General features: G+C 65.3%; 47 protein-coding genes and 2 tRNA genes (1 of these 49 only partly in view). 30 read left to right on the top strand and 19 right to left on the bottom strand.

The window, feature by feature from the left end; translation table 11 throughout:
* Positions 1-89 precede the first annotated feature (89 nt).
* The 4 genes from GH681_RS18050 to guaA form a co-directional block, all read right to left on the bottom strand.
* A complete protein-coding gene (locus tag GH681_RS18050; RefSeq protein ID WP_153162936.1) occupies positions 90-548 on the bottom strand; it encodes a transposase in 459 nt (152 codons plus the stop codon).
* The gene (locus tag GH681_RS18055; RefSeq protein WP_153162937.1) at positions 545-859 is read right to left on the bottom strand and encodes a transposase; all 315 of its coding nucleotides are present in this window, start codon (positions 857-859) and stop codon (positions 545-547) included. The genes GH681_RS18050 and GH681_RS18055 overlap by 4 nt, the downstream gene beginning before the upstream one ends.
* A 45-nt stretch (positions 860-904) precedes the next feature.
* Positions 905-1,057, bottom strand: coding sequence for a hypothetical protein (locus tag GH681_RS18060; protein WP_228111970.1), 153 nt, complete (start codon positions 1,055-1,057; stop codon positions 905-907).
* A gap of 118 nt (positions 1,058-1,175) precedes the next feature.
* Positions 1,176-2,738: a glutamine-hydrolyzing GMP synthase gene (gene guaA, locus GH681_RS18065; protein WP_228111971.1), complete on the bottom strand. Its 1,563-nt coding sequence runs from the start codon at positions 2,736-2,738 to the stop codon at positions 1,176-1,178.
* Positions 2,739-2,891: 153 nt separating this feature from the next.
* Between guaA and GH681_RS18070 the strand changes: the two genes are divergently transcribed.
* Together GH681_RS18070 and GH681_RS18075 are read left to right on the top strand one after the other, a co-directional pair.
* Entirely contained in the window at positions 2,892-3,482 is a 591-nt protein-coding gene (locus GH681_RS18070) for a UbiX family flavin prenyltransferase (protein WP_153162939.1), read from the top strand.
* 93 nt (positions 3,483-3,575) lie between these two features.
* Complete coding sequence (locus GH681_RS18075) at positions 3,576-4,376, top strand: DUF2628 domain-containing protein (RefSeq protein ID WP_153162940.1); 801 nt, start codon at positions 3,576-3,578, stop codon at positions 4,374-4,376.
* Positions 4,377-4,575: 199 nt separating this feature from the next.
* Here GH681_RS18075 and GH681_RS18080 read toward each other — a convergent pair whose 3' ends face one another.
* From GH681_RS18080 to GH681_RS18100, 5 genes are read right to left on the bottom strand one after another with little or no spacing between them, the layout of a single operon-like run.
* A complete protein-coding gene (locus GH681_RS18080; protein ID WP_153162941.1) occupies positions 4,576-6,720 on the bottom strand; it encodes an HlyD family efflux transporter periplasmic adaptor subunit in 2,145 nt (714 codons plus the stop codon).
* Between the two features lie 12 nt (positions 6,721-6,732).
* Complete coding sequence (locus tag GH681_RS18085) at positions 6,733-8,193, bottom strand: efflux RND transporter periplasmic adaptor subunit (protein WP_228111972.1); 1,461 nt, start codon at positions 8,191-8,193, stop codon at positions 6,733-6,735.
* Positions 8,194-8,216: 23 nt separating this feature from the next.
* A complete protein-coding gene (locus GH681_RS18090; RefSeq protein ID WP_153162942.1) occupies positions 8,217-19,961 on the bottom strand; it encodes a DUF4347 domain-containing protein in 11,745 nt (3,914 codons plus the stop codon).
* A gap of 30 nt (positions 19,962-19,991) precedes the next feature.
* Positions 19,992-20,795 carry an efflux RND transporter periplasmic adaptor subunit gene (locus GH681_RS18095; RefSeq protein ID WP_228111973.1) on the bottom strand — a complete coding sequence of 268 codons (804 nt, stop codon included), beginning with the start codon at positions 20,793-20,795 and terminating at the stop codon, positions 19,992-19,994.
* Between the two features lie 11 nt (positions 20,796-20,806).
* On the bottom strand, positions 20,807-22,591 hold the full coding sequence (locus tag GH681_RS18100; RefSeq protein WP_153162943.1) for a TolC family protein: 1,785 nt from the start codon (positions 22,589-22,591) through the stop codon (positions 20,807-20,809).
* A 291-nt stretch (positions 22,592-22,882) separates the two neighbouring features.
* Here GH681_RS18100 and GH681_RS18105 point away from each other — a divergent pair, with 291 nt between their 5' ends.
* Entirely contained in the window at positions 22,883-23,680 is a 798-nt protein-coding gene (locus GH681_RS18105) for a response regulator (protein ID WP_153162944.1), read from the top strand.
* A gap of 97 nt (positions 23,681-23,777) precedes the next feature.
* Here the strand turns inward: GH681_RS18105 and mfd are convergent, their stop codons facing one another.
* The 4 genes from mfd to GH681_RS18125 are packed head-to-tail and all read right to left on the bottom strand — an operon-like array spanning position 23,778 to position 29,374.
* A complete protein-coding gene (gene mfd, locus GH681_RS18110) occupies positions 23,778-27,221 on the bottom strand; it encodes a transcription-repair coupling factor (RefSeq protein WP_153162945.1) in 3,444 nt (1,147 codons plus the stop codon).
* 54 nt (positions 27,222-27,275) lie between these two features.
* Positions 27,276-28,049, bottom strand: coding sequence for an NRDE family protein (locus GH681_RS18115; protein WP_153162946.1), 774 nt, complete (start codon positions 28,047-28,049; stop codon positions 27,276-27,278).
* Complete coding sequence (locus GH681_RS18120; RefSeq protein ID WP_153162947.1) at positions 28,040-28,333, bottom strand: DUF4936 family protein; 294 nt, start codon at positions 28,331-28,333, stop codon at positions 28,040-28,042. Before GH681_RS18120 ends, GH681_RS18115 begins: the two co-directional genes overlap by 10 nt.
* A gap of 9 nt (positions 28,334-28,342) precedes the next feature.
* Complete coding sequence (locus GH681_RS18125) at positions 28,343-29,374, bottom strand: folate-binding protein YgfZ (RefSeq protein WP_153162948.1); 1,032 nt, start codon at positions 29,372-29,374, stop codon at positions 28,343-28,345.
* Positions 29,375-29,579: 205 nt separating this feature from the next.
* On the opposite strand from GH681_RS18125, the gene mltG reads away from it, so the two are divergent.
* The 6 genes from mltG to GH681_RS18155 all read left to right on the top strand — a co-directional run bounded on the left by mltG (position 29,580) and on the right by GH681_RS18155 (position 34,161).
* A complete protein-coding gene (gene mltG, locus GH681_RS18130) occupies positions 29,580-30,581 on the top strand; it encodes an endolytic transglycosylase MltG (RefSeq protein WP_153162949.1) in 1,002 nt (333 codons plus the stop codon).
* Positions 30,578-31,195 carry a dTMP kinase gene (gene tmk / locus GH681_RS18135; RefSeq protein WP_153162950.1) on the top strand — a complete coding sequence of 206 codons (618 nt, stop codon included), beginning with the start codon at positions 30,578-30,580 and terminating at the stop codon, positions 31,193-31,195. Before mltG ends, tmk begins: the two co-directional genes overlap by 4 nt.
* Positions 31,192-32,253: a DNA polymerase III subunit delta' gene (holB, locus tag GH681_RS18140; protein ID WP_153162951.1), complete on the top strand. Its 1,062-nt coding sequence runs from the start codon at positions 31,192-31,194 to the stop codon at positions 32,251-32,253. Before tmk ends, holB begins: the two co-directional genes overlap by 4 nt.
* Positions 32,250-32,618, top strand: a complete 369-nt coding sequence (locus GH681_RS18145) for a PilZ domain-containing protein (RefSeq protein ID WP_153162952.1) — start codon at positions 32,250-32,252, stop codon at positions 32,616-32,618. The genes holB and GH681_RS18145 overlap by 4 nt, the downstream gene beginning before the upstream one ends.
* 74 nt (positions 32,619-32,692) lie before the next feature.
* Entirely contained in the window at positions 32,693-33,466 is a 774-nt protein-coding gene (locus GH681_RS18150) for a TatD family hydrolase (protein WP_153162953.1), read from the top strand.
* The gene (locus GH681_RS18155) at positions 33,463-34,161 is read left to right on the top strand and encodes an ankyrin repeat domain-containing protein (protein WP_153162954.1); all 699 of its coding nucleotides are present in this window, start codon (positions 33,463-33,465) and stop codon (positions 34,159-34,161) included. The genes GH681_RS18150 and GH681_RS18155 overlap by 4 nt, the downstream gene beginning before the upstream one ends.
* 40 nt (positions 34,162-34,201) lie before the next feature.
* Here the strand turns inward: GH681_RS18155 and GH681_RS18160 are convergent, their stop codons facing one another.
* Positions 34,202-34,378, bottom strand: coding sequence for a hypothetical protein (locus GH681_RS18160; RefSeq protein WP_153162955.1), 177 nt, complete (start codon positions 34,376-34,378; stop codon positions 34,202-34,204).
* Between the two features lie 199 nt (positions 34,379-34,577).
* Between GH681_RS18160 and GH681_RS18165 the strand changes: the two genes are divergently transcribed.
* Complete coding sequence (locus tag GH681_RS18165; RefSeq protein ID WP_153162956.1) at positions 34,578-35,834, top strand: site-specific integrase; 1,257 nt, start codon at positions 34,578-34,580, stop codon at positions 35,832-35,834.
* Positions 35,835-35,981: 147 nt separating this feature from the next.
* Positions 35,982-37,025, top strand: coding sequence for a DNA-binding protein (locus tag GH681_RS18170; protein ID WP_153162957.1), 1,044 nt, complete (start codon positions 35,982-35,984; stop codon positions 37,023-37,025).
* Positions 37,026-37,118: 93 nt separating this feature from the next.
* Here the strand turns inward: GH681_RS18170 and GH681_RS18175 are convergent, their stop codons facing one another.
* Complete coding sequence (locus GH681_RS18175) at positions 37,119-38,906, bottom strand: asparagine synthase (RefSeq protein WP_228111974.1); 1,788 nt, start codon at positions 38,904-38,906, stop codon at positions 37,119-37,121.
* Positions 38,907-39,475: 569 nt separating this feature from the next.
* Here GH681_RS18175 and argF point away from each other — a divergent pair.
* The 11 genes from argF (at position 39,476) to rpsT (ending at position 47,063) form a co-directional block, all read left to right on the top strand.
* Positions 39,476-40,402, top strand: a complete 927-nt coding sequence (argF, locus tag GH681_RS18180) for an ornithine carbamoyltransferase (protein ID WP_153162958.1) — start codon at positions 39,476-39,478, stop codon at positions 40,400-40,402.
* A 59-nt stretch (positions 40,403-40,461) separates the two neighbouring features.
* Complete coding sequence (locus tag GH681_RS18185) at positions 40,462-41,691, top strand: argininosuccinate synthase (RefSeq protein WP_153162959.1); 1,230 nt, start codon at positions 40,462-40,464, stop codon at positions 41,689-41,691.
* A 9-nt stretch (positions 41,692-41,700) separates the two neighbouring features.
* A complete protein-coding gene (locus GH681_RS18190) occupies positions 41,701-41,934 on the top strand; it encodes a DUF2788 domain-containing protein (protein WP_153162960.1) in 234 nt (77 codons plus the stop codon).
* A 22-nt stretch (positions 41,935-41,956) separates the two neighbouring features.
* The gene (locus GH681_RS18195) at positions 41,957-42,280 is read left to right on the top strand and encodes a pyrimidine/purine nucleoside phosphorylase (RefSeq protein WP_153162961.1); all 324 of its coding nucleotides are present in this window, start codon (positions 41,957-41,959) and stop codon (positions 42,278-42,280) included.
* Between the two features lie 13 nt (positions 42,281-42,293).
* Positions 42,294-42,779: a YajQ family cyclic di-GMP-binding protein gene (locus tag GH681_RS18200; RefSeq protein WP_153162962.1), complete on the top strand. Its 486-nt coding sequence runs from the start codon at positions 42,294-42,296 to the stop codon at positions 42,777-42,779.
* 9 nt (positions 42,780-42,788) lie between these two features.
* A complete protein-coding gene (locus GH681_RS18205) occupies positions 42,789-42,977 on the top strand; it encodes a putative motility protein (protein ID WP_153162963.1) in 189 nt (62 codons plus the stop codon).
* A gap of 123 nt (positions 42,978-43,100) precedes the next feature.
* A complete protein-coding gene (locus tag GH681_RS18210; RefSeq protein WP_153162964.1) occupies positions 43,101-43,778 on the top strand; it encodes a TIGR02281 family clan AA aspartic protease in 678 nt (225 codons plus the stop codon).
* 12 nt (positions 43,779-43,790) lie between these two features.
* Positions 43,791-44,393, top strand: a complete 603-nt coding sequence (locus GH681_RS18215; RefSeq protein ID WP_153162965.1) for a CoA pyrophosphatase — start codon at positions 43,791-43,793, stop codon at positions 44,391-44,393.
* A gap of 93 nt (positions 44,394-44,486) precedes the next feature.
* A complete protein-coding gene (locus GH681_RS18220; protein WP_153162966.1) occupies positions 44,487-45,413 on the top strand; it encodes a CobD/CbiB family protein in 927 nt (308 codons plus the stop codon).
* Between the two features lie 31 nt (positions 45,414-45,444).
* Positions 45,445-46,629, top strand: coding sequence for an acetyl-CoA C-acyltransferase family protein (locus GH681_RS18225; RefSeq protein WP_153162967.1), 1,185 nt, complete (start codon positions 45,445-45,447; stop codon positions 46,627-46,629).
* Between the two features lie 155 nt (positions 46,630-46,784).
* On the top strand, positions 46,785-47,063 hold the full coding sequence (gene rpsT, locus GH681_RS18230; RefSeq protein WP_153162968.1) for a 30S ribosomal protein S20: 279 nt from the start codon (positions 46,785-46,787) through the stop codon (positions 47,061-47,063).
* A 176-nt stretch (positions 47,064-47,239) separates the two neighbouring features.
* Here rpsT and GH681_RS24140 read toward each other — a convergent pair whose 3' ends face one another.
* Positions 47,240-47,422 carry a hypothetical protein gene (locus GH681_RS24140; protein ID WP_367179982.1) on the bottom strand — a complete coding sequence of 61 codons (183 nt, stop codon included), beginning with the start codon at positions 47,420-47,422 and terminating at the stop codon, positions 47,240-47,242.
* Between GH681_RS24140 and GH681_RS18235 the strand changes: the two genes are divergently transcribed.
* The 5 genes from GH681_RS18235 to GH681_RS18255 all read left to right on the top strand — a co-directional run bounded on the left by GH681_RS18235 (position 47,345) and on the right by GH681_RS18255 (position 50,076).
* Entirely contained in the window at positions 47,345-47,617 is a 273-nt protein-coding gene (locus tag GH681_RS18235) for an HU family DNA-binding protein (RefSeq protein WP_153162969.1), read from the top strand. The genes GH681_RS24140 and GH681_RS18235 overlap by 78 nt on opposite strands.
* A gap of 37 nt (positions 47,618-47,654) precedes the next feature.
* A tRNA-Val gene (locus tag GH681_RS18240) sits at positions 47,655-47,730 on the top strand.
* A 27-nt stretch (positions 47,731-47,757) separates the two neighbouring features.
* Positions 47,758-47,834, top strand: a tRNA-Asp gene (locus tag GH681_RS18245).
* Between the two features lie 122 nt (positions 47,835-47,956).
* Entirely contained in the window at positions 47,957-49,864 is a 1,908-nt protein-coding gene (locus tag GH681_RS18250) for a SurA N-terminal domain-containing protein (protein ID WP_153162970.1), read from the top strand.
* A 62-nt stretch (positions 49,865-49,926) separates the two neighbouring features.
* Positions 49,927-50,076 (top strand): hypothetical protein, encoded by a 150-nt coding sequence (locus GH681_RS18255; RefSeq protein ID WP_153162971.1) that lies wholly within the window; start codon positions 49,927-49,929, stop codon positions 50,074-50,076.
* A gap of 46 nt (positions 50,077-50,122) precedes the next feature.
* Here the strand turns inward: GH681_RS18255 and GH681_RS18260 are convergent, their stop codons facing one another.
* The 3 genes from GH681_RS18260 to GH681_RS18270 form a co-directional block, all read right to left on the bottom strand.
* Positions 50,123-52,297, bottom strand: a complete 2,175-nt coding sequence (locus GH681_RS18260) for a PhoX family phosphatase (protein WP_153162972.1) — start codon at positions 52,295-52,297, stop codon at positions 50,123-50,125.
* A gap of 285 nt (positions 52,298-52,582) precedes the next feature.
* Positions 52,583-53,089, bottom strand: coding sequence for a phasin family protein (locus GH681_RS18265; protein WP_153162973.1), 507 nt, complete (start codon positions 53,087-53,089; stop codon positions 52,583-52,585).
* Positions 53,090-53,454: 365 nt separating this feature from the next.
* Positions 53,455-55,128, bottom strand: coding sequence for a sigma-54-dependent Fis family transcriptional regulator (locus GH681_RS18270; RefSeq protein WP_153162974.1), 1,674 nt, complete (start codon positions 55,126-55,128; stop codon positions 53,455-53,457).
* A gap of 253 nt (positions 55,129-55,381) precedes the next feature.
* Between GH681_RS18270 and GH681_RS18275 the strand changes: the two genes are divergently transcribed.
* The 3 genes from GH681_RS18275 to GH681_RS18285 form a co-directional block, all read left to right on the top strand.
* On the top strand, positions 55,382-55,729 hold the full coding sequence (locus GH681_RS18275) for a 2Fe-2S iron-sulfur cluster-binding protein (RefSeq protein ID WP_153162975.1): 348 nt from the start codon (positions 55,382-55,384) through the stop codon (positions 55,727-55,729).
* A gap of 348 nt (positions 55,730-56,077) precedes the next feature.
* Positions 56,078-56,341 carry a phenol hydroxylase subunit gene (locus tag GH681_RS18280; RefSeq protein ID WP_153162976.1) on the top strand — a complete coding sequence of 88 codons (264 nt, stop codon included), beginning with the start codon at positions 56,078-56,080 and terminating at the stop codon, positions 56,339-56,341.
* Between the two features lie 47 nt (positions 56,342-56,388).
* Positions 56,389-57,252: the 5' portion of an aromatic/alkene monooxygenase hydroxylase subunit beta gene (locus tag GH681_RS18285; protein WP_153162977.1), read on the top strand. It continues 132 nt past the right edge of the window; 864 of the gene's 996 nt are visible here — the first part of the coding sequence; its start codon is at positions 56,389-56,391; the stop codon falls past the right edge of the window.

Consider the following 57,252-nt stretch of genomic DNA (forward strand, 5'->3'; position numbering starts at 1 on the left):
GCTCGAACCCATCGGCTACATCCCCCCGGCCGAAGCTGAGGCAAACTACTACCGGCAACTCGCCAGTCAGGCCGAAACGCCGGCCTGACTTAAACCAAATGGCCTCCACGGAAGGCGGGGCGGTTCAACTCCCGGCTGAAGCAGCCGACCACCAGTGCCAGTGTGGCCCAGCCGTCTCGTCCCGCCCAAACACGGCACAGATCCGTCGCCCAGCGTTCGTTGGGCTGGGATGCGCTGGAGCGCCGCGCCTCGATCCGGGGCCGAAACCCGACCGGACGCCTCCGCACCTGCCAGCCGCGCAGCTGGAACACCCGCTGCACCGTGTTCTTGTTGAACCCCAGCAGGTGGGCCACCGTCCGGTAGCCAAAGGACGGGTTGTCCTCGATCATCGCCTTGATCGGTTCGGCAAAGCGGGGCTGCACCTTCGGCGGGGCCTTCACCGACTGGTAGTAGAACGTGCGACGGGGCACTTCAAACCACCGGCACAGCTGACTGATCGAGACGACGATCCCTTCTTCCTTGAGTCCCTGGCGGATCGTCTCGATCACTTCTCGTCCTCGCCCAGCAGGGACTGCAATTTTTTTCTGGCACGCAGCTCCAGCATCGCTTCTCCATAGGCTTCCTGGAGCTGCTTGATCTGTTTCTCGTACTGCTCCTGGATGTCCAGCGGGTTGGCACGCAGCGCGTTCTCCATGCCCCGCCGGGCCTCGTCGATCCAAGTCTCGATCTCCGACGGGGGCAGATCGTACGCACGGCTCGCCTCCGCCACCGTCGTCTTTCCTTGCAGGACTTCCATCACCAACGCGCTCTTGCGCTTGGCCGTCCAACGCTTGATTTCGTCTTCCATCGCCGTACTCATGTGTCGTTCCTTTCAAGGTTAACACCTGAGTAGGGTTTCACTGGGTCAATACAGCGCCTCGATCCGCGGCCGAAACCCGACTGGGCGCTTCCTGACCTGCCAGCCGCGCAGCTGGAACACCCGCTGCACCGTGTTCTTGTTGAACCCCAGCAGGTGGGCCACCGTCCGGTAGCCAAAGGACGGGTTGTCCTCGATCATCGCCTTGATCGGTTCGGCAAAATGGGGCTGAACTAGCTCCTGAAAACAAAAACCCCGGCATTGCCGGGGTTCTAGTGGGTTTTGCGAAGGCCGCCGATGGTCGGCGGCGGAACGGGGATCACTCCCACTCGATCGTCGCGGGCGGCTTGCCGGAGATGTCGTACACCACCCGATTGATGCCGCGGACTTCGTTGATGATGCGGTTGGACACCTTGCCCAGCAGGCTGTGGGGCAGTTCTGCCCAGTGGGCGGTCATGAAGTCGGCGGTCTGCACGGCGCGCAGCGCGACGACGTATTCGTAGGTGCGGCCGTCGCCCATCACGCCCACGCTCTTCACCGGCAGGAACACCGCGAAGGCCTGGCTGGTCTTGTCGTACCAGTCGGCGGCGCGCAGTTCGTCGATGAAGATGGCGTCGGCGCGGCGCAGCAGGTCGGCGAAGTCCTTCTTCACCTCACCAAGGATGCGCACGCCGAGGCCCGGGCCGGGGAAGGGATGGCGATAGACCATCTCGTGGGGCAGGCCGAGGGCGACGCCCAGCTCGCGCACTTCGTCCTTGAAGAGTTCGCGCAGGGGCTCGAGGAGCTTGAGGTTGAGGGTTTCGGGCAGGCCGCCGACGTTGTGGTGGCTCTTGATGGCGTGGGCCTTGCCCGTTTTGGCGCCGGCGGATTCGATCACGTCCGGGTAGATGGTGCCCTGGGCCAGCCACTTGGCGTTGGGCAGCTTGGCGGCTTCGGCCTGGAAGACCTCGACGAACTCGCGGCCGATGATCTTGCGCTTGGCTTCCGGGTCGGTCACGCCGGCCAGGTGGCCCATGAACTGCTCGGTGGCATCCACGTGGATGACCTTGACGCCCAGGTTGCGGGCGAACATCTGCATCACCATCTCGCCTTCGTTGAGGCGGAGCAGGCCGTTATCAACGAACACGCAGGTGAGCTGATCGCCGATGGCCTTGTGGAGCAGCGCGGCAACTACGGAGGAATCGACACCGCCGGAGAGGCCCAGGATGACTTCATCCGAACCCACCTGGGCGCGCACCTTCTCGATGGCCTCGGCCACGTAGTCGGGCATGTTCCAATCGTTCTGGCAGCCGCAGATCTCGTGCACGAAGCGGGCAATCATCTCCTTGCCCTTGATGGTGTGGGTCACTTCCGGGTGGAACTGCACCGCGTAGAACTTGCGGGCCTCGTCGGCCATCGCAGCGATAGGGGTGGATTCGTTGGAGGCGATGACCTTGAAGCCGGCGGGCAGCTCGGTGACCTTGTCGCCGTGGCTCATCCACACGTCGAGCAGGCCGTGGCCATCAATGTTGCTGCGGTCCTGGATGTTGCGGAAGAGTTCGGAGTGGCCGCGGGCGCGGATCTCGGCGTAGCCGAACTCGCGCTTGCCGGAGCTCTCGACCTTGCCGCCGAGCTGGCTGGCCATGGTCTGCATGCCGTAGCAGATGCCCAGCACCGGCACGCCGATCTCGAAGACGGCCGTCGGCGCCTTCCATTCGGTGGCTTCGTAGACGGAATTGGGGCCGCCGGACAGGATGATCCCCTCGGGCGCGAAGTTGCGGACGAAGTCGTCGGAGACGTCGTAGGGATGGATTTCGCAGTACACCTGCTGTTCGCGCACGCGGCGGGCGATGAGCTGGGTGACCTGGGAGCCGAAATCGAGGATCAGGATTTTCTTGTGCACGGCGGGTTCCGGAGGTGAAAACGGGAAGCCCGGCATTATACCGCCAGCCGCATTCGGCTGCCTGTGCCGCGTTGTGCGCCGGTAGGCAAGGCGCGGCGGACGTGGCAGGATTGGGCGCCTTGACCGGTCAATCCTTTTTTCCACTAATCAAACATGATCAAGCCCCGCATCGTCGTCGGCATCAGCGGTGCCAGTGGTTTCCAGTACGGCATGAAGGCCCTCGAGCTCCTGCGGCCGATGGACGTGGAAGTGCACCTCGTGATCTCGAAGGGCGCCCAGCTCACCCGGGCGATGGAGACCGACGTGCCGCCCGGCGCGGCTGAGGCGTTGGCAGATGTCGTCCATACGCCGCAGAACCTCGGCGCGGCGATCTCCAGCGGTTCGTTCCAGACCCTCGGGATGCTGGTGGCGCCGTGTTCCATGAGCAGCCTTGGGGCGATCGCCCACGGCATCACCGAAAACCTCCTCACCCGCGCCGCCGACGTGGTACTGAAGGAACGCCGCCGGCTGGTGCTGATGGTGCGCGAGACACCGCTTCACCTGGGCCATCTGCGCAACATGACGGCCGTCACCGAGATGGGCGGGGTGATCTTTCCGCCGGTGCCGGCGCTATATCACAAGCCGGCGTCGGTGGATGCGCTGGTCACCCACAGCGTGGCGCGGGCGCTGGATCTGTTCGGCCTGCCGGTGGCGGGCATGCTCCGCTGGGGCGAGACGCCCGCAGAGCCGCCCGAGAACGGCTGAAGCAGGCGCCTTCAACGCCATGCCGTTTGCTTGTTGCGGCACTTCTGGATAGGCTTACAGCGATAAACAATTCTTGATCGTCAGAGGCAAGTCATGTCCGACCGCGAGGCGCTTTACCGGGCCGCAATCGGCCCCAAGAACCAGGATTACTATTTAAGCCGCTTCCTGGCTTTCGACGAGGCCGGCAAGGCCGGGCCCAGCTGGAACTGGCCGGCGGCGCTGCTGACCTTCTTCTGGTTCATCTACCGGCGGATGTGGGCGGTCGGCTTTGCCTATCTCGTCGCCGCCAACCTTCTCGCATGGATCATCGGGATGATCTTCGGCGACATTGGCCCGCTCATTGCGCTGATCGCCCAGGTGGCGCTGCCGGGCATGTACGCCAACATGCTTTACCATGCCCACTGCAACCAGAAGATCGAAGAGGCGCTGGCTGCCGGCACCGATCCTGCCTATCAGCTGGGCGTGCTCGAAGGAAAAGGCGGAACCAGCCGCAGCGGGGCGATCATCGGCTTTGTACTGCTGGGTTTCGTGGTGCTCGGGATGTTGGCGGCAGTGGCGATTCCCCAGTACCAGACCTACCTGAACAAGGCCAAGGTGGCCGAGGCCGCAGCCCTTGGGCGCAGGGCGGTCGAGTCGGTGGAAGCCTACCGGCGTCAGCACGATGAACTGCCGGCCAAGCTGGTGGAGGCGGGCTTCATTCCCACGCCGCCGCTTCACGTCTACAGCATCGAGATGGACGGGCCGGCGATGGTCGTCACGATCCGCCAGGGCGCGGGCTTTCCGGACGGCGGCCGGCTGATCTGGGAGCTCACCGAGTCGGCCGACGGTAAAACGGCCTGGCGTTGCCGCGCCCAGCGTCTGCCGGCGCCAACCTTGCCGGAGGATTGCCGCTAAGGTCGGGATTGACGACCAGCGCTCTGGCTGAGATGGGTTCGGCTGGCTGTCTGCCTGAACGGTGATTCAGATCTGGCCTGTGAGTGGTGGTCGAACTGTACGATACGCAGGCGGATGGGCGATCCGCCTGCGTCGGGTTGATGGCGCTGGTGATGGGGCTTGAGATAGGCCTTTGCCGGACGGACCGGGCCCGGCCGTCTTACCAGCCCGATTCGCGGATCAGCAGTGCGGCGCCGGAGCGGACGAAATCGCCGGCAAGGGATTTCGGCTGGCCGTAGATCGTCACCGCGCCGCGCAGCACATGGCCCGGGGGCTGCTCGCCTTCATCCACCGCCAGCACCACGCGATACACCGCCCGCTCGGGGATCAGCTGCCCGTTGCGTTCGCGCACCAGTACCTCGCCGCCGTGGCCCACAGCCAGCATGGCGTCCGGCAGGGCGCGGGTGGCGTCCCGGTCGATGCGCACCACCTTCAGGGATCGGGTCGGCAGGCCCGGGGTTTCCGGCAGGAAGCGTCCGCTGTCGCCCACCGACACACGTTCCACCTCGGCGTCGGTGAGGTAGGTTTCCACTTCCCACGCCTTAGGATCGATGAGCACGCCCAGCTGCTGCTGACGGCCCACGGTTTCGCCCACGCGCAGGTCGGGCGCGATGTCGGCGAGCACCCCGTCGAAGGGCGCGGTGACGGTGTAGCGCTTGAGCTCGTCGGCGGTGCCGGCGAGTTCGGCCTTGGCGGCTTCGAGTTCCTCGACGGTGACCGGCTGACGCGCGCGCAGGGTTTCGTCGAGGCCCGAGACTTCAGCCTGCCAGGCCAGCCGCGAGAAGCGGGCTTCGGCGAGGCGGCGGCGGTACTCGGCGTCGTCGGTGCTGAGCTTCAGGATCATCTGGCCGGCGGTCACCCCATCGCCGGGCTTTACCGGCATTGCCTCGATCTGCGCCGGGCCCGGGGAGAATAACGGGTAGTGGCGCGCCGAGCGCATCAGGCCCTGGCTGCTCACCTGGAAGTTCCACGGCACGATGGCAACGAGCAGCAGCAGGATCAGCAGCCACAGCTTGCCGCGACCGCTGCCCTTGGCCTTGATCTCGGGCCAGCGGCTGCGCCACTCGGTGATTTCCTTCCACATGGGCAACATCACGAACCATCCGATCTCGACCGCAAACAACAGAATCCCGAGCGCCTTGAAGAAGTAGTGGTACACCAGCAGGGCGATGCCGATGAAGAGCACCAGCCGGTAAAGCCAGACGCCGTAGGCGAAGAGGATGAGCCCCCGGCGACGGGCCGCCGGCAGGAATTCCGGCACCGGCTCGCCGAGGCCGAACAGGCGCTCGCGCAGGTCCCAGCGGGCCAGCGCAAAGGAGCGGGCGTGGAGGTTGGGAAAGTCGAGATAGTCGGAGAGCAGGAAGTAGCCGTCGAAGCGCATGAAGGGGCTCGCGTTGATCGCCACGGTGGCGACCCAGGTGGTGGTGGCCAGCATGAAGGCGGTGCCGCGCAGGGTGCCATCTGGCAGCAGCGCCCAGGCGAGCGTTGCCCAGGCGGCCACGGCGAGTTCGGTGAGGATGCCGGCGGCGCCCACGGCGAGGCGGTCCTGCCGGCGGGTCAGGCGCCAGGCTTCGTTCACGTCGGTGTAGGCCACCGGCCACATCACCAGGAAGGCGACACCCATGGTCGGCACCCGGCAGCCCAGCCGCCGGGCGGTGAAGGCGTGGCCGAGCTCGTGGAGCACCTTCACGAAGATCAGCGCCACGCCATAGCCCATCGCGCCCTGCCAGGTGAGGGTATCCACCAGCGTGGCGGCGAAGTGCTCCCACTGGCGCACCACCTGATACAGCCCCAGCGCCAGCGCGGCGAGGGTGACGCGCAGGAAGGTGGCCGAGTAGAACAGCTCGACCCGCGGCAGCTGGCGCACCAGCCAGCGGTCCGGGCGGATCAGCGGTACGCGGAAGAACAGGTAGTGGTGCAGCAGCCATTGCCACAGGGTGTTGTGGCGGGCTTTCTCCTGAAAGACGAGGCGGGCGGTGCCGGCTTCGCCAAGGGGCCGGATGAGCTGGTGATCGGTGAGGAAGCGCACCACCAGATCCACGTCGTGCGCGTCTAGGCTGAGGGTGGTTTCGGCTTCGACGGCGTCGACGATCTTCGCCGGATCGCCCAGGTGCCAGCGGGCGAGGATCTCGAAGGTGGTCCAGTCGATGCGGTAGAACTGGTTGCGCACCGGGTCGTGGAGGCTCCAGGTGGGCGCGCCATCAAGGCTCGCCGGGCCGTCGAGGAGGGCGAGTTCGTCGCGCAGCGGCGGGAGGTTGCGGGGAAGATCGGCCGCGAGGGCGGAGGCGTCGAGGGCTGCCTGCATCGCGCTGGCCCCTCAGAGGCCGGTGGCCTGGCGCAGGCTCGCCAGCGGGCGGCGCAGCACCCAGTAGGCCAGCGGCACGTGCTCACCGCGAACCTTCACGGTGCCCTTGAGGCCAACCCGCGGCTTTTCCTGGCCTTTGGCAAGAGTGGCGCGCAGGCGGTAGGCAAAGCTGCCGTCGGGGCGCGACACCGCCTCGTGGGCGAGGTAGCGCACGGTGGCTTCCACCGGCTGCAGCGGCGAGGCGTTGAGGTAGAGGGTGACTTCGGCGCCTGGTGGCAGATCGATGACATCGCCGGGGCTGAGCCAGGCTTCCACCTCGGCGTCGTCGGCGCCGGCGATGGTGATGATGCGTTCGCCGGTGCTCACCGGCTTGCCGATCCACTCGCTCGGGTCGTCCATCAGCACGATGCCGTCCCGCGGCGCGGTGGCCTGGGCTTTTGCGAACTGAGCCGAGAGCAGGTCGGCTTCGGCCTGACGCTCGGCGATGCGGCCTTGCAGGATCGCCAGCTGGGCCTTGCTCTTGGGGTCGAACACGGCTTGCTGGGCCGACTGGCGGTATTCGGCTTCGGCGGTCACCAGCCCTTGCTTGGCCACCGCGAGGCGGCTGGAGAGGGTGGTGAGATCGAGCTGGAACAGCTTGTCGCCGGCCTTGACCTGGCTGTTGGGGGTGACGAAGAACTTGTCCACCGTGCCATCGAGCGGTGCGCGGACGACCGCCGGCTGGGCCGGGACGAGTTCGCCCGGAGCGAGCACGCTGAAGCGCACCGGGAAGAGCGCCACGGCAGCGGCGAGAATGGAATAGCGCAGGGTGCGCCGGTGCCACAGGGCGGCCACATTGGCGCGCAGGTCGGCGGCCTGCCATCGGCGCATCCGCTTGAGCCGGAAGCGCCAGCCATGAAAGGTAAGCCAGTGGCGGCGCCAGGCCTTGCGGTCGGCAGCATCGGGCCAGGCGTCGGCCAGCATGCGCCAGCGGCTCCTGACGTCGGGTTTGGCCTGGATCTGCCATTCGTGGCTCCAGATGTCGGCCCATTCGGTGACGAGGCCGATCTCGCCTGGCTGCCACGGGGTGTCCCGGGCAAGCAGCAGGCCGCCCGGGGTCGATCTGGAAAGGGGCACCCACAGGGCGTGGGCGGGGAGCCATTCGTCCCACTCGGCCGCCTCGGCCGGTGCCAGGGTGTTGGGCGACACCACGCAGGGGGTGTCGCCTTCCTTGAGGAGTTGCCGTGCGACCCGCTCCAGCCACTGGGCGAAGGGGGCGTTGGCATCCGGGCTGACCACCCCGGACAAGGCCACCACGCCCCGATCGGCCAGCCACAGGGCGGCTTGCCGGTAGGGCGCGAGGGCCAGGGTCTCGTTCACCGCGATGAAGCCCAGTTCCGCCGGCGACGCCGCCAGCCGGGCCCGGCGCGCCAGGTGCAGCAGCGCGCCAAGGGAGTGGGAAATGAAGGCGTCGTTATCGGACGGGCTGCTCACGGTGACCTCGACTGGGTGGCGGATCAGACGCTGCGGGCGCGGGCCTGGCGGGCATGTTCGACCAGGCTGCTCCGTACGGCGTCACGCCCGGGGGCGCTGGCCGTGCGGAACTGGGTGCTGAGCCCCTCCCGACCATTGAACCCGACTCGCTGGCCGTTGTGGACGCGGATGCGGAAGATCGTCGACACCTGGTTGCCGAAGTTGTCCTTGGCGGTGACCTTGACCTCCACGTCGCCGTCGAAGTCCGCCGGCGGGATGCCGAGGAACTCGCCCTTGCGGGCGTCGAAGCGCAGCCAGTTGGGCAGCGGCGTGCCGTCGATGCGTTCGGCGGAGAGCTGCACGCGCGCATCCAGGCGGGTGTGGGTGAAGGTGTCGGGCGGAACGATCAGCTTGATCGGCGAGGACGGCTTGAAGTCCTGGTCGTTGAGCGGGCGGCTCAGGACTAGGTTGGTGTCGGCCTTGGATTCCGGCGCCTGGACCACGATGCGGAAACCGTCGGAGCGGGTCAGGCCGCTCTGGCCGGTGGTCTGGGTGACCGGTCGGATTTCGGCGACGGTGGGTGCGGTGCCGCCCACCGGCGCACGGCTGGCGTCGGGGGTCGGGGCGATGCTGGTGATCGACAGGGCGCGGTCGGCCGGACTGAAGAAGCCATCGCCCTTGGGGACCGTCCAGGTTCCGCCGATCGAACCGCTGCCGGCTGCCGGGGCCGTCCAGCCGGTGTCGACGGGCGGCTTGACCGGCGTCGGGTCGACCTGCGGCTTGATGGGCGGTATTGGCTCGACGTCAGGCTTGGCTTCGATCGGCTTGGTCGGCACGCCGGCCACGCGGAGGGTGAAGTCGGCGTGGGCGGGCTGGTTGCCGTGGTCGTCGGCGATCACGCGGAGTTGCAGCACCGCGATGTCACCGCCACCCGGGGTGCCCGAGAAGGTGCGGGTGACCGGATCGAAGTGGAGCCACGCGGGCAGCGGGCTGCCGTCGGCCAGGGTGGCCGAGTAATGCAGGGTGTCTTCGCCGTTGGCGTCGGCAAAGGTGCCGGTGGGGACGGTGAAGCTGAACGGCACGCTCTCGGTGGCGTCTTGGGTGTCGAGGGAGCCGGTGTTCTGCGGATCGACGTTGGTCACCGCCTTGAAAGCGCCGGTGGCGACCGTCTCGGTGGTGCCGTCGCCGCCGAAGACCTTGACCCGCACGAACTTGCCGATTTCGGCCGCGGTGAGGGTGTAGCTCGGATCGGTGGCGCCGGTGATGGTGCGCAGGTTGGTGCCGGCGGCATCGTCGGCCACTTCCCAGACGTAACGGAAGGTGGTGGCCGGGTCGCCGGCATCCACGTCGTGCCACAGGCCTGGGTCGGCGGTGACGGTGCCGTCCTGACGCAGGGTGCCGTCACCGCGGAAGTCGCCGCTGTAGCTCGGGGCGACATCGTTGATCGGGGCGTCGTTGACCGGATCGACGTGGATCGTCACCACGTCGGCCGCGGTCGAGAAGGGCGACGTGCCGCCGGTGGTGGTGAGGCTGGTCAGTGTGCCGGCAGTACCGGCGCTGCGATCCCAGGCGTGGTAGGTGAGATGCGCGGTAGTGGCGTTCTTGGCGTCGGGGACGAAGCGGATCTTGTCGGTGCTGTTGAGCAGCAGGCCGTTGCTGCCGGTGAGGCCGGTGACGGTGTTCCAGGTGGTGCCGCCGTCGGTGGAGTATTCCCAGCTGCCATTGCCGTCATCGGTGGCGGTGATGGCGATGCCCGGCAGGGCTCCGCTGTCCACGTCGCTGATGGTGCTGCCGAGGAAGCTGGCGACGGTCTGGCCGGCGTTGGTGGTGTCGTCTTCGGTGATGGACGGCAGCGTCGGCGCGGCAGGTGCGAGCACCGGCGCGTCGTTGACCGCGCTGACGGCGATGTTCATGCCGTTCTGCTGGGCGGAGAAGGCCGAGGTGCCGCCGTTCACGCTGGTGTTGGCGTAGCCGCCGCTGGTGCCGGCGCTGCGGTCCCAGGCGCGGTAGGTGAGCGCCGCGGTGGTGGCGTTCTGGCCGTTGGGCAGGAACCGGATGCGGTCGGTGTCGGCAAGCAGCAGGGCATGGGTGCCCGACACGGCGCCGCCCACGTCGGCATTGACCCAGGTGGTGCCGCCGTCGGTGGAGTACTGCCAGGTGCCGTTGCCGCTGTCGAGGCTGGTGATCGCCACGCCTTGTACCGCGCCGGTATCGGCGTCGGTGGTGATGCCGCGCAGGGCGGAGACGAGCTGTCCAGTGTTGCTGGTGTCGTCTTCGGTGAGCGGCGTGAGGGTGGTGTCGCCGGCTGCCAGGACCGGGGCATCATTGACCGCGCTGACCGCGATCGACACCTGGTTGTTGGTGGGCGAGAAGGCCGAGGTGCCGCCAGTGGCAGCCAGGCTGACCAGGCTGCCCGAGGTGCCGGCGCTGCGATCCCAGGCGTGGTAGGTGAGGGTGGCGGTGGTGGCGTTCTGGCCGTCCGGCACGAAGCGGATCTTGTCGGTGCTGGCGAGCAGCAGGCCGTTGGCACCGGTGAGCCCGGTGACGGTGTTCCAGGTGCTGCCGCTGTTGGTGGAGTATTCCCAGTGGCCGTTGCCGTTGGCGGTGGCGCTGATGGCGATGCCCTGCACCGCACCTGCATCCACGTCGCTGATGGTGCTGCCGATGAAGCTGGCGACAGTCTGGCCGGCGTTGCTGGTGTCGTCTTCGGTGAGCGGCGTGAGGGTCGGCAGCGCAGAGGCGAGCACCGGGGCGTCGTTCACCGCGGTGACGGTGATGTCCATGCCGTTCTGCTGGGCGGAGAAGGCGGAGGTGCCGCCGTTCACGCTGGTGTCGGCGTAGTGGCCGGCGGTGCCGGTGCTGCGGTCCCAGGCGCGGTAGGTGAGGTTGGCCGTGGTGGCGTTCTGGCCGTTGGGCAGGAAACGGATGCGGTCGGTGTCGGCCAGCAGCAAGGCGTGGGTGCCGGTCACGGCGCCGCCGTCGTTGGCGTTGGTCCAGGTGGCGCCGCCGTCGGTGGAGTACTGCCAGGTGCCGTTGCCACTGGTGAGGCCGGTGATCGCGACGCCCTTGACGGCGCCGGTGTCCACGTCGGTGGTGGTGCCACGTAGGGCGGAGATCAGCTGGCCGGCGTTGGTGGTGTCGTCCTCGGTGATGGCGGTGAGGGTGCTGTCGCCAGCGGCGAGCACCGGCGCGTCATTGACCGCGGTGACGGTGATGCTGGCTTCGTCGGAGGCGGACGAGAAGTGCGAGGCGTTGCCGGTGGTGCTGGCATCCACGCCGCTGCCGGCGGTGGCGCCGGCGCCGTCCCACGCGCGGTAGGTGAAGCTGGCGGTGGTGGCGTTCTCGCCGTTGGGCACGAAGCGGATCAAGTCGGCGTCGGCCAGGGCGATGGCCGAGGAGGACGAAACCGTGCCGAAGGCCGTCCAGCTGCCGCTGCCGATCTTGTATTCCCAGTGGCCGTTGCCCGGGGTCTGGTCGACGATGACGATGCCGGAAAGGGCGCCGGTATCCACGTCGGTGATGGCGCCACGGAAGCTGGCGACGGTCTGGCCGGCGTCGTTGGTGGCGTCTTCGGTGAGGCCGGCAAGGACCGGTGCGGCCGGGGTGAGGACGGGGGCGTCGTTCTCTGCCGTCACGTTGAGGGCGATGGTGCCGGTGGCCGCCGTGGCGCTGTCTTCGCCACCGTCAGCGATCGAGACGCTGATGGTGGTGTTGACGTCGGTGTTGGCGCCCGGGGTGAAGTGCAGCGCGGCCAGCGCGGCGTTTACCGCCGAGACGTTGCCGGTGAAGGTCCACACGCCGGTGCCGGGGTTGTAGGCGGCGCCGGTGGGCACGTTGAGGCTGCCCAGGGTGGGGTCGGCGAGGGTCAGGGTGGCGGTGACGATTTCGTCCGGGTCCGGGTCGGTGACGGTGATCGTCGGCACGGTGACGCTGGCGGCACCTTCGGTGTAGCTGGCGGTGGCGCTGGTGGGCGAGATGGTCGGTGCGTCGTTCAGGTCGCGGATCACCAGATAGCTGGTGCCGGTGGCGCTTTGGGCGCCGAAGGTGCTGTCGGCCACGCCGTTGGCGTCGGTGATCGTCCAGGTGAGCGCGCGGCTGGCGCCGGTGTCGGTGGGCGAGGACGAGCCGTTCTGGTACTGGACGTGCTCGAGCAGGCTCTCGAACTCGGCCTTGGTGACGTTGCCGCTGGCCGTGGTGAGGCTCAGGGTGCCGGTGCCGGCGTTGTAGGTGACGTTGATCTGGGCGCCGGAGCCGGTGGTGAGCACGCTGCCGGAGCGGCTCCAGCCGCTGGGCGTGGCCACCGACAGGACGTCGGCGCTGCTGCGGTTGTTGCTGATGACCACGCTGGCGCTGGCCACGTAGGCATCGTCCACGTCGCTGACGGTGGCGCTGCCGACGACGTTGGGGTTGGAGTTGTCGAGCACGTAAACCGGCGCGCCGCCCTGCTCGAAGACCACGGTGGAGGCGTCGAGCGCGGTGTTGTGGTTGAGCGCCAGGGTGGGCGCATCGTTGCGGGCGGTGATCGACAGGCTGCTGGTGCCGGCGTTGGCGGTGACGGTACCGCTGCTGCCATCGTTGCCGCCAGTGGCGTCGGTGAGGCGCGAGCCGAAGCTGCTGGTGGTGGCCCAGGTGAGGCTGCGGCTGGTGGCGGTGCCAGTGGGGTTGTCGCTGGACGTGGAGAAGACGATCGAACGGGCGACGGCCTGGTAGTCGGCCAGGGTGGCGGTGCCGGTGAGGGTGAGCACGCCGGTGCCGGCGTTGTACGAGGCGGAGATGCCGGTGCCGGAGAGCGGCGCGGTGACCGCCAGCGTGTCGCCGCTGGTGAAGTTGCCGGAGATGCTGACGCTGATGCCTTCGAGGGTGGTGTCGTCGGCGTCGGCAAGGGTGATCGACGGGGCGATGACGGTAGCCGAGCCCTTTTCCACGTAGCTGGCGCTGCCGAGGCCGCCTACGGTGGTGGCGTTGTCGGTGGCGGTGAGGGCGACGCTGCTGGTGCCGACGCTGCTGTCGAGCAGGTTGGCGCCGCTGGTGGAGGCGTCGGCGTCGGTGACCTGCCAGCTGATGCTGCGGGTGCCGGAGATGGCGGTAGGATCGTCGGCGGTGCTGCTGTAGGTGACGGTGCGCAGGACGCTCTCGAAGGTGGCCTTGGAGGCGCCGGCGTGGCTGAGGGTGAGCACGCCGGTTGCGCTGTTGTAGCTGGCCGTGATGCCGCTGGCGCCAACGGTGGCGGAGAGGGTGTCGCCGGCGGTGAAGTCGCCGCTGATCCACACGCGGGCTTCGGTGAGGTTGGTGTCGTCCACATCGGCAAGGCTGATGGCGCCAGCCAGCACGACGGCGCTGCCGCCTTCGGTGTAGCTCGCGGCAGTGCCCGGCAGGCCGGAGAGGGTCGGCGCGTCGTTGGCGGGGGCGACGGAGATCAGGCTGGTTGCGCCGGCACTGGTTTCGGTGGTGGTACTGGCGTCGTTGGCGCCCGGGAAGTCGGTGAGGCGGCTGCCGAAGCTGTCGGTGACCATCCAGGTAAGGGTGCGCGAGGTGGAGGTGCCGTCGCTGGTCGGGTTGTCGCTGGACGAGCTGAAGGTGATCTGGCGCAGTACGTTTTCGTAGGCGGCCAGGCTGGCGTTGCCGGTGATGACCAGCGACGTGGCGGTGCTGGAGGGGTCGAGCGTGAGGCTGGCGGCGCTGAGCACCGAGGCGTCGATGGCCAGCAGATCGCCGCTCACGCCACCGGCCGAGATGCTGACGGTGGCCGAACTGAGCGTGGTGTCGTCCGGGTCGGTGAAGGTGAGGTTGGAGACTGCGACCACCGCCGAGCCGCCTTCGGTGTAGGCGATGGTGGCGCCGCCAGTGGTGGCAACCGGGGCGTCGTTGATGGCCTCGATGCGCACCTGGGTGCTCTGGGCCGCGGTGACCTGGCTCTCGACGCCAGCGTTGTCGGTAACCCGCCAGATGAGGGTGCGCTGGGCGCTGCTGGCGGTGGGGTCGTCGCTGGTGCTGCGGAAGTCGATCTTCTGCATCACGGCGGTGTAGTCGGTCTTGCCGGCGGTGCCCGCGGTGGTGGCGAGGACGATCTCGCCGTTGGCGGCGTCGTAGGTGTAGCTGATTTCGACCGCGCCGCTCACGTTGGTGCCGCTGAGGGTGCCGCTGAGGGCGGTGCCGCTCTGGGTCCAGCCGGCCGAGCTGAGGGCCGCGGCGTCGAAGTAGCCCAGTTCGTCCTGAGCGTCGAGGCCGGTGGTGATGCGGACAAGGGCGCCGGTGATGGCGTTGTCGCTGCCGATGGTGCCGGTGTCGTCGAGGACGGTGAGGGCGCCTTCGAGGGTGGCCGGGGCGCCGCCTTCAACGTAGTCGAGCGGGGTTGCGCTGGCGGAGCCCGTGATGTTGGTGACCTGCGGGATCTCGTTGGCGTTCTTGAGGGTGATGTCGGTGGTGCGGGCGGCCGAGTTGGTGGCGCCGGCGCCGTCGGAGTTGGCGTCGGTGACCTGCCAGGTGACGGTACGCAGATTGTTCTGGCTGCCGCCGGAGGTGAACAGGTCGACGTTGTCCGGATCGGGGGAGTTGTAGTTGGCGTCGTTCCTGTAGGTGACCGAGCGCAGGACCTTCTGATAGTTGGCGACGCTGTCGGTGCCGGAGAGGGTAAGCACGCCGGTGCTGGCGTCGAAGCTGGCCGTGATGCCGGTGCCGGTGGTGATGGCGGCGAGGGTCTCGCGGCCGTCGGTCAGGTAGCCGGTGCCGGTGATGGCGACGGTGGCACCCGCCAACTGGGTGTCGTCCACATCGCTGAGGGTGAGGCTGGGGGCGATGACGCGGGCGCCGTCGTCTTCGGTGTAGTTCCAGGTGGCGGGTTGACCGCCAAGCACCGGGGCGTCGGCCAGGGGCGTGACGTTGACGGTGCTGGTGCTGTCGGCACTGCTGACGCCGGCGGTGTCGGTGGCCTTCCAGGTGAGGGTGCGGGTGGCGCTGTTGAGGGTCGGGTCTTCCGAGGCGGTGTTGAAGGTGACCGAGTTGAGCGCGGTCTGATAGGTGGCGGCAGACGCAGTGCCGGTTAGGGTGAGCACGCCGGTCTGGCTGCTGTAGCTGACGGTGAGCCCGCTGGCGGTGCCGACGGCAAGGGTGTCGCCGGCGGTGAAACCGCTGCTGATCGAGACGGTGGCGCGGCTGAGCTGGCCGCCGTCGTCGGTGATGACGAGGCCGCTGCCCACATTGACGGCGCCGGCGTTCTCGGTGAAGGCGCCGGTGGAGGCGCCCGTCGTGAACTGCGGCGCGTCATTCACGTTGGTGACGTTGACGCTGAGGGTGTATTCGCTGCTCGAGAAGGCGGTGATGCCACCGTTGGTGGAGACATCGGCCTCGCCGCGGGTGGCGCCGCTGGTGGCGGTGCCGCTGGTCTGATCCCAGCCGTGCAGGCTGAGGGTGGGCGTGCCGCCCTTGAAGCCGTCCGGGTTGAAGCGCACGCGGTCGGTGCTCTTGAGCAGCAGCGCGGTGCTGGCGCTGGGCGTACCGAGGGATTGCCAGGTGCTGCCGCCGTCGGTGGAGTATTGCCAGCCGCCGGTGGCGCCGCCGTTGGTGGCGCCGGTGATGGCGACGCCCTGGACGGCGCTGGTGTCCGCGTCGGTCATGGCGCTGCCGAGCAGGCTGGAGACGGTCTGGCCGGCGTTGTTGGTGGCGTCTTCGCTGATGCTGGCGAAGTTGGCCGGGGTGCCGAGCACCGGCGCGTCATTGACCGCGGTGACGGCGATCGTGGCGGTGTCGGTGGCGGTGGAGTAGGGGCTGCTGCCGCCGCTGGTGGCGGTGCTGGCGTAGGTGCCCTGCTGGCCGGCGGTGGCGCCGGTCTGGTCCCACGCCTTGTAGGTGAAGCTGGCGGTGGTGGCGTTCTTGGCGTCGGGCACGAAGCGCAGCTTGTCGGTGCTGCGCAGCAGGAGCGCGTTGGTGGTCGAGACGGCGCCGACGTTGGTCCAGCTGGAGCCGCCGTTGGTGGAGTACTGCCAGGTGCCGTTGCCGCTCACCAGGCTGGTGACGGCGATGCCGGACGCGGCGCCGCTGTCCACGTCATTGACCGAGGTGCCGAGCACGCTGGAGACGGTCTGGCCGCTGTTGCTGGTGTCGTCTTCGGTGATGCCGGTGAGGCTGGGCGCGGCGGCGGTGAGCACCGGCGCGTCATTCACGGCGGTGACGGTGATCGTGGCGGTCTGCTTGGTGGCGGAGAAGGCGGTTTCGTCGCCATTGGCGATGGCCTTGGTGGTGCCATAGCTGGTGGCCGCGGAGAGGTCGGCGGTCAGGCCGGCGGTGCCGCTGGTGCGGTCCCAGGCGCGGTAGGTGATGGTGGCCGTGCCGGCGTAGTCGGCGGCGGGCACGAAGCGGATCATGTCGGTGCTGCGCAGCAGGCGGGCGGCGGCATCGGAGGTGGTGCCGAAGGCAACCCAGTTGGCGCCGCCGTCGGTGGAGAACTGCCAGTTGCCGTGGCTGTTGTCGTTGGCGGTGACGGCGATGCCGGTGACGGCGCTGGCGTCCGCGTCGGAGGACGACAGGAAGCTCGACACCAGTGCGCCGGAGTTGTTGACCGCGTCTTCCTGGATGGCAGGCACGGCGGACGGGGCGTTGTTTACCGGCGCGTCGTTCTTGCGGACCGGGGTGATCGCGATGGTCTTGCTGAAGGTGGGCGTGCCGCCGTTGTCGCTGTACTCGACCACATACGGGAGCAGCGAGCTGTTCGGCAGGTCGTTCCATTTGCCGGGCGAGGCGCCGGTGGAGTAGATCTCGCCGTAGTGCTCGGTGCTGCCGGAGTTGTTGGGCTCGCCGCTGTTCCAGTAGGCGTAGCCGCCGCTGGCGGTGACGGGGCTGCCATTGCCGGTAGAGATCAGGGTGCCCTTTTCGGGGCCGGTGACCCAGTACCACTTGCCTTCGGCGGCGCTCTGGCTGGCGAAGGTGGTGGTGCCGGTGGCGGCGTTGATATAGGTGTAGTCGTCCGAGGCGCCGATCCAGGCGTCCGCGCCGAGCTTTTGCTTGATGAAGTCGTTCTCTTCCTGGCTGGTGATGGTGGCCAGGTAGCCGGTCATGCCCTGGAAGGTGCGGCCTTCGGCGGCGGTCTTGGCGGCGGTCCAGCTGTAGCTGCCGGAGACGTACTCGTAGTAGTGGGTCTTGCCACCAAAGCTCAGGGCCAGCGCATCACCGATGGTCATGCTGATGGTGCGGGCGGTGGTGGTCGGGTTTTCGCTGAGGTTGTAGTACTTCACCGCGCGCAGGGCGGCCTGGTATTCGGCGATCGTCGCGGTGCCGGTGAGGGTAAGGATGCCGGTGCTGGTGTTGTAGGCGTAGGTGATCTTGCCGCTGACATCGGTGCCCGAGGCGGGCTGCAGGCGGTCTTCGGCGGAGACGAGGTTGGAGGTGATGACCACCCGGGCGCCATTCAGGGTGGTGCTGTCCGCGTCGGTGAGGGTGAGGGCGCTATCGACGTAGAAGCTGCCGTCGTTCTCGTCGTAGCCGCTGCTGCTGCGGCTGAGGGTCAGCACGGCGGGGTCGTCCACCGCGGTGACGTTGATGGTGGCGCTGCGGGTGCCCTGGAGGGCGCCGCCGCTGCCGGTGTTGCCGCCGTCGTTCAAGGTGTAGGTGACGGTGCGGCTGGCGGTGGACGGCGTGTCGGACGTGTTGGCGTAGCAGATCACCCGGGCCAGTGCCTGGACCGCGGCCTGGGTGGCACTGCTGTTCAGGTTGATGCGCAGGGCGCCGCCATTGGCGCCGGTGTTGCTGGCGTCGATGGTGCCGATGATCGTGCCGCCGTAGGTGACGTTGCTGCCGGAAACGCCGATCTGGCCGGCGCCGGTGCCCTGGTTGAGCACCGAGAGCTGGTCTTCGGCGGCGCCGTTGGTGGTGATCTGCGCCTGCAGCCAGCCGCCGTTGAGGTTGGCGGGGCTGTCGGAATCGGTGACCGTCATCACCGTGTCGATGGGCGTGGCGACGGCGTTTTCGGTGTAGGCAAGGGTCTGGGCGGTGCCACCGAGCACCGGGGCGTCGTTGGTCGGCGTGATGTTGATCAGGCCGGTGTCGGATGCAGTCTCACCGGTGGCGCTCTGGGCGGTGACAGTGAACACGCGCACCGGCGAGGTGACCGGGCTGTCGGAGGTGGCGTTGAAGGCGACCTGGCGGGCGATGCTGGTGACGACGGCGTCGTTCACCTTCGAGCCATACACCCGCACGTTGTCGATGTACATCGACGCGCCGGCGGCACGGCCACCTGAGAAGTCGTAAGTGCCTGAGACGAACACGAAGCGGTAGGTGCCGGTGGTGCCGATGGTGGCGCTGGCGGTCGCCCAGTTGGTCGAGCCGGCGGTGCTGGTGCCGGTGGCGTCGAGCACCTTGGTGGTGGCGCCGGTGGTGGTGTTGAGGATGTAGCCGAATACGTCGTAGGCGTCGTCGCCAGCATAGGCGCGCCAGTCGAAATAGATCTTGTCGCCAGCGCTGGCCGAGAAGGTGTCGCTGTACACCGCCGGGCCGTGCACGACGTCGTAGCCGGAGGCGGTAGTGATGCCGGAACTCAGCAGGCTGAGGGAACGGGTGCCTTCGGTGTATTGGCTGGTGCTGACGGTGGTGCTGTAGCTGCCGGCGGTGGACGGATAGGGGTCGTCGTTGCCGGCGTTGGCCGGGTAGGTGCCGTCATTGGGCGAGGTGAAGCCGGCGATGCTGGTGGTGCCCAGGTTGATGACCTGGTTCATGGCCGTCCAGCCGGTGAGCGAGCCGGATTCAAAACCCGAGTTCGTGAAGGTGGAGACGAAGTTGATCTTCAGCGCCTTGCCGGCGGTGCCATTTTCGGTGGCGTCGATGCTGCCGATGATGTCGCGACCAGCGCCGTTGCCGAGGTAAACCGAACTGCCCGAATACGAGATCGCGCCCGAGGCGTTCACGTCGGCGGCGTTGGTGAGCGTGAGGATGTCGGTGCTCTGGCCGTTGGTGAGGCTGAAGCGGATGTACTTGCCGTCGTAGGAGCTGCCGCCGGTGATGGTGATGTTGCTGTCTACGACAACCGCGCCGCTGCCTTCCACGTAGGTGGTGTCGTCCACCGAGGTGACGCTGGGAGCGCCCAGGAGGAAGGGATCGACGGCATCGGCGAAGGCGAGGCTGCGGGATTCGATCGCGCCGGTGGTGTATTCGAGGGTCCAGTCGCCGCCTTCCTGGGTGGCGCCGGTGGCGTCGGTGGAGGCGGCCACGTCGGCCTGGGTGATCCGGGCGATCTCGTCCACCAGGGCCTTGCCGTCGGTGCCGGTGCCGACGTCGCAGCCGTAGATCAGGATGTCGCCGTCGGCCGCGAGGCTGGAGCCGATGGCGGCCAGGGCGTCGGTGTGGGCGGCCAGGGTGGCCTGGTTGATGTGCAGGTTGCCGAGGGTGATGTCGCCCTGGCTGCCGTGGGACAGGATATGGATGGACTGGATGTCGTTGCGGCCGGCAACGGCGTCCTGAATCTGCTGGAGGGCGTTGCCCGCCGGGTCGAGCACGATGACCCGGGCGCTGCCGTCGATGTTGCTGGCGAGCACGTTGGCGTTCTGCAACTGCCCGTCCACAAAGACGAGGCTGGTGGCTGATGCCGCATCAGGGGCGGAGGCGCCCACCGCAGCCGGCACGAGATCGGCCGAGCTGTCGGTGGTGGCGTCGGCGGTCACCGGATGATCGGCGGCCAGCTGGGCGACGGCTTCGGCACCTGCGGCGCCATCGAAGACGAGTCGCTGTTCGAGGGCCAGCGGGGCCGGCCCCTGGCGGTTGAGGCGGCGTTTGCCAGAGGAGCTGCGGGTCGGGTTCGAGGGCATCGTGGGCCTCCTGCTAATTCTGATGGGCGTTTATTTCGGCGAGGCGGGCGTGGAGGCAGGCGGTGCAAGCTGCACCCGCCCGCTCATGCCGGCGATCAGATCGGGGAACTGGCCGTCGATGACGGCGATGGTCTTGACGGACTGGCTGACCGGGTCAACCTTGGCGCCCAGGCGGATGACCTTGGCCGGGTAGGTGCCGCCGGTCTCGTCGATCTTCACCTGGAAGCGGTAGCCGTCCTTCAGCCACGCCATCCAGCGCGACGGGACGATGAATTCCAGTTCGAGGGCGCTGTCGTCGATGATCTCGAGGATGCCCTGGCCAGGCTGGGCGAACTGCTGCTCGCGCACCTTCTGCTCGGAGACGCGGCCCGAGAAGGGCGCCGAGATCTGGCACTTCGAGAGGGTGGCGTTCATCAGCGACACGTCGGCCTTGGCCTTGGCGACTTCCGACTGGGAGGTTTCCAGCTCCAGCTTGCCCACCGAGTTGAGCTCGGCCAGGCGGTGGTTGGCCGCGTAGGTCTTCTCGGCTGCGCTCAGGGAGGCCTTTGCCTTGTTGAGCTGGGCCGCCTGCAGCGTGCAGTCGAGGACGATCAGCACCTGGCCGGCCTTGAAGCGCTCACCTTCGCGTACCGCAATGCGATTGACCTTGGCGCCCACTTCGGCGGAAAGGGTGGTGAAGCGCCGGGGCGACAGCTGGGCGCGGATGTCCTGGCGATCGAGCGCGGGGGCGGTTGCAGCGCCCGGAGGCGGCGGCGGGGTAACTCGCGGCGGCACCTGGGCCCAGGCGCCGATGACGGTGGCGCCGAGGGCGATGGCAAGCATGGAACGGAACATGGAGAACCTCGTCAGGGAGCGGTCTTGGCCGGAACAGCGGCGAGGGCGACGCGTTGCGCCTGGCTCATCGAGCGCTCGTGCACGTCGGCAATCGAGAACGCTGCGTTGGCAACCTTCGGTTCGCCGATGCCCTGGGCTGCGGAGATGTTCGACCAGGCAAAGCCACGGGCCTGGATCGGCGCGGTAACGGTGGGCTGAGCGGCATCGATGGCGGTGGTGCGTTCGCCTTCGGTGGCGTCGGCCTTGGGCGCGGGCGCGGCAGCCGGGGCCTTCAGGGCTTCACCGCGGTTCCACTGGTCCATACTGCTCTCGACGTTGCGGCGCAGGTCAGACAGGGAGGTGTCGTTCAGGCTGGTGATCTCCGGCTCGAGGCCGAGGGTGGACTGGATGCGGCTGCTGGCGGCATAGAGCTGGCTGACGGCCTGGTAGCGGCGCAGCAGGCTGACGATGGCCGAGGTGTTGCTGAAGATCAGGTCGAGGCGGCCCTTGGTGGCGGCATCCTCGCGGCTCTTGCTGTGCTCGAAGATGCGCTGGTCGACGGTGTAGATGGAGTCGGCACGGTCGAGCAGCTTGTAGGCGTTTTCATACTGCTGGCGAGCCAGGTGAACCTGCGCCAGCACGGCCATCTGGGTGGCCATGCGGCGCTGCTCGGCGAGCTTCTCGTTGGATTCGTTGAACTTGATCGCCGCAGGCGCGGACAGCAGGGTGAAGAGGTTCCAGCTGATCTGCGCGCCGGCTTCCTGCCACGAGTTGTGGATCAGGTAGCTGTTGGTGTCATGGCGCAGGCTGTAGTTGAAGGAGATGCCAGGGAACATGCGCATCATCGACTTCTTGGTTTCGGCCACGGCGATGCGCACGTTGTAAAACTGTTCGCGCAGGTCGGCGTTGCGGGCGATGGCGATGTCTTCCATCTGCTCGATGGGCAGCGGCAGGGCGGCGGGCTTGAGTTCGGTGGCGGAGGGCGCAGCGAGCTGGTACTGGGTGCCCGGCGGCAGGTTGATCAGCGCGGCCAGTTCGATCTTGGCGGCGGCGAGTTCCTGCTGGATGCTCTCGAGGATGCGCAGGTTTTCAAGCACGGTGCGCTGGTAGCGCAGGGCTTCGAGCGGGTCGCGGATGCGCTCCTGCTCGATCTTGCGGGAGTCGGCCAGGGCGGATTCGGCCAGGCGGATGGTTTCGCGCAGATCCTTCTCGATCTTCTCGGCGCTGGCGGCGCGCCAGTAGGCGGTGCGCACTTCCTGGATCAGGTTGTGCATGGCCTTGCGGCGGCGCTCGGTGGCGATCAGCACGCGGTCGGCGTTCTGCTTGGAGTTGTAGTAGCTGACGCCAAAGTCGAGCACGTTCCACGACAGGGCCAGATCGGTCAGGGTGTGGGAACGGTCGGACGAGATGTAGGGGTTGGCCAGGGAGGGCAGGCCGGTGACCGAATCCTTGCTGTTGGTGACGAGATCCTTGTCGCGCCACTGGTAGCCAGCGGAGGCGACCAGCTTGGGCAGCATGTCGTAGCGGCCGAGATCCAGCTGGCCGATGGCCAGGGCCTCTTCCATCATGCGGGTGCGGTGGTCGAGGTTGTACTTGATGCCGCGGGCGATAGCGTCGGCGAGGGTGAGCGGGCCGGTGAGCGGCTCCACGTTGGCGGCGGCGGCCTTGCGGTCGGCGGCGGCGATTTCCTTCTGGTCTTCGGCCGCGAATGGCGTGGGTACGGTCGAGCAGCCCGCGAGCAGCGCGGCCAACAGGACGCTGCACGCGCCAACCAGACGACCGCCGGGTACCGCGCGGGTGCTATTGAACTTGTTCATGATTCCCCCTGAGAGCGAAAAAATATGGCGTTGGCACAAGATTTGATTGGTTCGTTCTCACTGCCAGCCTGGGAATTGAGGGCGCGCGCGATGCCTGTCTGCATACCCCCGAGTGCCGTGCGGCTGGACTGCACCCGAACTCGGGAGTTTTTAACGGCAGGCAGTTGCCATTCTTTATCTTGAATGACCATTATTTTTTTTGATGATTTTGTTGAATTTGAGGATAAGCTCAAGCTTGCCGAATTTCGCTCGTAATCGTCCTGTTACCCGTATTGAGAACAGGTGGTTGCGATGTCGACAGGCAGAATCGGGCAGCTTCAGGCCTTGCTCGTGGAACCCTCCCAGATGCAGGCGAAGATCATCCGCAAGTGTTGCGATGAGGTCGGCCTGACCCGCGTGGAGCAGGTGGGAAGCATGGCGGAGGCGCTGGCGGCGGTGCGTCGGGCCCGCCCGGACGTGGTGCTGTCGGCGCTCTATCTGCCGGATGGTTCGGGTACTCGTCTGGTGGAGGCGCTGCGGGCGGATCCGCTATGGGAGTCGGTGGCCTTCATCCTGATCTCCAGCGAGACGAGCCCCAGGGCGCTGGATGCGGTGCGCCAGACCGGCGTGTGCAGCATCCTGCCCAAGCCTTTCACCGCCAACCAGCTGGCGCTGGCCCTCAACGCGACCGTGGATTACCTGACGCCCAACTACAGCTTCGACAACGCCTTCGATCTGGAGGCGGTGCGGGTGTTGCTGGTGGATGACAGCCCGAACGCGCGCAAATTCATGCGGCGGGTGCTGGAAAACCTCGGCATCCAGCACATCGTCGAGGCCGGAGACGGCAAGGAGGGGGCGGCAGTCCTCGACGAAACGATGGTCGACCTGATCGTCACCGACTACAACATGCCCGAAATGGACGGCCGCGAGTTTGTGGAATACGTGCGCAACCAGAGCTGGCAACGCACCGTGCCGATCCTGATGGTGACCAGCGAATCCAACGAAGGCCGGCTGGCGGCGGTGGAGGAGGCCGGCGTGTCCGGCATCTGCGACAAGCCCTTCGAGCCGTCGGTGGTACGGGGGCTGTTGGGTCGGATGTTGGGGGGCTGAGCGTCAGCCGCTGCGGACGTGTGGGGTAGGGTGAGGCATCTGGCTGTTTCCAGCAACAATCCCTCTTCGATTGTTGCTGGAAACAGCCAGATTGTTTTCAGGCCTTCACCGCCTCCAGCAGCGACTTCACCGCCGCCACCCGCTGCTTGAGATCCGGCGTCGAGACCTTACGGATCAGCTTGTCGGGGCCGGACATTTTGATCGTCTTGTCCTTCTGGATCAGCATGATGACCTTCACCGGGTCGATCGGCGCGTGCTGGCCGAACTGGATGCTGATCTGGCTCTCGGAGGCATCCATCTTGGCCACGCCGAAGGGCTTGACCAGCATGCGCAGGCGGTGGGTTTCGAGCAGCGTGCGGGTCTGCGGCGGCATCTCGCCGAAGCGGTCGATGAGCTCTTCCTGCAGGGCCTGCAGGTCGTCTTCGGATTCGCAGTTGGCAAGGCGCTTGTAAAGCGTGAGGCGCTCCTGGACGTCGCTGCAGTAATCGTTGGGGAGCAGCGCCGGGGCGTGGAGGTTGATCTCGGAGACGACTTCCAGCGGCTGGGTGAGATCGGGCTCCTTGCCTTGCTGCAGGTCGCGCACGGCGCGCTTGAGCATCTCGGTGTAGAGGCTGACGCCGACCTGCTGGATTTCGCCGGATTGGTTCTCGCCGAGCACCTCGCCGGCACCGCGGATTTCCAGGTCCTGCATCGCCAGATAGAAGCCGGAACCCAGCTCTTCCATCATCGTGATGGCCTCCAGGCGCTTTTGCGCCTGGGCGGTGGGTTTGGCGTGGGCGTCGGTGAGGAGGTAGGCGTAGGCCTGGTGGTGCGACCGGCCGACGCGGCCGCGCAGCTGGTGAAGCTGGGCGAGGCCGAAGCGATCCGCCCGGTTGATGATGATGGTGTTGGCCGTCGGGATGTTGATGCCGGTCTCGATGATGGTCGTGCACAGCAGCAGGTTGGCCTTCTGCGTGGTGAAGTCGCGCATCACGCGTTCGAGCTCGCGCTCGGGCAGCTGGCCGTGGCCGATGACGATGCGCGCTTCGGGCAGGAGTTCTTCCAGCGACTCGCGGACGTTCTCGATGGTCTCGACCTCGTTGTGCAGGAAGTAAACCTGCCCGCCGCGCTTGAACTCCCGGATCACCGCCTCGCGGATGATGCCCTTGCTGTGGCGCTGAACGAAGGTCTTGATGGCCAGGCGCTTCTGGGGCGCGGTGGCGATCACCGAGAACTCGCGCAGGCCTTCCAGCGCCAGCCCCAGGGTGCGGGGAATCGGGGTGGCGGTGAGGGTGAGGATGTCCACCTCGCTGCGCAGGGCTTTCAGCGCCTCCTTCTGGCGCACGCCAAAGCGGTGTTCCTCGTCGATGATCACAAGGCCCAGGCGCTTGAAGGTGACGTCCTTCTGGAGCAGCCGGTGGGTGCCGATGAGGATGTCCACCTTGCCTTCGCCCAACTGCTTGATGGCTTCGGCCTGCTCCTTGGCGCTCTTGAAGCGGGAGAGCTCGGCGACCTTGATCGGCCAGTCGGCGAAGCGATCGGCGAAGGTCTGGTAATGCTGCTCGGCCAGCAGCGTGGTGGGGCACAGCACCACCACCTGTTTTCCGTCGGCCACCGCGATGAAGGCGGCGCGCAGGGCGACTTCGGTCTTGCCGAAGCCCACGTCGCCGCACACCAGGCGGTCCATCGGCCGGCCGGATTTCATGTCGGCCACCACGGCCTCGATGGCGGCGAGCTGGTCCGGGGTTTCCTCGAAGCCGAAGCCGTCGGCGAAGGCCTCCAGATCGTGCTGCTTGAAGTCGAACTGGTGGCCCTTGCGCGCGGCGCGCTGGGCGTAGAGCGCGAGGAGTTCGGCGGCGGTGTCGCGCACCTGCTGGGCGGCCTTCTTCTTGGCTTTTTCCCACCGGCCGGAGCCCAGCGTGTGCAGATGCACCGCCTCCGGATCGGCGCCGGCGTAACGGGTGATCACGTGCAGCTGCGACACTGGCACGTAGAGCTTGTCGCCGTTGGCGTATTCGAGATGCAGGAACTCGGTCTGGCCTTCGCCCAGATCCATGTGCACGAGACCCATGTAGCGGCCGATGCCGTGGCTGGAGTGCACCACCGGGTCGCCGGGCTTGAGTTCGGACAGATCCCGCAGCCAGCCTTCCATCGTTGCGGCCTTGCGGCTGTCGCGGCGGGTCCGGGTGCGGGCGGTGGCGGCGTAGAGCTCGGATTCGGTGACGACGGCGATGCCGGCATCCGGCACCACGAAGCCGGCGGCAAGCGGGCCGACGCCCAGGGCAAGCTTCGCGTCGCCGCCGAGGAAGGCGTCGAAGCCGGCGGAGGGCTCGGGCTTCAGGCCGTATTCGGCAAAGTATTCGGCGATGGTCTGCTGACGGCCGGCGGATTCGGCGAGCACCAGCACCCGGCCGTCGAAGCCCGCGCAGAAGGCCTTGAAGCGGTGGAGCGGGTCGTTGGCCTTGCGCTCGACGGAGATGTCGGGAAGCGTGGCCGAAGGCCCGTCGCCAGCACCGGCCGGCAGGGCCAGGCGGGTGCGCTCCTTGAGGGCGACGAAGAAGGCTTCTTCCGACAGGAAGAGCTGGTCCGGGGCCATGATCGGCCGGGTCTTGTCGCCGCCGAGCAGATGGTGACGGCTGCGGGCGTCCTTCCAGAAGGCCTCGATGGCGCCGGGCACATCCCGGTGCAGCAGGATGCGGCTGTGGTCCGGCAGGTAGTCGAAGAGCGTCGCGGTCTCGTCGAAGAACAGCGGAAGGTAGTACTCGATGCCCGCCGGGGCGATGCCGTTGGAGACATCCTTGTACACCGCGCAGCGGGACGGGTCGCCCTCGAAGGTCTCGCGGAAGCGGCCGCGGAAGTGCGTGCGGCCGGTTTCGTCCATGGGAAATTCCCGCGCCGGCAGCAGGCGCACTTCCTTCACCGGGAAGACGGTGCGCTGGGTGTCCGGGTCGAAGGTCTTGATGCTCTCGATCTCGTCGTCGAAGAGGTCGATCCGGTAGGGCAGGGCGGCGCCCATCGGGTACAGATCCACCAGCCCGCCGCGCACGCTGAACTCGCCCGGCGACACCACCTGAGTGACGTGGGCGTAGCCGCCGATGGTCATCTGGTTGCGCAGGCCGTCTACATCAAGCCTGGCGCCCTGCTTGAGGAAGAAGGTGTAGGCCGCGAGGAAAGCCGGCGGGGCGAGCCGGTACAGGGCGGTAGACGCCGGCACCAGGGCGATGTCGGCCTCGCCGCGAGTGATCGCGTAGAGCGTGGAGAGCCGCTCGGAGATCAGATCCTGGTGGGGCGAGAAGCTGTCGTAGGGCAGGGTTTCCCAGTCGGGCAGCAGGTGGGTGCGCAGGTCCGGCGCGAGCCAGGCGATTTCGTCCGACAGGCGCTGGGCGTCCAGCGGGTTGGCGGTGACGACCACCAGCATCCGCTTGCCGTCGGCCAGCCGGGCGATGGCAAGGGCGTCGCTCGAACCGGCCAGCGAAGGCAGGTCGAGGCGCTGGCCAGGCTTGGCCTGGTTGAAGGCGTCGAGGGACGGGAGCAGGCGGGCGAGCGGTCGGGAGGCGGTCATGCGGAGGGTGCTGCGGAAAGACAAACCAGGCGGCGGATTATACGGCGGTGGCGCTCAGGCCCGGTCGATCTGGAAGGTTTCGACGACGCGGCCGGTTTCGATGCCGACCTCGTTCCAGGTGGATTCGGTGAAGCGCGCCCAGCCGTGGCGGTCGCGGGTGATGACGGTGGAGCAGCGGGTGCCATAGCCCGGCGCGCGGATGAAGGCGCTGGAGAGCATGCGCTCCCAGGCAAGGCTGACGCCGGTGCGAGGCAGCTCGGCGTCGGGCGCTGGGCGATCGTCGCGGAGCAGCTCACGCAGAGGTGTGTCGTCGGGCAGGGCCGCGAGGGCACGGGAGAGGCGGGACTTGCCGGCCTTCACCTTGGGCCACGGGGTGTCGAGCAGGTGGTTGGAGAGGGCATGGACGCCCGGCTCCAGCAGCTGTGCGGAGCCGCTCTCGCTCTCGTAGATGCCCAGCGTCTCGCCGTCGGACACCAGGATGTTGAAGGCGTTGTAGCGCGGGCCTTCGCGCTTGAGGCGGTCCAAGGCGGCCGCGGTGGATTCGTCGCTGCCGAGAAAATCCGCCACCAGCGCCCCGCGGGACGGGGTTCCGCTGCGTATCCGGGCGGGATCGCGAAAATTGGTGAGGCCGGCAAAGCGGCCCGACCGGCCGAGGCCGAGCCAGGTGCCGCCGGCTTCGAGATCACGACCGGCGAAGATCGCCGGCGCGCCGTCGGATGGCCACCAGGCGGCTGGAGCCGCCGGGCGGGCGAAGAACTCGTCGCGGTTGGCGGCGACCACCAGCGGGTAATCCGGGTGGGCGCGCCAGGCAACGAGGATCAGGCACATGCGACGAAGCGCTCGGTGTGGCGGCGGCCGCCGTCGTCGATGAAACGTGCGATGCCGTGGCGGTCGAGGCCCTGGGCGAGGGCGTCGTCGAAGGCGGCGGAGTCGGTCACGTTCTCGTAGATCTCCATCCACGTCCACGGGTCGTCGGCCTTGCGCAGGAAGCGCCCGGCCACGCCCGTCTGGCCGCGGAGCTCATCCTGCAGGTTGTAGAGCGTGCGGGTGAGATCGGCTTCCAGGCCCATGCGGACGGGGTAGTAGATGTAGTAATGGATCGCGGACGTCACGACCGGCCCTCAGGGAAGCGCGTAGGGCAGGGGCACGAAAGCCACCGCAGCGCCATCCGGGGCGCCGATCGTGGCCTTGCCCCCTTCGGCACTCGAGGTCTGCAGCACCACCAGGGCGTCGAAGCCGCCATCCGGCGCAGGGGCTGCACTCACCACCTTGCCAGCGGACTGGTCGCCGAAATCCGGGGCATACAGATCGGTGCCGGCCGCGAGGGCGGGCACGTCGGCGTGGATGCGGTACATGCGCTTCTTGAGCTTGCCGAGATAGTGGGTGCGGGCCACGATCTCCTGGCCGGGGTAACAGCCCTTGTTGAAGCTCACGCCGCCGATGAGGTCGTAGTTCACCATCTGCACGACGAACTCTTCCTGCACCGGCTGGGTGACCACCGGCTGGCCGGCGCGGATGTCGAGCCACTGCCACGCGGCGCTACCGGCCGGTTGGGCGCCCGCAGCCACGAACTTGGCCCACAGGTTGGGCGCTTCGGAGATCGGCGCCGACACGATGAAGCGGGAGTCATCCAGCCGCACCACGGTGGCAAGGCCCGACGCGGTGGCAAGTTCGGCGCCAGGGATGCCGAGGCCAGCAGCCTCAAGGGCCGCGCCAGCCCGCGGGCCAGCCAGGCCGATCAGCGCCGAATCGCCGCCGTCGTCCATCAGCCGCACCTTGGAGCGCAGGATGTACATCGACAGCTTCTTGAGCATCGCGGCGTGGATGTCGGCCGACAGGGTGAGGAGGTAATCGCCGGCTTCGCGCCAGAGCACGATGCTGGCCAGCATCCGGCCCTTGGGGCTGTTGAAGCTGGTGAACTGGGCTTCGTTGGGGCCCAGCTTCTTCACGTCGTTGGAGAACAGGTTGTGCAGGAAGGCGCAGGCGTCTTCACCGCTGGCGCGGATTGCACCAAGGTGGATCATCGGCACGACAATCGTGCCCTGGGCCGCGCGGATCACATCCTGCCGGGCCTCTTCGGAAAACTGCACGGCGTTGTCGCCGGAGAACTGGGCGCCTTGGTTGGCGAGAAAGGTTTGCCAGGTTGCGTTCATCAGTGGTCGTGGTCCTGAGTCTGAAACGAGTCCAAAAGCGGTTTGCGCTATTATAGAGGCCTGACCGCGCAGGCTTCGGCCTGTCTGCGGTCTTTGTCGTACCGGCGGGGCAGTCCTCATCAAAGTTGTCCATGTCCGGGCCGGCTTGCGGCGCCCACCTCTTTGCTCACCTCATTCGTTTGTTTCCCACGCGCCAAGTTCCCAGATGAAGCGCCTGTTTTCCCGTTTAGTCGTGCTCGCGCTCATCGGACTGGCCTGCCTTGCCGGCGCGCTCGCGTGGTTTGCCTATCGTCCGCTGCCGCTGCGCCAGACGCCGCTGGATTTCACCGTCGAGCCCGGCTCTTCGATGAAGCAAGTGGCGCGCCAGCTTGTTGACGCCGGTTTCGACATGCCGCCGCTGGCCATCGTCACCCTGGCGCGTATCACGCGTCAGGCCAATGCGATCAAGGCTGGCAGCTACGAGGTGGAGGCAGGTGTCACCCCGCTGCAACTGCTTAACAAGCTCAGCCGTGGCGACGTGAGCCAGGCCGAACTGCCGGTGATCGAGGGCTGGAACTTCCGCCAGCTGCGCGCCGCGCTCGATCGCCACCCGGATCTGCGCCACGACACCGCCGGGTTGTCGGATGCTCAAATCCTCGAAAAGCTCGGCGTGGACGCGCGTCACCCCGAAGGCCTGTTCTTTCCCGATACCTATCTCTTCGCCCGCCGCTCCAGCGATCTCGATGTGCTGCGCCGGGCCCACGCAAATCACCAGAAGGTGCTTGATCGGGAATGGCAGCGCCGTGCCGATGGCCTGCCGTACAAGACGCCCTACGAGGCGCTGATCATGGCCTCCATCGTCGAAAAGGAAACCGGCCAGGCGGCCGACCGGCCGATGGTGGCCTCGGTGTTCATCAACCGGCTGCGCGCTGGCATGTTGCTCCAGACTGACCCGACGGTAATCTACGGCCTCGGCACCGATTTCGACGGAAACCTGAAGAAGCGTGACCTGCTTGCCGACACGCCCTACAACACCTACACCCGCACAGGCCTGCCGCCCACGCCGATCGCCATGCCCGGCACGGCCGCGCTGCGGGCGGCCCTCAATCCGCCCGCCACCGATTACCTTTATTTCGTGGCCCGCGGCGACGGCTCCAGCGAGTTTTCCCGCAATCTCGACGAACACAACCGGGCCGTGGCCCGCTACATCCGGAAACGCAGCCAGTGAAATCCCGCTTCATCACCTTTGAAGGCATCGACGGCGCCGGCAAGAGCAGCCAGATCGCGGCTGTCGTGGCGCTGATCGAATCCCGCGGCATCCACGTCGTCCAGACTCGCGAACCCGGCGGCACGCCCCTCGGCGAGAAGCTGCGCGAACTGCTGCTGCATGAGCCGATGCACCTGGAAACCGAAGCCATGCTGATGTTCGCCGCCCGCCGCGAGCACCTCGCAGCGCTCATCGAACCGTCGCTCGCCGCTGGAAAATGGGTGGTCTCCGACCGCTTCACGGACGCCACCTACGCCTATCAGGTGGGCGGACGCGGGCTGGACGAAGGACGCTTCGCCGCGCTCGAGCAGTGGGTTCATCCCTACCTTCAGCCGGATCTCACGCTGATCTTCGACCTCGATCCGGCTGTCGCCGCGCGGCGTCTAGCCGGCACCGGCGTGGCGCCGGACCGCTTCGAGCGGGAGAAGACCGATTTCTTCGAGCGGGTCCGGTCGGCGTATCTGCGCCGGGCGGCGGCCGATCCGAAGCGGGTCCGGGTGATCGACGCCAGCCAGACGCCGGACGAGATCCGGCTGCAGGTCGAGGCCGTCGTCGGCGAGGCGTGTTTCCAATGATCTTCGAATGGCAGGCCGCCCTGTGGCAGCGCGTGCTCGACAGCGCCGAGCGCATGCCCCACGCGCTGCTCTTTGCCGGCCCGGCTGGCGGCGGCAAGCGGGTTTTTGCCGAGGCTCTGGCGGCGCGGGAACTCTGCGCCCAAAATGGGGTCGATGGACATGCCTGCGGCGTCTGCGAGGATTGCCTGTGGCGTCTGTCCGGCAACCACCCTGATCTCATGCGTGTGATCCCGGAAGCCGATCAGGAAGACCGCGGCGACGCGGCGACTGAAAAGCCCGAAGGTGGCAAGGCGGCCAGCCGACAGATCGTGATCGAACAGATCCGCAACCTCCAGCAGGCGCTGACCACCGGCGGCCACCGGGGAGGGCGTCGGGTGGTGATCATCGATCCGCCCGAGGCCATGAACCTGTTCACCGCCAACGCGCTGCTCAAACTGCTCGAAGAACCCACGACCAACGCCTTGTTCATTCTGGTTTCGTCCTCTCCCAAGCGTCTTCTGCCGACGATCCGCAGCCGCTGCCAGACGTGGGCCTTCCCGCGTCCGCCGGCCGAGATGGCCACCCGCTGGCTCGCCGACAAAAAGGTGCCGGACGCCGCTGCGCTGCTGGCCTTTTCCGGCGGCATGCCGCTGGCCGCAGCCGAGATGGCCGAAGGTGGCGCCGCTGCCGCACGCAAGCGCTTTGTGGATGACATCGTCAGCGTGCCGCGCAAGGCGCCGCTGCGTCTGGCGGGCGAATGGGAGAGCTGGCTGAAGAGCAAGGACGCGCTGGCCTGCGGCTTCGACATGCCGACGCTGGTAGGCTGGCTGCAGCGCTGGGTGGCCGATCTGGTCAGCCTGCGCCTGGGTGGGCCGGTGCGCTTCTTTCCTGCGCAATATGACATTCTCCACGGGCTGTCCGGTCGGCTGACCATCGACGCTGCCCTCGGCTGCTACAATGAAATCACCCAGTCCCGCCGGGTTTCGCAGCATCCGCTGAACGCCCGGCTTTTTCTTGAGGACATGCTTTTGCGGTACGCCCGGAGTCTTCAGGCCGCCGCGCCAGCCATGCGCAGATGAACGATTCCCTGAAGCGCCCCCTCCAGCCGCGCCCCAGCGTCCTGTCGCTCAACATCAGCTCCAAGTCGGCGCTGTACGCGGCCTACATGCCGTTCATCAGGAACGGCGGGATCTTCGTGCCCACCACCCGCGAGTACAAGCTCGGCGACGAGATCTTCATGCTCCTGCAGATCATGGACGATCAGACCAAGCATCCCGTTGCCGGCACCATCGCGTGGATCACCCCGGCCGGGGCCCAGGGGAACAAGACGCAGGGTATCGGTGTCCAGTTTGCAGGCGACGATGCCGGGCAGGTGCTGCGCAACCGGATCGAACAGATCCTCGCGGGGCATCTCGGCTCATCGCGCCCGACGCACACGCTCTGACGCTGTTTCCGTCGTCGTTTCCGCTTTCAATCCGAGAAGCTCACTGAAGCCTTTCACAGCCTTCCGCATCCTTCATGCTCGTCGATTCCCACTGTCACCTGGATTTCCCCGACCTCATCGAGAACGAGGCGGCGCTGCTCGAACGGATGGCCGAGAACGGTGTCACCCATGCCCTGTGCGTGGCGGTGAAACTCGAAACCCTCGCCGGCGTGATCGGCCTTGCCGAGCGCCACGCGAACATCTTTGCGTCGGTTGGCGTGCATCCTGACAACGCCGATTGTGACGAACCCGACACCGCCCGATTGCTGGAGCTCGCGGCCCACCCGAAAGTTGTGGCGATCGGTGAGACCGGACTCGACTACTACTGGCACAAGGACGCGCCCGAGTGGCAGCGGGATCGTTTCCGGACTCACATCCGCGCTGCCAAGGCCTGTGGCAAGCCGCTGATCATCCACACCCGCGACTCCGCCGCCGACACCCTGCGCCTGATGCGCGAAGAATCGGCCGGTGAAGCGGGCGGCGTGATGCACTGTTTTACCGAAACCCGTGAAGTGGCCGAGCAGGCGCTTGATCTGGGCTTCTATATTTCATTTTCGGGTATCGTCAGCTTCAAGACCGCCGAATCCCTTCGGGATGTGGCACGCTTCGTTCCGGCTGATCGTCTGCTGGTGGAAACCGACGCGCCTTACCTGGCGCCGGTGCCTTTCCGTGGCAAGACCAATCAGCCGGCCTACGTCCGCCATGTGGCCGAAGCCGTCGCGACCGCCCGGGGAGAAACGCTCCAGGTGGTGGCCGATGCCACCACGCGAAACTTCTTTCAGCTTTTCAAGCACGCCAGACCGTCATGAAAACAGCCGCCCTCGTATCCCGTCATCCCGCCCTCCGTTCGCTGCGCGTCAAGGCCATCGGGGCCCTGATCGTTGGCCTGCACCTGTCGATGCCGGCGCTTGCTGCGTCGCAAGATGATCTGTTCAACGCCGCCAAGCTTGGCGATGCGAAGGAAATCGCCCAGGAAGTTGCCCGCGGGGCTGATCCCAATCTGGCCGATGCTGCCGGCAACACGCTGTTGATCACCGCGGCCCGCGAGGAGCAGCCCAAGGTGGTGGCCGAGCTGATCAAGCAGCGTGGCATCAAGCTCGACGCGCGCAATGCCGCGGGTGATTCGGCCCTGATGCTGGCCAGCCTGCGGGGTTACAACGAGGTGGTCGAACTGCTGCTGAAGGCCGGTGCCCAGTTCAATCACGACGGCTGGAACCCACTGCTCTATGCCGCCTTTGAAGGCCGCGTGGGCATCGTCGAGATGCTGCTGGCGAAGGGCGCCAACCCCGATGCGCTGGCCCCCAACCGGAGCACGCCGCTGATGTTTGCCGCCCGCAATGGCCACGAAGACGTGGTTGTTCGTCTACTGAAGGCTGGCGCGAACGTCGACCTGAAGAACGACCAGAACGAGACTGCCGACAGCTGGGCAGCCAAGTATCGCAACACCGACATCGCCGAGCTGATCCAGGCCGAACGCAAGGCCCGCGCAGGCCGCGCAAAATAAGGCTTGCGGGCAGGCCGGATGCCTTGCCTGCCCGTAATCATCAATACCTGCCGTGCCCGAGGCGCCAGGGGAGCGACGGCCCCACCCGGCGCAGCACCCCGGCGACGATCACGGCCAGCAGGGCGGGCACCAGGGCATGGTCGCCCTGGCCGCCGGCCAGCAGAACGCCAACGATTACGCCGCTCACCATCAGAATCCGGCAGATCAAGGTTTCCATCGAAGTCTCCTTTCAGCATGACAGGTGCCCCGTGGGGCGTTGAGGTGAGATGCGCAGACCTTGCCGTGGGCACAAGGCCCGATAACTGATTGCGCATCCGATGACTGTAAGTATATACAGCTATCGGATTTCCGCAAGCGCATCGTTCGCACGAGTGCGTCTTCCGGCATGACCGCAGACTCGGGCTAAACTTGAGTCCATGAAAAAGAAGACCGCGCCCGCTCCCCAGCTTTCCCAGCCTGTCGCACCTCCGCTTGTGCCGATCCGTCCACTCGACGAGATCGCGATTCCTGCCGATCTGGATGGTCGGCAAGGCGTCAATCGCGCCGACCCGGCCCGCCTGCAGATCAATGCCGACAACGACGCGGATGCGATCCGCTGCTTTCTGGCCGAGTACGATCGCTCCCTCGGTACGCTGCGCATCTATCAGCGCGAGTGCGAGCGGCTGCTGCTGTGGTCGCTCAATGATTGCGGCAAGCCGATCTCCAGCCTCAATCGGCAGGATTTCGAGGGCTACCTGAACTTCCTCGCCGATCCGCAGCCCGCGGCGCTGTGGTGTGGGCCGAAGGCCGACCGGCGTACCGAGAAGTGGCGCCCGTTTGTCGGGCCACTGTCCGAAAGCGCAGTGCTCACCGCGATCGCGGCGATCAATTCGTTGATGCGCTACCTGGTCGATGCCGGTTATCTGGCGGGCAATCCCCTCGGCCTCATCCGGCAGCGCCGCCGCAAGATGTCCGCCGAAGCGGCCGGGCCCCTCCGGGCGGTGGCGAGCACCGACGAGGTCGAGAAGATCGAGCGTTTTCTTGATGCCCAGATGTGGCAGGCGGTGACGGCCGCCATCGAGGCCATGCCGCGAGATTCCGAGCGGGGCCGGGATGAATACGAGCGGGCGCGCTTTCTTGCGGCCACGCTCTACATGCTGGCACCCCGCGCGGGAGAGCTGGAAAGTCATAGGATGAACAGCTTCCGCGAAGAGCGCGGGCTGTGGTGGTGGCACGTGGTGGGGAAGGGCGGCAAGAAGGCGAAGGTGCCGGTGGCTGATGACATGCTCCAGGCGCTGATCCGTTACCGCAAATACCTCGGCCTGAGCGCGGTTCCTCGGCGGGACGACGCCACGCCGATCCTGGTATCGGTGAAGGACGGCAGCCCAATCACCGCGCGGCGACTCAACCAGATCCTGAAAAAGATCTTCAGCGCCGCGGCCGAGCTGCTTCCGGCTGATGCGGAGCACAAGAAGGAGAAGCTCCGCGCGGCGTCGGCCCACTGGGGCCGTCACACCGGCATCACGGCCAAGCTCGACAGCGGCATTGACGAACGTTACGTTCAGAAGGATGCCCGGCACACGGACGCCCGGACGACCCAGCGCTACATTCATGAGGAAGAAGAGCGCTGGCACGATGAGGCGCAGAAGCAGCGCCTGCCGTGGGCGGGCGAGAAGCCGGGTGGTCAGTCGTAGGGCCGGGTGACGTAAGCCTTTCAGGCTTTTCGTGGGTGGTGTGTCACGGTCGACGAATCGTCATAAAGATTACGTTTTCCGGGCGTATACGTATGGTAATGTTCCTGAGTTACATTAATTTGCATTCGCAAAGCAAGGGAACGAACCATGGCCCGCAGCAGTAGCGTCACGTTCGAGGCAGTCGAGCAGATCTGCTTCCAGTTACTCTCTCAAGGAGAGAACCCGTCGTTCAACCTCGTCTATGCCGAGCTCGGCAACAAGGGCTCGAGCGAGATCGTCCAGCGCTACATTGACCAGTGGCGCCGCGAGACGGGTGCCGCCTTCTTCCGTCAGCGCAGCATTCCGGGCATGCCCGACGAGCTGATCTCGGCGACGGATTCGTTCATGAGCAAGATGTGGTCGCTGTCGCTCCAGCAGGCCGACCAGATTCTGGCTGCCCAGCGCCAGGATCTGGAGCAGGAGCGCGAAGCCCTGCGCCAGCGCTTCCAGGAAGCCGACGACCGCATCCGCCAGCTCGAAGCCGTGGGTGCCACCGCGTCCCGGCAGATCGCGCTGCTGGAGCAGGAAGTGAGCAGTCGCGACAGCACGATCACGGACTTGCGCAACCAGGCACTGGAATTCCTGCGCCAGCGGGAAGGGCTTGAAAACCGTGTGAAGCAGCTCGAAGAGGCGGCCGAGGTGCGGGAGCAGAAGTTCACCGCGGAATCAGAGCGGATGGTTCGTTTGCTTCAGACCGACCGGGATCGCTACAGCGCGTCCCTGAAGGATGAGCAGGAGCGGGGCGCCCAGGAGCGGGAACTGCTGCTCAAGCAGATCGAGACGGCCCGGCAGGAGAAGGTGGCCGAGCTGATGGCGATGCGTCAGCAGATCGCCAATCGGGAGGATCGGGAAGCGCGCCAGCGCGAGCAGACCGAGGAGGCCAAGGCCGCCCTGCGGGAAGCCGTGTCGAAGACCCGCCAGATCGAAACCTCGCTGGCTGCTGCAGAAGGGCGGATCGAGCGTCTGCAGGCGCAATTGAAGATCGCCAGCGAGGCGGCCCATGGCAAGGAATCTGCGGTGGCCGCCGCGGAAGCGCGGGCAAGGGCGGTCGAAGAGGTGCGTCTCGCTGAGACTGCCCGCGCCCAGCGGGCCGAGGCCAACCTCGCCGAGGCGCTGGCGGAGCTGGCTCAGCTCAAGAAGCAGAAAGCCTGAAACGCCCCGGGGGTGAGCAGGCGTCGATCTTTCGACGCTTGCTCACCCCCGGTTTGACGATGGCCGCGGCTCAGGCTGCGGCCATTTTCACGTTCAGCGGCTGGCGGGCGCGTGCTTGTCCAGCCACTGGCCGAGCATCATCGAAATCCACACCATCTCGCCGTAGTAGCCCGGGAATGCGGGCAGGTGGGTGGAGAACAGTTCGCTCACGAAATCCTTGCGCAGGATGTTGCGTTCGACCAGCACATCGAGGGATTCCCGCGCGAGCTTGTCGAGGCCCTTGTGCTTGAGCACCCAGTGACCGTAGGGCAGGCCGAAGCCCTGCTTCTTCTTGGTGATGATCTCGGGCGGCAGGAAATCCTTCAGCGCTTCCTTAAAGAACCAACGCAGTTGCAGGCCCTTCAGCTTGTACTCGGGCGGCAGCTGGAGCGAGAAATCCAGCAGCGCGTCGTCGAGGAGCGGGAAGATCACGTTCATGTCGGCGAGGCGCGTGCTGCCGATCACCTTGGGCAGATCGTTGTCGGCCAGCGTGAAGCGCCAGTCGAAGTTGAGCATCTTGTTCACCAGCGCGTGGGCGGTGGTGTTCTGCCAGACACGGCGCTGCAGCTTGACCGGCGCATCGGTGTCGACGCCCGCCAGGAAGTCCTTCGGGAAGACGTTGTCCATCCCGAGGCGGTAGATCAGGTTGTACTGGGCGGTGCGCTCGGGCAGCGGGGTGGTGGCCTGTTCGATGTAGCTGGCAGCCTTGCGCATCAGCGGCAGCTTGCCCAGCGGGGTCTGCATGATGACGGGCTCGAGGAGGGCGCTCTTGATGAGGCCGGGCACGTTCTCGTAGTAGCCGAAGACGCGCTGCTTGGCGTAGCGGGTGTTGCCGCCGAAGAGTTCGTCACCGCCGTCACCGGCGAACATCTTGCGGTGGCCGTCGTCGTGGGCCAGCTTGGCGCACAGGTAGGCGGGCAGCACCGACGAGTTGCCGAAGGGCTGGTCGTAGGACGCGGCGACGCTGGGGATGTTGGCGACCAGGTCGTCGGAGGTGATGTAGTACGGGACGTGCTTCACGCCGAAATGCTTGGCGGCGATCTTGGCAAACTCCATCTCGTCGTAGCCTTCGGCCTCGAAGCCTATGGAGTAGGCGGTGACCGGGTTGCCGCTCTTGGCGAGCATGCCGACCACGGTGGAGCTGTCGGTGCCACCAGAGAGGAAGGCGCCCACCGAGGCACCGTCGAGTTCGCGTTCGACGGCCGATTTGATCAGCGTCTTGAAGGTGGCGGCGCTGCTGGCGAAATCGGCGCTGGCGGGCTCTTCGAAGCGGGGCTGCCACCAGGCGACGAGCTGGGTGCGCTCCTTGTCGGCATTGAGGCGGGAGCCCGGCTCGAGGCGGAAGATGTCCTTGAAGATGGTGCCGGGCGCTGGAATCGCGTGGAAATACAGGTAGTCGAACACGCCCTGGCGGTCGATCTCGCGACGCAACGCGGGCACTTCGTTGGCCTTGTCGGCAAAGCTCAGGCGACGGCCTTCGCTGGCGTAGCAGAAGCCGTAGGTGTTGAAGCGGTCGGAAGCCAGCCCGAGGCGGCCCTTGGCGAGATCGATCCACAGCAGCGCAAAACGCCCTTCGAGGCCGGCGATGAAGGCGTCCGGCGATTCGCAGAGCTGGGCAATCACGGCGGTCCAGCCATCCTGCGCGACGCGACGACCGAGGGCTGCATCACGGAATCGCGGCTCGCCCTGCAGCAGCATCAGCTGTGCGCCATTGGCGAAAGCCGCCACACGAGTGCCGTCGTGCTGAAGTTGAAGGCCTGGCAGCGAGATGTCCCGGAGGTCGAGCCGGTCAAAATTCTGGTTGCGGTCGAGGGTGTCGAAATCGATAAAGCCGCGGATCATGGATATGCTGCGCTCTCGGAGTAAGTTCGGTTCGCTGGAAACGGCAAGGCATCCGGCGTGTTGATGGAAGTCGGGTAAGGTTATCTGCGTCGGGTTTCAATGGCGCGGACAAAGTTGTCGGCCAATGAAAAAAGATGTCATCCGGAGTGCCTGTCAGGCTTTTACGTTGGATGCCTTCCTGATGCCTGCAGCGGCAACCTGCGGTGCCTTGCGCCCCTTGGTTAAAAAGCCCGCGAAGGGTAGCAAATGATCATGATATTGGCACGATCACGTAACCGTTTTTGTGAATTTGAGCGAACGGCATCAGGCGGTGCGATTTTTCCTGGCTGCGGCCGGAGACGGGAGCGGGGAAGGTGTGCGGTCAGGTGTCACGAAAAAGCCGCAAAACGGGGGTGGCTATACAAAAAGATGGTTTTGAATTAGGATGATACGTTGTTACTAGATACCAAACGGCGGCGTGAGCTGCCGTTTCGCCTTTTTGTCGGGCGGGCTTTCCTGCCGGGTGCGTCTGACAACAGCATGCAGACTCATCCACTTGCCTGACGGCACCATAATCAAGAACGAGTGCCATGAACGCACCGAGACACTACCTACAGTTCAAAGATTTCACTCGCGCCGAGTACGACTACCTCTTTGCCCGCACCCGCTGGATCAAGGAAAAGTTCAAACGCTACGAACCCCATCACCCGCTGTTCGATCGGACGCTGGTGATGATCTTCGAGAAGGCCAGCACGCGCACGCGCCTGTCCTTCGAGGCGGGGATGCAGCAACTCGGCGGCTCGGCCATCTACCTCAACACGCGTGATTCCCAGCTCGGCCGCGGCGAACCCGTCGAGGACGCCGCCCAGGTGATCTCGCGGATGAGCGACATCGTGATGATCCGAACCTTCGAGCAGTCGATCATCGAACGCTTCGCCGAATACTCCCGCGTGCCGGTGATCAACGGCCTCACCAACGAATTCCACCCGTGCCAGATCCTGGCGGACATCTTCACCTTCATCGAGCATCGCGGCTCGATTCAGGGCAAGACGGTGGCGTGGGTCGGCGACGGCAACAACATGTGCAACACCTGGCTGCAGGCGGCCGAACTGCTGGATTTCAAGGTCCACGTCTCGACGCCACCGGGCTACGAGTTCTGCCCCGAGCTCGCCGGCGTGCAGGGCTCCGACCACTTCGTGAGTTTCGCCGATCCGATGGACGCCTGCCGTGGCGCCGATCTGGTCACCACCGACGTGTGGACCAGCATGGGCTTCGAGGCCGAAAACGACGAGCGGATGCGCGACTTCGCCGACTGGCGGGTCGACGCCGACATGATGCAGGTTGCCAGTCCCGACGCGCTGTTCATGCACTGCCTGCCGGCTCATCGCGGCGAGGAAGTCACGGCCGAAGTGATCGACGGCCCGCAGTCGGTGGTGTGGGACGAGGCCGAGAACCGCCTCCACGCCCAGAAGGCCCTGATGGAATTCCTGATGATCGGCAAGGTCCAAAACGACTGACCCTGAAGTACGGCAACAATTGATTCAAGACTCATCTACTCATTAGCAGAAAGCAGGACATGAGCGACGTTAATAAAGTGGTGCTTGCCTACTCGGGCGGGCTGGATACCTCGGTGATCCTCAAGTGGCTGCAGGACACCTATCAATGCGAAGTGGTGACCTTCACCGCCGACCTCGGCCAGGGCGAAGAGCTCGAACCCGCCCGCGCCAAGGCGCTGCAGTTCGGCATCAAGCCCGAGAATATCTTCATCGATGATCTGCGCGAAGAATTCGTGCGCGACTTCGTCTTCCCGATGTTCCGTTGCAACACCGTCTATGAAGGCGAATACCTGCTGGGCACCTCCATCGCCCGTCCGCTGATCGCCAAGCGCCAGATCGAGATCGCCCGCCTGACCGGCGCCGATGCCGTCTCCCACGGCGCCACCGGCAAGGGCAACGACCAGGTCCGCTTCGAGCTCGGCTACTACGCGCTGATGCCGGGCGTGAAGGTCATCGCCCCGTGGCGCGAATGGGATCTGCTGTCCCGCGAGAAGCTGCTGGCCTACGCCGAGAAGAACGGCATCCCCATCGAGATGAAGCACAAGCAGGGCGGCTCGCCCTACTCGATGGACGCCAACCTGCTGCACATCTCCTTCGAAGGCCGTCACCTGGAAGACCCGTCCGCCGAGGCCGAGGAATCCATGTGGCGCTGGACGGTTTCCCCGGAAGCCGCGCCGGACGCCGCCGAGTACGTCGACCTCGAGTTCGAGAAGGGCGATCTGGTCGCCATCAACGGCACTCGCATGAAGGCCCACGAACTGCTCGCCAAGCTCAACGAGCTGGGCGGCAAGCACGGCATCGGCCGTCTGGATCTGGTCGAGAACCGCTACGTCGGCATGAAGTCCCGCGGCTGCTACGAAACCCCGGGCGGCACCATCCTGCTGCGTGCCCACCGCGCCATCGAGTCGATCACCCTTGACCGCGAGGTCGCCCACCTCAAGGACGACCTCATGCCGCGCTACGCCAGCATGATCTACACCGGCTACTGGTGGTCGCCCGAGCGTCTGGCTCTCCAGGCCCTGATCGACCAGACCCAGCAGACCGTCAATGGCTGGGTCCGCATCAAGCTCTACAAGGGCAACGTGATCGTCGTCGCCCGCGATTCGAAGACCGATTCGCTGTTCGACCCGACCATCGCCACCTTTGAAGACGACCAGGGCGCCTACAATCAGAAGGATGCCCACGGCTTCATCCGTCTGAACGCACTGCGCATGCGCATTGCGGCCAACGCGAAGAACAAACGGGGCTGATACGCCGGCATGGATCCCAACGACGTTTTCATTTTCGGGCTGACCGTCGCAGAGTTTGAGGACATCTCCCTCAAGGTCTGCGTCGGCGGCCTGATCGCCTACATGATCTTCATCATCGGCCACCTCGCCTGGGAATCCAAGGCGGGCAAATACGGCGCGATCTGGATGTTCATAGGCCTGGGCGTCGGCTTCATCGGCTTCATGGCCAAGGGCATCCTCCAGCGGCTGCTCGGCATCGAATAACCTCATCTTTTGAATTGACAAAATGACCCAGTCTGCACAATTCGACGGCGTGTCCGTCGTCAAGCAAGCCAATGTGTATTTCGACGGCAAGTGCGTCAGCCACACCGTCCTGTTTGCCGATGGCAGCAAGAAGACCGTCGGCGTGATCCTGCCGGCCAGTCTGACCTTCAACGCCGGCGCGCCGGAAGTGATGGAAACCGTGGCCGGCGCCTGCCGTTATCGCCTGAAGGGCGAGACTGAATGGAAGACCTCCACCGCCGGCGAGAGCTTCAACGTGCCGGGCGACTCCAGCTTCGACATCGAAGTGACGGGCGAGCCTTACCACTACGTCTGCTACTTCGGCTGAACGGGAGTCGATCATGCCGTCCTTCGACATCACCTCCGAAGTCGACATGGTTGCCCTGCGTAACGCCGTCGAGGGCGCCAATCGCAAGATCACCGGCCGCTACGACTTCAAGGGCAGCGACGCGCGGGTCGAGCAGACCGAAAAGCTGCTCACCCTGCACGGCGACAGCGATTTCCAGCTCGAGCAGATGCTGGCCATCCTGCTGCCCGAAATGACCGCCAAGAAGATTGACGTGCGCTGCCTCAAGCACGGTGACGTGCAGAAGGTTGGCGGCAACAAGGTCAAGCAGGAACTCACGGTCCGTGTCGGCATCGAGCAGGAGCAGTCCAAGAAGATCGTCAAGCTCATCAAGGACAGCAAGCTGAAGGTGCAGGCCAGCATCCAGGGCGAAGCCGTCCGGGTCAGCGGTGCCAAGCGTGACCTCCTGCAAGACTGTATTGCCCTGGTTCGCAAGGAAATTGCGGACTATCCTTTGCAGTATGGCAACTTCAGGGATTGATTTGCAGCCATGAACATCGCTTCGGTCGCCACGACCTCGCAGGTTCAGCCCCAGGACACCGTGTCGCTGGTCATGCTGCGCAAGCAGCTTGATCTGCAGCAGGCCAATGCAGCCCAGTTGATTGCGACGCTGCCTGAGCCGGTCGCCGCGCCGGACCCGACGGCAACCATCGGCGGGCGCATCAACACCTACGCGTGAAACGTTCTCGCGGCATAATTGAAACCAGCCTCCGGGCTGGTTTCTTTTTTGTCGGCCCGTGAAAAGGGAAGGGTGGTTCGATTTGGTCGTGCGTCTCCCATCTGTTTTTGTGATGATCGTCAAATGATCGAATCTCTTTCGCTAATGAAGCTCCGCCGCTCGGATTTGCTGTGCGCGCTCGTTGCAGCGTTTGCGAGCCTGCCGGCGGCAGCAACCGACGTGGCGCTTGCGGGCGTCTTTCCGGGCAAGGCGCTGATCGTCGTGAATGGCGGTGCGCCCAAATCGGTTGGTGTGGGCACGCGTTCGCCCGACGGCGTGCGGGTCATCAGCGTCGATTCCGACGGTGCGACGCTCGAATTCGACGGCGGCCGGCATCGGCTGGTGATCGGTCAGCGGGCGGTGCATGTCAGCGGAGCCGGGGCCGGCGGTCGGGCGCCGAGCGTGGTCATCCAGGCCGACAGCGCTGGCCAGTTTCATACGACGGGTTCGATCAACGGCGCCCAGGTCCGCTTCATCGTGGATACCGGCGCGACCTTCGTCTCCCTCGGGCGCAGTGATGCCCTCAAGGCCGGAATCGATTTCACCAAGGGCGAGCCCGCACTGATGCAGACCGCCAACGGCACCGCGCGGGCCTGGCGGGTCGTGTTGGATACGGTACGCGTGGGTGATGTGACCCTGCGCAACGTCGACGGTGTCGTGCATTCGGGCGAGCTGCCGTTTGCGCTCCTCGGCATGAGTTTTCTCAATCGCATGGAGATGCGGCGGGATGGCCCCGCGCTCCAGTTGCGTCAGCGTTACTGATGGTCTGAACTCATGAGTGGTCTGAAATCCCCCCCGCGATTTTCTGCCGACTGGCTGCGCCACCGCTTTGCCGACGACAAGGGATTCGATTCGCCGGTGGAGGAGGGGATCCCGTCCGGCCCGCTGCGCCCGGCTGCAGTGCTGGTGCCCATCGTACTCCGCGAGTCCGAGCCCACGCTGCTCCTCACCCGCCGCACCGATCATCTGCACCACCATCCTGGTCAGGTGAGCTTTCCCGGTGGGCGTGTCGAAGAGCAGGACACCTCCCCCATCGAAACCGCCCTGCGCGAGACGGAAGAGGAGATAAGCCTCGCGCGGCGCCACGTGGAGCTGCTCGGCTGTCTGCCCCAGTACCGGACCGGCACCGGCTTCGACGTGACGCCGGTGGTCGGGCTGGTCACGCCGCCCTTCGAGCTTTCGCCCGACGCCTTCGAGGTGGCCGAGGTGTTCGAGGTGCCGCTGTCCTTTCTCCTGGACGAAGCCAATCACCAACTGCATCGGGTGGAGGTGCGCGGCAAGCTGCGCGAGTACTACGCGATGCCCTATGGCGATTACTTCATCTGGGGCGCGACGGCCGGGATGATCGTCAGCCTGTATCGATTCTTCCACCGTTGAGCGAACGGCATTTGTGTTGGGTGCGTTTGGTGGTATCTTGAGCAACCCCCAATAGGCCTGAACTTCGAGGGCTTTCAAAAAGCCCCCCGCCGCATGACCCTGTTTTCGCTGATCGTCGCCCTGCTCATCGAGCAACTTCGTCCGCTCTCCGTCGAGCGTTTCGTCCAGGCGCCCCTCAAGGCTTTTGCGCGTTTTCTTGAAGACCGTTTCAACGACGGCGAAGCCCGCCACGGCGCCGTGGCGTGGTGGGTCGCGATCCTGTCCGTCTGTTTCGCTTCGGCGCTGGTCTACTTCCTGCTCTGGAACATCCACTTCGTCCTGGCGCTGGCCTTCAATGTGGTTGTGCTCTACCTGACGATGGGTTTCCGTCACGTCAGCCACTATTTCACCGACATCCAGCTGGCGCTGCGAATGGGCGAGCTGCCCCGTGCGCGGCAGCTGATCAGCGAGTGGCGCGGCCGCTCCCACGACGAATCCAGTTCCAGCGAAGTCGCCCGGCTGGCCATCGAAGAGGCGTTGATTGCCTCTCACCGCAATGTCTTCGGCGTGATCTTCTGGTTCATTCTCCTGCCCGGCCCGAGCGGCGCCTTGCTCTATCGCCTTGCACGCTTCTTCGATCAGGAGTGGGGCTGTCGCAGCGGCGGGCTTGATTTCGGCGACTTCGGTGAGTTCTCCCGCAAGGCCTGCGCGGCCCTGGACTGGCTGCCCGTGCGCCTTTCGGCGGCGGCGTTCTCGATCGTCGGCGACTTCGAGGACGGCGTCTATTGCTGGCGCGCGCAGGCCAGTCAATGGAAGGACAAGGCTTCCGGTATACTGCTTTCCAGCGGGGGAGGGGCGCTTGGCGTCCGCCTCGGCATGCCGATCTTCGAATCCGGCGAAGTAGTTGAACGTCCTGAAATGGGAATCGGCGATGATGCGGACGCCGATTTCATGCAAAGCACTATCGGCTTGGTCTGGAGAACGCTTGTGCTGGTGTTTCTTGTACTGGCACTGCTGAGCGTGGCAAGGATGGGTTGGTAATTTCCCGTAGTAATTGAGAGGAGGAATAAATATGGCTAATCGTGAAGTTGTGGTTCTGAGCGCTGTCCGTTCTGCCATCGGTGCCTTCGGTGGCGCGCTCGCTGACTTCGATACCAGCGAACTCGCCGGCATCGTGATGAAGGAAGCGGTTGCCCGCTCCGCCGTTGATCCCCAGCTGATCAACTACGTCACCGTGGGCACCACCATGCCCACCGACTCCCGTTACGCTTACGTTTCCCGTGTCGCCTCCATCCAGGCCGGTCTGTCGATGGACTCCGTCGCGATGCAGGTTAGCCGCCTGTGCGCCTCTGGCCTCCAGGGCATCGTGACCACCGCCCAGAACATCCTGCTGGGTGATTCCGATTTCGGTATCGGCGGTGGCGTCGAAGTCATGTCCAAGGCCGCCTACATGCTGCCCGCGCTGCGCTCCGGCGCCCGCATGGGTGACACCAAGGCCATTGACTCCATGGTTGCCGTGCTGACCGACCCGTTCGGCGTTGGCCACATGGGCATCACCGCTGAAAACCTGGCGACCAAGCACAACATCTCCCGCGAAGAGCAGGATGCGTTTGCCGTTGAATCCCAGCGTCGCGCTGCTGCTGCCATCGACGAAGGCCGCTTCAAGTCCCAGATCGTCCCCATCGTCAAGCAGACCCGCAAGGGCGAAGTGGTGTTCGACACCGATGAGCACCTGAAGCGTGGCACGACCATGGAATCCCTGGCCAAGATGAAGCCCGCCTTCAAGAAGGATGGCACCGTCACCGCTGGCAACGCTTCCGGCATCAATGACGGCGCCGCCTTCTTCGTGCTGGCCGATGCTGCTGCCGCTGCCAACGCTGGCTACAAGCCGATGGCTCGCCTCGTTTCCTACGCCGTTGCCGGTGTGCCGAACGACATCATGGGTGAAGGTCCGATCCCGGCGACCCGCCTTGCGCTCAAGAAGGCTGGCCTGACCCTTGACCAGATGGATGTCATCGAGTCCAACGAAGCCTTTGCCGCGCAGGCGCTGGCTGTGACCAAGGTTCTTGGTCTGGATCCGGCCAAGACCAACCCGAACGGCGGCGCGATCGCCCTCGGTCACCCGGTCGGCTGTTCCGGTGCCTTCATCGCCACCAAGGCGCTCTACGAACTGCAGCGCACCGGCGGCCGTTACGCGCTGGTGACGATGTGTATCGGTGGTGGTCAGGGCATCGCGACCATCTTCGAACGCGTCTGATCGCTTCGTTGCAGTAAGCCCCAAGGCCCCGTCGCAAGGCGGGGCCTTGGCGTTTCAAGAAAGTTGTACAAATAGCAAGTAAAACGCTTGTCAAGTCATCGGGGTTTCCCATACAATCCACAGCTTTACTGCATTTCTTTCAGGATTACTAAAAGATGGCCAATTCGGCACAAGCCCGTAAGCGCGCCCGTCAAGCTGTCAAGGCCCGCGCCCTCAACATGAGCCTGCGTTCGCGTCTGCGCACTGCCATCAAGGCTGTCCGCAAGGCGGTCCTCGGCGGTGACAAGCAAGTTGCTCAGCAAGTGTTCGTCGCTTCCCAGCGCACGATCGACAGCATCGCTGACAAGAAGATCATTCACAAGAACAAGGCCGCTCGCCACAAGAGCCGCCTGTCCGCCGCCATCAAGGGGATGGGCGCAGTTGCTGCTGCTTAAGTTCGCGTGAGCCCGCTGTCGCCAAGTGCGACGGTCTGGCAAAACAAAAAGGACCGCATATGCGGTCCTTTTTGTTTTTGTGTGTCTGATAAATCAAAGCCCGTCTTCGCATCGAGTCCGACGTCAAATGACGCATTAGAGTAGGTTTGTCCCTTGACACCGCGATTTTTCGCGCGTTATATAACTGCCACAACTTGGGCGCTCGTGCGAGAGCCGAATATCGCGCCAGCATTCGATGTCGGAGTTTCCTGTTTGTTAAATTGTATAACGAGGGGGCTGATGTGAACAAATCCGAATTGATTGATCAGATTGCTGAAAGCGCAGATATTCCGAAGGCAACGGCAGGCCGGGCGTTGGATGCCACGATTGCCGCAGTCAAGCAGGCGCTCAAGAAGGGCGGAAGTGTAACCCTTGTCGGGTTCGGTACTTTCCATGTAGGCAAGCGCGCAGCCCGCACCGGGCGGAATCCCCGCACGGGCGCGAGCATCAAGATCAAGTCTGCCAAGATCCCGAAATTTAGGCCTGGCAAAGCACTGAAGGATGCGCTAGACTGAAGGGCTGTTGCTTTCGCTGGCTTTGCAGCGATTGAGCGGGTGCTTAGCTCAGTTGGTAGAGCGTCGCCCTTACAAGGCGAATGTCGGCGGTTCGACCCCGTCAGCACCCACCATCCAACCCGGATGGCCAGCCCTGATTTGGAGTGGTAGTTCAGTTGGTTAGAATACCGGCCTGTCACGCCGGGGGTCGCGGGTTCGAGTCCCGTCCACTCCGCCACATTTGTCACTGCCGCAGGGCGTGATAAACGAAAAAAGCCACGTGTGTGGCTTTTTTCGTTTCGATTTCAAGTCGCTTCTTCGCGTAACTCCCGCATTGTCAGCAGCCTCCGAGGATTCAGCATGTTTGACGCCGTACGCAACAACAAGAAAATTGTTCAGGTGTTCCTCTTACTGATCACGCTTCCGTTTGCTTTCTGGGGCGTTGATTCATATGTGAAAAACGCGGGGCAGGGTGGCGAACTGGCATCTGTCGGCGAGGTGGCGATCACGCAGGCCGAGTTCCAGCAGGCGCAGCGCGAACAGCAGGAGCGGATGCGCGGTGCGCTCGGGGCGAGCTTCAACCCCGCCATGATGGAAACGCCGGAAGCAAAGCGGGCGGTTCTCGACAATCTGGTCAATCAGCGCCTGCTTGCACTCGACGCCGCGAAGATGCGTTTGCGTGTCTCGGATGAGCGCGTGCGCAGCACCATCGCCGGCATTCCCGCTTTCCAGGAGAACGGGCATTTCTCGCTGCCGCGCTACGAGGCGATGCTCAAGGCGCAGGGCATGACCCAGGCTGTCTTCGAATCGCGCCTGCGTCACGATCTGGTATTGCAGCAGGTGTTGGGCGCGGTGGCCGAGGGCGTGATGGTGCCCCGTGCTTCCACCGAGCAGGTGTTTGCGGTTCAGCTTGAAGAGCGCGTGGTCAGCGAGAGCCGCTTCGCTGCGCCGCAGTACGTTTCGTCCGTGAAGCTCGCCGATGACGCCGCGCAGAAGTACTACGACGCCAACCGCAAGCAGTTCGAGGTGCCGGCCCAGCTGCGCGCCGAGTACATCGTGCTGAGCCGTGACGCGGTGGCCGATCAGCTGGCGATCACCGATGCCGACATCCGCAAGGAATACGATGCCCACCAGGACAAGTTCCGCCAGGGTGGCGAGCGCCGTGCCAGCCACATCCTGATCCAGGCCGACAAGGACGCGGCGGCGGATGTGGTCAAGGCCGCCCGGGAGAAGGCGGAAGGCCTGCTCAAGCAGATCAAGGCCAATCCGGCTGAGTTCGAAAAGCTGGCGAAGGAGAACTCGCAGGATCCGGGCTCGGCAGAGAAGGGCGGGGATCTCGGGTTCTTTGCGCGCGGATCGATGGTGAAGCCCTTCGAGGATGCGGTCTTCGGCATGTCGAAGGAAGGTGAAGTCTCGGGTGTCGTGCAGTCTGACTTCGGTTTTCACATCATCAAGCTCACCGGTGTGAAGGCCGAGAAGGTGCGCGCGTTTGACGAAGTGAAGGGCGAGATCGCTGCCGAACTCAAGCGCACCGAGGCTGCCAAGAAGTTTGCCGAGCTGGTCGAAGGATTCAGCAACACCGTTTATGAGCAGGCGGACAGCCTCAAGCCGGCGGCAGACAAGTTCAAGCTGGTGGTCAAGACGACCGACTGGGTTACCCGTAACGGCAAGGCGGCTGCGCCGTTCGACAACGAGAAGCTGCTGGGCGAACTGTTCTCTGACGACGCGGTGAAGAACAAGCGCAACACCAACGCGGTGGACGTGGGCAACGGCATGCTGGTTGCCGCCCGGGTGGCCGAGTTCAAGCCGGCGTCCCTGCGGGCCTTCGAAGAAGTGAAGCCCGCGATCGAGAAGGGCCTGGAGCTCGACGAGGCGGTCAAACTTGCCGAGAAGGATGGCGAAGCCAAGCTCGCCCAACTGACCAAAGGCGAATCGGTCGAGCTCCAGTGGAGCCCGGCGCGAACCGTCCAGCGGACGATGCAGGGTGTGCCTCCGGAGATCATGCGGGCGGTGTACCGCGCCCCGAGCGACAAGCTGCCCAGCTACGTCGGCGTGAAGCTGCCGAACGCGGGTTACTCCCTGTTCCGCATCGAAAAGGTGAGCCGTCCGGCCGCGCCCAGCCAGGATGATCCGCGCCTGGCCGCCATCAAGCAGCAGTACGCCCGCGTGATGGCGGAACAGGATTTCGGTGCCTACATGATGATGCTGCGCAAGCGCTACAACGTGAAGGTCAACGCCGAGGCGCTGGAGGCTGCGAAGGAGCGCTGATTCACCACCTGTTGCTGGTCTGCTGAGCGTCCAGTAACAGGCGTTGCCCATGACGACACTCGATGCTTGTCGACCTGATTGGTCGGCAAGCATTTTTTTTGGGCCGCGAGCTGCAAGTGGCGGGAGATCGCGGGGTGGCCCGGATCAATAGCGTGCCGGGACGGGAGATTGTCGCCGGCCAAAAAAAACCTCCTGCCGGAGCAGGAGGTTGAGGGTGGTGCGTGCTGAGTTGTGGATCAGTCTTGCGTGCTGAACACCTCAGACCGCGATCTCACCACCATTGGTACGCGTGATCACGATGGTCGCGGAGCGAGGGCGGCGGGTCGAGCTTGCGTCGGTCTGGCTTGAGGGCCAGGCACTGGTGGGGGCGGCGAGGCTACCGTCCTCGCCAGGGTGCTGAACGTTGACAAACATCGTCTTGCGGTCCGGAGTCATCGCGATGCCGGTGATTTCGCAGTCCTTCGGGCCGACCAGGAAGCGGCGGAGCGTGGCGCTGGTCGCGTTGGCACCCTTGATGGTGGCAGTGCCACCGGCAGCAACCGCCGCGGTGCCATCGCCCACCTTGCCGGGGATCGCCGCCAGCATCATGCAGTTGGTGACGTCAGTGTAGGCACCATCATCGGTTTGAATCCACAGCATGCCGTTGCGGTCGAACCACAGGCCGTCCGGGCTGGAGAAGTCGTTGATGTCGGTGAGGCCGGAGAGGTTCACGTCGGCAGCTGCTGCTGCTTCAGCGCCAAACAGGTAGATGTCCCAGGCGAAGGTGGTTGCGGCGGGGTCGTTCCCGGCTTCGCGCCAACGGATGATGTGGCCGTTCGGGTTGCCCTTCTGGGAGGTCGTGCCGCTCTTCAGATCCTCGTAGTAACGGGGGTTCGCGGTGTCCGGCTTGAGCTGGCTACCGCTGGGCGTGGCGGTGGGGGCAACCCGGTTGCTGTTGTTGGTGAGGGTCATGTAGACCTCGCCATTGACCGGATTGACGGCGCCCCACTCGGGACGATCCATTTTGGTGGCGCCAACCGAGTCACCCGCCAGACGTGCATGGACCAGTACGTCAGCCTGGTCGGCGAAGGCGTAGGTTACATTGCTGGCGTCCAGGCCGTTCTTGCCGTAGGTGAGCTCTATCCAGTTGCCAGTGCCGTCGGCGTTGAACCGGGCGACGTAGAGGGTGCCTTCGTCCATGTATTTGGCGCCGGCCGTCATGCCTTTGCCCACATCGGCGGCATCCCACAGGGCCTTCGAGACGAACTTGTAGATGTACTCGTTACGGGAGTCGTCGCCCGTGTAGAAGACGACAGGCTTGCCCGCCACTGCGTTGCACGGCCAGCAGCCTTCGTGGGCGAAGCGGCCCAGGGCCGTATGCTTGACGGGGGTGGAGGTCGGGTTGAACGGATCGATCTCCACAACCCAGCCGAAGGTGTTGAAGACGTTCCGATAGTCGTCGGCGGCGGTGGCGCCGGTCACCGAAGCGCTCCAGCGGACGTACAGGTCGTCCGTGCCCGCAGTTTCCCAGAAGTACGGGCTCTTGCGCCCCTGAGTCATGCCGTAGCGGTTGAGGCCGGTGATTTCCTTGGCGCTGCGGTTGGCATTGTCGCCGGTGGCGCGGCTGATGACATTGGTGAAGTTCTCTTCGCAGGTGAGATAGGTTCCCCACGGTGTGTAGCCGTTGGCGCAGTTGTTGTTGGTGCCACGGGTGGCGGTACCGTCGGCCGAGTATTTGGTCTTCAGCAGGCTGGAGGCCCGCGCCGCGCCGCCGAAGTTCATCGGCGTGGCCGACGTGATGCGGCGGTTGTAGGTCGAGCTCCTGACGACAGTCATGGCATTGCCGCTGCTGCCACGCCGGATCTCGCAGACGCTCACGCCGTGGGCGTTGATCTCCTTGTCCACCTCGGAGGCGGTGCGACTGGCGCCGGCAGTGCGGCCGCTCGGGTGAAGCGCGAAGGGGCCGACGACGTATTCGTGGTTTACGCACAGCAGGCCACGATCCGAGCGGTCGGCCTGATAGGCGCCCGCATCCGACAGGCCAAAGTAGTGCATGCCGTCGTGGCCGTCACCGATGCGACGGTTGTAGGAGTCGGCCGTCTCGGAGCCATTGTTGGCCCAATCAGCATCGGTAGCGGTCAGGGGATCGCCAAGGGCGTGGAGGATGCTGACCTCGTAGCCGGCCGGTATCGTGACCACGTCGTTCTTGTTCTTGGCGACCGCCTCGAAGCCGAGACTGAGTGTGGAGTCGCCCGACGTGGAGCTGCTGCCGCCGCACGCGCTGAGGCCAAGGCTGCCAAAGAGCGCGGTCGTGGTCGCTGCGATTCCGCCCTTGAGCACCCCGCGACGGCTCAGGCGAACCGCAATGATGTCGTCGATATGTGCGTTGAGGGATGTGTTGGTGCTTTCGCCATCATTCATCGGTGTCGGGGCGGTGACAGGCTTCGTGCTCATGGGTACAAATCTCCAGTGGGGCTGCGATCAAGGCCTGAATCTTGCGTCGTCGACGTGACAAGCTGATTAACGTGTGATGTCCTCCAATGCCCCCGGACCGGTGGTGGCGATATCTGCAATCAGGGCTACGACGCCAGTGCTGATCCGGGCGGGGAGGGGGCGCGCAGGCCAGGGCGGGAAATCAACCATGCGCCATCGGGTTGATCGAGGCCGTGCGTCCGATGCGCGGACCCAAACAAAAACGGCACCCGAAGGTGCCGTTTTCAAACTGCTGGCAAGCGATGCTTACTTCTTGCCGCCGCCCATCTTGGTGAAGGCCTGGAAGGCTTCGGTGGAGGCCTTGGTCATCTGTTCGTAGGCAGCACGAGCGGTGTCCATGGCGCCCTGGATGGTGCCGAGGGCGTTGTGGTCGCCGATGGGCATGCCCTTGAACATCTTCTGGATGGATTCGAACATGTCGGCGCCGCCGCCGGTGAGCTGCTCGCTGACCATCTTGCCGACTTCAGCCTGGGTCTTGGCGGTGATCTCGGCGATCTCGCGCGCACAGGCCAGCATCTTCTCGGTGGTGCTTTGAGCGTAGGAGGTGCGCAGGCTCATCGCTTCGGCCGGATCCTTGACGCCGGACAGGGCCTTGGCGTTGGCGACACCTTCCTCGAACAGGGACTTGGCGGTACCAACCTGCAGTTCCATGATGCGCTGGGAGTTCTCGATGGAGAGCTGGGCCAGGCGCATGGCGGCCTCGAGGTTCTTCTTCTGGATCTCGTTCAGTTGCTGTTCTTGTTTGGTTGCCATATTTCCTTCCTCCACGATTTTGATAGTAAGGGCCAGAGCGGACGCCGATGGTATGTCGGTCGAGAACTCCTGAAGAAAACAATATCACACAGAGTCGCTGCAGAAAGTGACGGTACTCAAAAAATCGTGCAGCAAAATCAAAAATGTTGCACTGCAGCAACACTTGCAGCTTCAAGTGTTTGCGATGTCTTTGCCAGGATTGGCCCAAGTGGTCGAACACGTGTTGTTGGCATAGCGGATCACGCTGCCGGGGCAGGGCGATCGATGAGCGCATCACGGATGTCGAGGTGGTGGATTGCGCAGTCAGGAAGCAGCATCCATCAGGCGCCCGCAATGCCCGCCAGGCCGTTGGGCAGGGCCGCCGGTCAGTCGGCGGCTTCCTTCTTCTTCAAGCGGTAGTTGAGCTGCGGACGGGTGATGCGCAGCAGCCGGGCGGCGCCGGACAGGTTGCCGTTGGATTCTCTTACCGCGTGCTGGATCAGCGCTTCTTCGAGGTCATCGAGCCCCAGCCCGGAAGTCATGATCTGGCGGCACAGGGCTTCCCGGATGCACTCGGCGTCAGCCAGCGAACCGGCGTCGTTGATGGTGTGCTGGACGGCGCCGAAATCCTGGGGCTCGGTGAACAGGTGCTCGATCTCGATCCAGTCGTTCTGGGGCGTGAGGATGATCCCGCGTTCGATGATGTTCTCGAGCTCGCGGATGTTACCGGGCCACGCGTAGCTCTTGAGGGCGCGCAGGGCCTTGTCGGTGATGCCGGCCACACGTTTGTCGTGGAGCGCGCTGAAGCGCTGGACCATCGCCTCGACCAGCGGTTGGATGTCGGCGATCCGCTCGCGCAGGGGTGGAATCCGCACCGGGTAAACATTGAGCCGGTAGAAGAGATCGCTGCGGAAGTGACCGGCCTTGACCGCCGCCTGCAGATCAACATTGGTGGCCGCTACCAGGCGCACATTGATCTTGCGCACCCGCTCGTCGCCGAGGCGCTCGATCTCGCCTTCCTGCAGCACCCGCAGCAGCTTGGCCTGGGCTGGTAGTGGAAGTTCGCCGACCTCGTCGAGGAAGAGGGTGCCACCGTCGGCCCGTTCGAACTTGCCGGCGCGGGAGGCGTGGGCGCCGGTGAAGGCGCCTTTCTCTACACCGAAGAGCTCGGATTCGATCAGTTCGTGGGGCAGTGCGGCACAGTTGACGGCCACGAAGGGCGCGGCGGCGCGGCGGCTCATGTCGTGCAGGGCGCGGGCGAAGCGCTCCTTGCCGACACCGGTCTCGCCCAGCAGCAGCACCGTGACGTGGGTGGCCGCGGCCTTGTCGATCAGCGAATAGGCGTGGCGGAAGCCGGACGACGAACCGATGAGGTTGGGCGGCTGCTGACCGTGTTCGAGGGAGGCGCGCAGGGCGTCCACCTGGCCCCGCAACTCGAGCATGTGGGCGAGGATGGAGTCGGCCTCGTAGTACGACGCTTCTTCGGCGGCGTCCGGCCACTCCTCGACGGGCTTGCCGACGATGCGGCACTGGTTCTGCCCGGTGGCAGCGCATTCGACTTCCCGGAACAGGATAAAGCGCCCCATGAAGGCCGAGGTGAAGCCCGAGGCGTAGCCGATCTGCATCCAGCAGACAGGGTGTTCGGTGTGGCCGTATTCGCCCACGTGGGCTTCGGCTTCGTAGGAGTTGTCCCAGAGAAATTCGCCGTAGAAGGTGCCGCCCTCGACATCCATGTCGAGGGCGACGGGCGTGACATAGACGCTGCCTTCGAGCATGTGCAGCTGGGGGCCGACGACGAAGGCGTCCTCGATGCGCTGACCGGGACGCACCTTGCGGGCGAGCTCCGCGTCACGGGCGCCCGAGGCATAGCCCATGCGGGTGAGGATGCGGCGCGCCTGGTCGATGCCGAGGGAGTCGATGAGCTCCTTGCGCAGGGCGGACATGGCCGCGGCGTGCATGAGGATCATGCGGTGCTCGTCGAGCCAGATCATGCCCTTGTCGGCGCAGAAGCGCACAAGGCTGCGCAGGTCGCGATCCTGCGGATACCGGATGGTGCTCAAGCTCTCTCCTCCGTCGTGTCCACTGGCCTTGATGTGAGTTTATGTCCGGCGTTGGAAGCCGGGGCAGTGGCAGGTCAACCTCATATCACGCAGGCGGAGTTCGAACTCCGGCGCAGGCAGCACACCGGGAAAATGTTCATATCAGCTTGCGTTATCCGTTCATTAGCGATAATAATACAAAATCTCGAGAAAAATAGCGAGCAGCGGATGAAGGCCGACATCGATCGGCCACGCCGGGGCCGAAGGAGGAGACATGGCAACAAAGCACCTGATTCATATTGAGAATACCGGCGAGCGCTACCTGTGCGCCGAGGACGAAAACCTCCTGCGCGGCATGGAGATGCTGGGCCGGAAGGGCATCCCGGTGGGGTGCCGCGGCGGCGGCTGCGGAGTGTGCAAGGTGCACATCACCGCTGGCGACTACGCCGCCCGCAAGATGAGCAAATCCTGCGTGTCGGAAGAAGAACTGGCGCAGGGCGTCGTGCTGGCGTGCCGGGTCTACCCCCAGGGCGAAATCTCGCTCGATGTGGTAGGCAAGATGGCGAAGTCCGTCTGCAAGGGCGCCGAAGCCCCCGCACCACAAACCACCTGTTTCGACTGAGGTCGTTCCCGACCCCTCATTCCCGTTTCCGCAACCAGGAGCACCCGTACCGACAGATCCCTCCCTCCTGTCGGGCTCCCTGGTTTTTTCAAGGCCGTCACGCAATGTGGCGGCCTTTTTTTTGGGCCGAAAGTTACGTATGGGGTGCGCATTGCGTAACGCGTTACGCCGCTTCACCAGATCATCAAGCTGCATTGCAGCATTTCATCAATTGATCGATCGATAAAATTCTTTTTTATCGATATTTTTGCCCGGCAACACGTTTCCCCTTTCTGCTCAGTCGCTTATCGCGATTGGCACGCTACTTGATATGGGGTGTCTGGTGTTCAAGACCAGATTGAGGAAACGATGAGCGACCCGACGAAGCCCTCGCTAGACGTAAACCGCAAGTACGTGCGCCTTGTTGAGAAGCGGCCGGATGGCCTGGTGGAGTTCGAGTTCTCCATCTCCGATCCGGAGCTCTACGTGGAGATGCTCCTGCCGGAAGCGGCCTACGAGGAATTCTGCAAGACCAACCGGGTGATCCTCCTGGAAGGCTCCCGGCCGGAATCCGAGGACGGCAGCGACTGGGACTGGAATCTCCACGAGGCCACTCACCAGCGTTTCCGCTGAGCACACTGACCACCGAAAACCCCAAAAGACAGAAGGAGGAGAAACCCATGCAAATCGATCTTCGCACGGTATCCATCAAGCCGCTGCGACACACCTTCGACAACATCGCCCGCCGCATCGGCGCCGACAAGCCGGCATCCCGCTACCAGGAAGGCACCCTGGACATGCAGCAGGAGGTCAACTTCCACTACCGGCCGACCTGGGATCCCGACCACCTGATCTACGACCGTGCCCGCACCGCCGTCAAGATGGCCGACTGGTACAGCTTCAAGGATCCGCGCCAGTTCTACTACGGCGCCTACACCCTGGCCCGGGCCAAGCAGCAGGACACCGCCGAAGCCAACTTCGACTTCGTCGAGAACCGCGGCCTCGCCGCCACGCTGCCGGAAGAGATCCGCGACACCGTGCTCAAGATGCTGATCCCGCTGCGTCACGTGGCGTGGGGTTCCAACATGAACAACGCCGGCATCTGTGCCTACGGCTACGGTACGGCCTTCACCCAGCCGTGCATCTACCAGTCGATGGACCAGCTCGGCATCGCTCAGTACATCACCCGCGTGGCGCTGCTGCTGGGCGACGTGGATGTGCTCGACACCGCCAAGACGGCGTGGATGGAAGACGACGCCTGGCAGGGCCTGCGTCGCTACGTGGAAGACACCATGGTCATCAAGGACCCGTTCGAGCTCTTCGTGGCCCAGAACGTGGCGCTGGACGGCCTGCTGTATCCGCTGGTGTACGAAACCATCATCGACGACGTGCTCTCGTCCAAGGGCGGCACGCCTGTGGCGATGCTCACCCAGTTCATGACCGACTGGTACGCCGAAGTCCGGAAGTGGACCGACGCCACCATGAAGACCGCCGCCGCTGAATCCCCCGAGAACAAGGAGATCCTCGGCCGCTGGACCACCGCC

It is taken from the genome of Zoogloea sp. 1C4, from assembly GCF_009469605.1.
Classification (GTDB): domain Bacteria; phylum Pseudomonadota; class Gammaproteobacteria; order Burkholderiales; family Rhodocyclaceae; genus Zoogloea; species Zoogloea oryzae.

Coding starts and splice junctions, on each gene's coding strand:
- GH681_RS18055 (WP_153162937.1), bottom strand. CDS start 859: ATGAGTACGGCGATGGAAGACGAAATCAAGCGTTGGACGGCCAAGCGC.
- GH681_RS18060 (WP_228111970.1), bottom strand. CDS start 1,057: ATGATCGAGGACAACCCGTCCTTTGGCTACCGGACGGTGGCCCACCTG.
- GH681_RS18070 (WP_153162939.1), top strand. CDS start 2,892: ATGATCAAGCCCCGCATCGTCGTCGGCATCAGCGGTGCCAGTGGTTTC.
- GH681_RS18075 (WP_153162940.1), top strand. CDS start 3,576: ATGTCCGACCGCGAGGCGCTTTACCGGGCCGCAATCGGCCCCAAGAAC.
- GH681_RS18080 (WP_153162941.1), bottom strand. CDS start 6,720: ATGCAGGCAGCCCTCGACGCCTCCGCCCTCGCGGCCGATCTTCCCCGC.
- GH681_RS18090 (WP_153162942.1), bottom strand. CDS start 19,961: ATGCCCTCGAACCCGACCCGCAGCTCCTCTGGCAAACGCCGCCTCAAC.
- GH681_RS18095 (WP_228111973.1), bottom strand. CDS start 20,795: ATGTTCCGTTCCATGCTTGCCATCGCCCTCGGCGCCACCGTCATCGGC.
- GH681_RS18100 (WP_153162943.1), bottom strand. CDS start 22,591: ATGAACAAGTTCAATAGCACCCGCGCGGTACCCGGCGGTCGTCTGGTT.
- GH681_RS18105 (WP_153162944.1), top strand. CDS start 22,883: ATGTCGACAGGCAGAATCGGGCAGCTTCAGGCCTTGCTCGTGGAACCC.
- mfd (WP_153162945.1), bottom strand. CDS start 27,221: ATGACCGCCTCCCGACCGCTCGCCCGCCTGCTCCCGTCCCTCGACGCC.
- GH681_RS18115 (WP_153162946.1), bottom strand. CDS start 28,049: ATGTGCCTGATCCTCGTTGCCTGGCGCGCCCACCCGGATTACCCGCTG.
- GH681_RS18125 (WP_153162948.1), bottom strand. CDS start 29,374: ATGAACGCAACCTGGCAAACCTTTCTCGCCAACCAAGGCGCCCAGTTC.
- mltG (WP_153162949.1), top strand. CDS start 29,580: ATGAAGCGCCTGTTTTCCCGTTTAGTCGTGCTCGCGCTCATCGGACTG.
- holB (WP_153162951.1), top strand. CDS start 31,192: ATGATCTTCGAATGGCAGGCCGCCCTGTGGCAGCGCGTGCTCGACAGC.
- GH681_RS18145 (WP_153162952.1), top strand. CDS start 32,250: ATGAACGATTCCCTGAAGCGCCCCCTCCAGCCGCGCCCCAGCGTCCTG.
- GH681_RS18150 (WP_153162953.1), top strand. CDS start 32,693: ATGCTCGTCGATTCCCACTGTCACCTGGATTTCCCCGACCTCATCGAG.
- GH681_RS18155 (WP_153162954.1), top strand. CDS start 33,463: ATGAAAACAGCCGCCCTCGTATCCCGTCATCCCGCCCTCCGTTCGCTG.
- GH681_RS18160 (WP_153162955.1), bottom strand. CDS start 34,378: ATGGAAACCTTGATCTGCCGGATTCTGATGGTGAGCGGCGTAATCGTT.
- GH681_RS18165 (WP_153162956.1), top strand. CDS start 34,578: ATGAAAAAGAAGACCGCGCCCGCTCCCCAGCTTTCCCAGCCTGTCGCA.
- GH681_RS18170 (WP_153162957.1), top strand. CDS start 35,982: ATGGCCCGCAGCAGTAGCGTCACGTTCGAGGCAGTCGAGCAGATCTGC.
- GH681_RS18175 (WP_228111974.1), bottom strand. CDS start 38,906: ATGATCCGCGGCTTTATCGATTTCGACACCCTCGACCGCAACCAGAAT.
- argF (WP_153162958.1), top strand. CDS start 39,476: ATGAACGCACCGAGACACTACCTACAGTTCAAAGATTTCACTCGCGCC.
- GH681_RS18185 (WP_153162959.1), top strand. CDS start 40,462: ATGAGCGACGTTAATAAAGTGGTGCTTGCCTACTCGGGCGGGCTGGAT.
- GH681_RS18190 (WP_153162960.1), top strand. CDS start 41,701: ATGGATCCCAACGACGTTTTCATTTTCGGGCTGACCGTCGCAGAGTTT.
- GH681_RS18195 (WP_153162961.1), top strand. CDS start 41,957: ATGACCCAGTCTGCACAATTCGACGGCGTGTCCGTCGTCAAGCAAGCC.
- GH681_RS18200 (WP_153162962.1), top strand. CDS start 42,294: ATGCCGTCCTTCGACATCACCTCCGAAGTCGACATGGTTGCCCTGCGT.
- GH681_RS18205 (WP_153162963.1), top strand. CDS start 42,789: ATGAACATCGCTTCGGTCGCCACGACCTCGCAGGTTCAGCCCCAGGAC.
- GH681_RS18210 (WP_153162964.1), top strand. CDS start 43,101: ATGATCGAATCTCTTTCGCTAATGAAGCTCCGCCGCTCGGATTTGCTG.
- GH681_RS18215 (WP_153162965.1), top strand. CDS start 43,791: ATGAGTGGTCTGAAATCCCCCCCGCGATTTTCTGCCGACTGGCTGCGC.
- GH681_RS18220 (WP_153162966.1), top strand. CDS start 44,487: ATGACCCTGTTTTCGCTGATCGTCGCCCTGCTCATCGAGCAACTTCGT.
- GH681_RS18225 (WP_153162967.1), top strand. CDS start 45,445: ATGGCTAATCGTGAAGTTGTGGTTCTGAGCGCTGTCCGTTCTGCCATC.
- rpsT (WP_153162968.1), top strand. CDS start 46,785: ATGGCCAATTCGGCACAAGCCCGTAAGCGCGCCCGTCAAGCTGTCAAG.
- GH681_RS18250 (WP_153162970.1), top strand. CDS start 47,957: ATGTTTGACGCCGTACGCAACAACAAGAAAATTGTTCAGGTGTTCCTC.
- GH681_RS18255 (WP_153162971.1), top strand. CDS start 49,927: ATGCTTGTCGACCTGATTGGTCGGCAAGCATTTTTTTTGGGCCGCGAG.
- GH681_RS18260 (WP_153162972.1), bottom strand. CDS start 52,297: ATGAGCACGAAGCCTGTCACCGCCCCGACACCGATGAATGATGGCGAA.
- GH681_RS18265 (WP_153162973.1), bottom strand. CDS start 53,089: ATGGCAACCAAACAAGAACAGCAACTGAACGAGATCCAGAAGAAGAAC.
- GH681_RS18275 (WP_153162975.1), top strand. CDS start 55,382: ATGGCAACAAAGCACCTGATTCATATTGAGAATACCGGCGAGCGCTAC.
- GH681_RS18280 (WP_153162976.1), top strand. CDS start 56,078: ATGAGCGACCCGACGAAGCCCTCGCTAGACGTAAACCGCAAGTACGTG.